We start from the raw sequence: 57671 nt of genomic DNA, 5'->3' as shown, positions 1-57671 counted from the left end.
AATACCAAAAATATGCTGGGGTATGTGGCGCTTGAACTGGATCTCAAGTCGGTAAGGCTACAGCAATACAAAGAGATTTTTATCTCCAGCGTGATGATGCTTTTTTGTATTGGCATTGCGCTGATCTTTGGCTGGCGGCTTATGCGCGATGTCACCGGGCCTATCCGTAATATGGTGAATACCGTTGACCGCATTCGCCGCGGACAACTGGATAGCCGTGTGGAAGGATTTATGCTGGGCGAACTGGACATGCTGAAAAACGGCATTAATTCCATGGCGATGTCGCTTGCCGCCTATCACGAAGAGATGCAGCATAATATCGATCAGGCCACTTCGGACCTGCGTGAAACCCTTGAGCAGATGGAAATCCAAAACGTTGAGCTGGATCTGGCGAAAAAGCGTGCCCAGGAAGCGGCGCGTATTAAGTCGGAGTTCCTGGCGAACATGTCTCACGAACTGCGAACGCCGCTGAACGGCGTCATTGGCTTTACCCGCCTGACATTAAAAACGGAGCTGAACCCCACCCAGCGTGACCATCTGAACACCATTGAGCGTTCCGCGAATAATCTGCTGGCAATCATTAATGACGTGCTCGATTTCTCCAAGCTGGAAGCCGGTAAGCTCATTCTGGAAAGTATCCCTTTTCCACTGCGCAACACGCTGGATGAAGTGGTTACGCTGCTGGCCCACTCGTCGCATGATAAAGGGCTGGAGTTGACGTTAAATATTAAAAACGACGTCCCGGATAATGTGATTGGCGACCCGCTGCGCCTGCAACAGGTCATTACTAATCTGGTGGGTAATGCCATTAAGTTCACCGAGAGTGGCAATATCGATATTCTGGTAGAAAAGCGGGCGCTCAGTAACACCAAAGTACAGATTGAAGTGCAGATCCGCGATACGGGGATCGGCATTCCAGAACGCGACCAGTCGCGACTGTTTCAGGCGTTTCGCCAGGCCGATGCCAGTATTTCTCGCCGTCACGGCGGCACCGGGCTTGGGCTGGTGATTACGCAAAAGCTGGTCAACGAAATGGGCGGGGATATCTCTTTCCACAGCCAGCCTAATCGCGGCTCGACCTTCTGGTTTCATATTAATCTTGATCTTAACCCAAATGTTATTATTGACGGGCCGTCGACCGCATGTCTGGCTGGAAAACGGCTGGCTTATGTCGAACCGAATGCTACCGCCGCGCAATGTACCCTGGATCTACTGAGCGACACGCCGGTGGAGGTGGTTTACAGCCCGACCTTCTCCGCGCTGCCGTTAGCGCACTACGATATTATGATTTTGAGCGTTCCGGTGACCTTCCGCGAGCCGCTCACCATGCAGCATGAACGTCTGGCGAAAGCGGCGTCAATGACGGACTTTCTACTGCTGGCGCTACCTTGCCATGCGCAAATTAACGCCGAAAAGCTGAAACAAGGAGGCGCGGCGGCCTGTCTGTTAAAACCATTGACGTCAACGCGCCTGTTGCCAGCGCTGACGGAATATTGCCAGTTGAATCACCATCCTGAACCGCTGCTAATGGATACCAGTAAAATCACCATGACGGTTATGGCGGTTGATGATAATCCCGCCAATCTGAAGCTTATCGGCGCGTTACTGGAAGATAAAGTCCAGCACGTAGAGCTTTGTGATAGCGGACATCAGGCGGTGGATCGGGCGAAACAAATGCAGTTTGATCTGATTTTGATGGATATTCAGATGCCAGATATGGACGGCATACGCGCCTGCGAATTGATTCACCAGCTTCCTCATCAGCAGCAAACACCGGTTATTGCCGTTACGGCACATGCGATGGCCGGGCAAAAAGAGAAGTTGCTCAGCGCGGGCATGAACGACTATCTGGCTAAACCGATAGAAGAAGAGAAGTTGCATAATCTGTTGCTGCGCTATAAACCCGGCGCCAACGTAGCAGCGCGCCTGATGGCGCCGGAACCGGCTGAATTTATCTTCAATCCGAATGCGACGCTCGACTGGCAGCTTGCGCTCCGCCAGGCTGCCGGTAAGCCCGATCTGGCGCGGGATATGCTGCAAATGCTGATTGATTTTCTGCCGGAAGTGCGCAACAAAATTGAAGAACAACTGGTGGGAGAAAATCCCAACGGTCTGGTCGATCTGGTCCATAAGCTACACGGGAGCTGCGGCTATAGCGGCGTACCGCGGATGAAGAACCTTTGCCAGCTTATTGAGCAACAGCTTCGCAGCGGCGTCCACGAAGAGGAGCTGGAGCCTGAGTTTCTGGAGCTGCTGGATGAGATGGATAATGTCGCGCGTGAAGCGAAGAAGATATTGGGCTGATATTCGCCGGATGGCGGCATGACCGCCTTATCCGGCCTACAACTCAGCGTAACTGTTGCCCCGCTTTCAGCGTTGCAGCCACGTTGCGCGCGGTCATTCGTACGTTTTCACTCGCATTCTTCAGCGCGTCCTCCAGCGTACAGATGGTATAAATCACGCTGAAAACGGCATCAAGCCCATGTTCATGAACCACGCCAACATCCGCCGTCAGGCTACCCGCAATACCAATTACCGGCTTGTTATACCGTTTGGCGATGTTTGCCACGCCAATAGGGACTTTACCGTGAATGGTCTGGCTGTCGATGCGCCCCTCGCCGGTGATGACTAAATCAGCATCCGCAAGACACGCTTCCAGATGAAGCGCATCGGTGACAATCTCAATACCACGCCGTAGCTGCGCGCCGCAAAACGCGTATAACGCCGCCCCCATGCCGCCTGCCGCGCCGCCGCCTGCCAGATCCAACACATCGACATGCAGATCGCGGACAATCAAATGCGCATAGCGAGTCAATGCCGTATCCAGGCGTTCAATCATTTCCGGCGTCGCCCCTTTTTGCGGACCAAAAACCGCAGACGCGCCCTCTTTGCCGGTAAGGGGATTCGTGACATCGCAGGCGACCTCTATATGACACGCCGACAAACGCTTATCCAGGCCGCTGATATCAATGCTGGCGAGTGTTTCCAGCCCAATGCCGCCTTGCACAATATCATTGCCCTGCGCATCCCGTAGCCTGGCCCCCAGCGCCTGCACCATCCCCGCGCCGCCATCGTTGGTGGCGCTACCGCCGATACCAATAATGATATGCTCAACGCCCGCATCCAGCGCATGACGGATCAGCTCGCCGGTTCCCCATGATGTGGTCTTCAACGGATCGCGTTGCGCGGGCGGTACCTGCTCCAGCCCACTGGCGGCCGCCATTTCAATGAACGCGGAACGCGCATCGCCGGAAAGCCCATAAAACGCATTGACGCGATGCCCCAACGGCCCGGTGACCTCAACATGCACGATTCGACCCGCCGTCGCTTCAACCATCGCTTCGACAGTACCTTCTCCGCCATCAGCCAGCGGTAATTTCAGGTAATCGGCGTCAGGCCAGATCTCGCGAAATCCTTGTTCAATGGCGGTCGCTACCTCAAGAGCACTCAAACTTTCCTTATACGAGTCTGGTGCGATCACTATTTTCATAAGTCGTCCTTACGCATGTTGATCCTGTTAAGCATACACCCAGAGAAGGACCGGTTCCTTACGGAACCGGCTCTGACTTAACGCACCATGCAAGGACGCTTATTATCAAACGTCCAGCCAGGAATTAAGTACTGCATTCCCATCGCGTCGTCACGCGCGCCTAAGCCATGCTTTTGATAAAGCTCATGCGCTTTCATCACCTGATCCATATCGAGCTCAACGCCCAGCCCCGGTTTGGTCGGTACTTGCACCATGCCGCCTTTAATTTCAAACGGTTCTTTAGTCAGACGTTGGTTGCCTTCCTGCCAGATCCAGTGGGTATCGATCGCGGTGATCTTGCCCGGCGCCGCCGCGGCAACATGGGTAAACATCGCCAACGAAATATCAAAGTGGTTGTTAGAGTGCGAGCCCCAGGTCAGACCGAACTCATGACACATTTGCGCCACGCGTACAGAGCCTTGCATAGTCCAGAAGTGCGGGTCCGCCAGCGGGATATCGACGGATTGCAGCGACAGCGTATGCCCCATTTGACGCCAGTCGGTCGCTATCATATTGGTGGCCGTCGGTAATCCAGTCGCGCGACGGAATTCCGCCATCACTTCACGTCCGGAAAAACCCTGCTCCGCGCCGCACGGATCTTCTGCATAGGCCAGAGAACCTTTCAGGTATTTACCAATGCTGATCGCTTCGTTCAGCGACCAGGCACCGTTTGGATCGAGCGTGACGCGCGCTTGTGGGAAACGTTTCGCCAGCGCCACGATTGACTCGGCCTCTTCTTCGCCCGCCAGCACGCCGCCTTTCAGTTTGAAGTCGTTGAAGCCGTATTTTTCATAGGCGGCTTCCGCCAGACGCACTACCGTTTCCGGCGTCATCGCCTCTTCATGGCGCAGACGATACCAGTCGCATTGCTCATCCGGCTGGCTCTGATACGGCAGCGGCGTGGCCTTGCGATTGCCGACAAAGAACAGATAACCCAGCATTTCGACTTCGCTGCGCTGCTGACCGTCGCCTAACAGCGAAGCGACGTTGACGCCCAGATGTTGGCCTAAAAGGTCAAGCATTGCCGCTTCAATACCAGTCACCACATGGATAGTGGTACGGAGATCGAACGTTTGTAAACCGCGTCCGCCCGCATCGCGATCGGCAAACTGGTTGCGAACGGCGGTCAGGACATTTTTATATTCACCCAGCGTTTTTCCCACCACCAGTGGGATCGCATCTTCCAGCGTTTTGCGAATTTTTTCGCCGCCCGGAATCTCGCCAACCCCGGTATGACCGGAGTTATCTTTAATAATGACGATGTTGCGCGTGAAGAACGGGGCATGCGCGCCGCTCAGGTTCATCAGCATACTGTCATGGCCCGCAACCGGGATAACCTGCATTTCAGTCACTACAGGCGTCGTAAATTGAGTACTCATAACTGTGTCCTTATTCAGAATTAGTGACGACCAAAAACAGGGCGTTTGCGGTCAAAAGTCCAGCCGGGGATCAGGTATTGCATCGGGCCTGCATCATTACGCGCGCCGCCTGGCAGCGTTTTATACGCGTCATGCGCTTTTCGCACCTGTTCCCAGTCAAGCTCCACGCCCAGTCCTGGCGCATCCGGAACGGCAATTTTGCCGTTTTTAATTTCCAGCGGATTTTTAGTCAGGCGGCAATCGCCCTCCTGCCAGATCCAGTGCGTATCAATAGCGGTGGGTTTGCCTGGCGCCGCCGCGCCGACATGGGTAAACATCGCCAGTGAAATATCAAAATGGTTATTCGAATGGCAGCCCCAGGTTAGCCCCCAGTCATCGCACAGTTGCGCCACGCGAACGGCGCCGGTGAGAGTCCAGAAATGCGGGTCGGCAAGAGGAATGTCTACCGCATTGAGCATCGCCGCGTGTCCCATTTCACGCCAGTTGGTGGCAATCATATTGGTCGCTACCGGCAGTCCTGTAGCACGGCGGAACTCCGCCATGACTTCACGACCAGAGAATCCTTGCTCCGCGCCGCACGGATCTTCCGCGTAGGTCAGTACATCATTCAGCCCTTTGCACAACGCAATGGCTTCATCCAGTAGCCAGGCGCCGTTCGGATCCACGGTAATACGCGCGTCCGGGAAGCGTTTTTTTAGCGCGCGAACGGTATCAATCTCTTGTTCGCCCGGCAGCACGCCGCCCTTGAGTTTAAAATCTTTAAAACCGTAGCGATCCTGAGACGCTTCCGCCAGCCGCACGACCGCGTCGCTGTTCAGCGCTTCCTGATGGCGCAGACGGTACCATTCATGACTGCCCGGCGTGCTTTCCAGATACGGCAGATCGGTTTTAGTACGATCGCCAATATAGAAGAGATAGCCTAACACGGTGACGGCATCGCGCTGTTTACCGGGTCCTAACAGTTCACAGACCGGCACATTAAGCGCCTGTCCCAGTAGATCAAGCAGCGCCGCTTCCAAAGCCGCCACCGCGTTAACCCGCAGTTCAAACGTCCATGCGCCTTTACCAAAGGTGTCAAAATCAGCGGCCTGGTTGCCTTTATGCACCTGCTGCACCACTTTGTTCAGGCGGGCGACTTCCTGGCCTAATACCATCGGAATAGCATCGACCAGCGTCTGATAAATCACTTCTCCGCCCGGCGCCTCACCGACGCCAGTATGCCCGGCGTTATCGGTGAGGACGACGATGTTACGGGTGAAGTACGCGTTATGCGCGCCGCCGATGTTGAGTAGCATACTGTCATGTCCGGCAACCGGAATGACCTTCATGTCCGTAATAACGGGACTGGATTGCGTTGTCATGATAATTGTCCTGCGACAGGTTTCAGTTCAATACGCTTAATATCGCCTACCAGCACCAGATAGCTGATGATGGCCACCAGGGCATGTACGCCGACATAGATCAACGCGCCGTTGAAGGAACCGGTGGTGCCAACGATGTAACCAATCGCGATTGGCGTCACAATACCGGAGATATTGCCGAACATATTAAACAAGCCGCCGGAAAGACCGCTGATCTCTTTCGGCGCGGTATCCGCCATTACTGCCCAGCCCAACGCGCCGATACCTTTACCGAAGAAGGCCAACGCCATAAAGCCGATGATCATCCATTCCACGTTCACATAGTTACAGAACACCATAACCATTGACAGCAACATCCCCAGCACAATCGGCGTCTTGCGCGCGATATTCAGGGAGCCAGTACGACGCATCAGCCAGTCGGAAATGATGCCGCCCAACACGCCGCCGATAAAGCCGCAGACCGCAGGAACCGAGGCGACAAAGCCCGCTTTGAGAATCGACATGCCGCGCGCCTGGACCAAATAGACCGGGAACCAGGTAATAAAGAAATAGGTCAATGCGTTAATACAGTACTGACCGATGTAAACGCCAATCATCATACGAGAGCCCAGCAGCTGTTTGATCTGGCCCCATTTGACGCTAAACGGTACTTTCGCTTTGGTGTCTTTCTGATCCATATTGATCAGCGCGCCGCCTTCTGCGATGTACTCCAACTCTTTCTTATTTACGCCCGGATGGTTATTTGGTTCATGGATAACTTTCAACCAGATAAAGCTGATGATGATCCCTAACCCGCCCATAAAGAAGAAGACATGCGACCAGCCCACTTCGTGCGTCAGCCAACCCATAATCGGCGCGAAAATAACCGTGGCAAAGTATTGCGCGGAGTTAAAGATGGCCACTGCCGTTCCCCTCTCCTGCGCCGGGAACCAGGCTGCAACGATGCGACTGTTGCCCGGGAAAGAAGGCGATTCCGCCAGACCAACCAGGAAACGAAGCGTAAAGAGGGCGACAATAATGCCGAAACCACTAAAGATATCGACAAAACCCTGCAACAGGGTGAAGACTGACCAAATGAAAATAGACCAGAAATAGACGCGTTTGGAACCAAAGCGGTCCAGCAGCCAGCCGCCCGGGATCTGCCCGATAACATAGGCCCATGAAAAAGCAGAAAAAACATAGCCCATGCCTACCGGATCAAGGCCGATATCTTTGGCCATTTCTGAGCCGGCAATGGACAATGTGGCGCGGTCGCCGTAGTTGAAGGATGTGACGATAAACAGCATCACCACTATCCAGTAGCGGGCGTTCGTGCGTTTCTCCGCACTACTCGCCGCGTGACTTAATGAACTCATTGTTGCACTCCTGAAATTTCGCGTTAGCTACGCTCACTCTGAACTGCACAACCGGTAGGGAATCAGAGATAACGTTTCCTTGTTGCAGCTTTTATTAGGTCGTTTGCTTTGCACGCTGCATGCTTTTATTCACTGGCAGGAGAAGTATAAAAAGCGCGCCACACACACTCACCGTGCAACAACACAGTATTTTGGCGATGAATTACGCCTGTTTATGGCAAAAGCCCAGGACAGTGGAAGCCACTTCACGGAAATGAAATCAGAAGGCGCCAGGCGTCGACGCAGGAGGAGTAAAAAGAGAAGAATGTGAAACAGGTCGCTTGATTACATGAAAACGCCCGTAAAAAACTGCCGCTTTTGCGGGCATATGCCCAAAGCTAACACGATTCAGTTACTTTACACTGTATACAGGTCGTGATTTTGCTTACTGGCAACGCAAGCAAACGAAAAGGTACCCTCCCGTAGGGGGAGGGATTTACCTCAGGAAAGTAAAGTTCCCCAGTTTTCAACCCAGGGATTGGACTGGCTCTCCGGCTCCGGATGTTCGCTGGCGTCAATGAATAGCATCTCCCCCACCCGCTGCGCGCTTTGCTCCTGCAACAGGGCATCAAACTGTTTGCCGCCATTACAGAAATTGGGGTAGCTGCTATCACCTAGCGCAATCACCCCGTAACGCAGGTTTGGTTGAAAACCGACTGTATCTTTAATGCCGTGAAAGAGCGGCGCAATGCTATCCGGTAGATCGCCCTGCCCGGTCGTCGAGGTAACGACCAGCGCAACCTTATCCTGATATTGCTGCCAGTCGGACAGTTCAGGATCTTCAAACACGGTCGCGCTGTGGCCCTGTCTGGCGAGGATCGCTTCCGCTTCTTCCGCCACCAGCAGTGAGTTGCCATACATGGTCCCGACAAAAATACCAATTTCCGCCATTATGCGTATCTCCCTGAATTATGCCTGATGAGTCTCATCCTGCCGGGACGCCGCCGTAAACTCAACCCTTTCATTGTCAGGGAGAAGTCCACGCCAGCCAAACTGTGTCAGCGCCTGCATCCAGGTTTCATCCAACCCGGCCTGAATCATCAACGGCTGTCCGGTGAAGGGGTGCGTCAGTTCAAGCCGACTGGCATGAAGCATCAGGCGACGACAGGCAAAATGTTCCGCTGCGCTGCGGTTTTGTCGCAAATCGCCATGCTTGCTGTCGCCGATGATAGGATGACGCAGATGCGCCAGATGACGGCGAAGCTGGTGCTTGCGTCCCGTTTTTGGTTCCAGCTCAACCAGACCATAACGCGTGGTGGGATAACGTCCGGTCGGCACCGCCATTTCGACCGTCGCCAGTCCGCGATACTGCGTTACAGCCGGCTGGGGCGCTTTATCCTCGCGGGCGAATTTATCAGCAATTTTATCGCGCTCTTCCACCAGCGGATAATCCAGTACTGCGTCATCCATCAGCCAGCCGCGCACAATGGCATGGTAGCGTTTACGGATGTGGTGCTGCTCGAACTGCTGCGCCAGACGGCGTCCCGCTTCGCTGGACAGCCCCATTAACAGTACGCCCGACGTGGGTCTGTCGAGACGGTGGGCGGTAAAAACATGCTGGCCGATTTGGTCGCGCACCGTTTGCATGACCACGACTTTTTCGTCGCGATCCAGCCAGCTCCGGTGAACAAGCCAGCCTGCGGGTTTATTCACGGCAACCAGCCACGGGTCTTGATAGAGGATCTCCAGCATCAGGATTTATCGCGGACGAATAGCGCATCCAGATCCTGCAAAACCGCCAGGATCGCCTCCCTCTGCGGATGATCCGCCGCCAGCGCCATTTCATAATAAGGGGCGACGGCAAACGCCTCGGGCAGTGGCTGCGCATTATCAAGTAGGGTATGCATACGTGGGATCAATACCCATTGCAGCCATTCCAGCGGTTCCATGGTATCCATAAAAAATGGTTGGGTGCTGGTAAACAGGTGCGCCTGCGGCGCATCCAGCCGCCAGTGGCGATGCTCGCGCAGCAGCGTTTCAAGCGCATGTAACTGCTGACGCACACGGTCATGAGTCGTCATGTTAAAAACCTCAATGATGAAAATCTGGCGCGAAGAATAACAAAAAAAAGGGAGCACTGTATAAACAGTGCTCCCGGTTCGTTTCGCAGCATTCCAGCTACTTTTCGTGCTCCCTGCTCATCCGTGACAACTTTTCCTGTGACCTTACGGCCTGTTCATCCTGAACGTTTGCATCCTGCGCACATCGCCCGATGTGATAGCTTCTTCCTGAAGCGTCCCTGGTCATCCAGACCCGCCGAACATCCTGATCGGCTCTCGTTCTCCGTCCTGGAGGTGTCCTTTAACGCATCCTGCGCTTTCCACTTTGCTTCATCCTGAAGCCTTTCCTTGTAACACCATCCTGGCGTGTCCTGCTGAAGCGTCATCATCCTGACGTTCGCTTCGTTGTACGACTCCCTGTCGACGAAGATAGAATCGCCTGTTTCACCTTGTCTTACAAGACACCTACAGACAATACCTTAAGTAAATTTTCATATGAAAGTGCGCAAAAACATTTTAACAGGTTGTTTTATATAGACTTACATAAGAAAACGGGACTCAGTATCCGCTGATATCCTGGCGATCTCCTACAGACTTTGTAAGAGATCTCTCACACCTGTTAGGGCAAACGATTACAGAAGAGGATTAAGTTGCGTAAGGAATTCCGCAAGCGTTGCGGCAAGAACGGTACGATTGCGGGTGCCCAGCGTTTCTTTAATCACCTCGCCGGACAGATTACAGACCGAAATGACCTCAAGCTCATTTTCCTGCGTCGCAATAAAAAGCGTGGGAGGAAGCTTGAGCCGCTTTTGCGTGACCAGGTGGCCTATCAGATTTTCCTGCACGCGCCGAAAGTCATCCTGACTCCAGGTTTGCAGTAGCGTAAGCTTTTCATCCGCGAACTGCGCGGGCATGTCGCCAGCAAACTGCGTGGTGTAAAACGCGTGGAGCGCAGGTTGTACCATAATATCGAAGGCGCGTTCAACCGCGTTTACATTTTCTTCGCCTTCAAAAGGTTGCGGCTGCCAGTAAACGGCATCGCGGGTTGAAGAAATAATGCACGGAGAAGGTACGCCATACAGTTCTTCGCTCAACGGCCAGCTACCGTGTTTTTCTTGCCACGCGTCGCAGTAACGCGTCGTAAAGGCTTTCAATGCCTGCGCTGTCAGTTCGTCCACCAGTTTCTCTCTTCATAAAAGCCAGGATACACTTGGCGCATAGTGTATCTGGTTTATGACGGTGAAACATGTCTTCTTATGAAAACCATCAGGCTCTCGATGGCCTGACTCTCGGAAAATCAACGGATTACCGGGACAATTATGACGCCAGCCTGCTGCAGGGCGTACCGCGCAGTTTGAATCGCGACCCGCTCGGATTAACAGCCGATAATTTGCCGTTCCACGGCGCGGATATCTGGACGTTGTATGAACTTTCCTGGCTTAACAGCCGTGGTCTTCCGCAGGTCGCCGTCGGGCATGTCGAACTGGATTACACCAGCGTTAATTTAATCGAATCCAAAAGCTTTAAACTGTATCTGAACAGCTTTAACCAGACGCGCTTTGACACCTGGGAGACGGTGCGCCAGACGCTGGAGCGCGATCTGCGCGCCTGCGCGCAGGGCAACGTTAGCGTGAGGCTTCATCGTCTTGATGAGCTGGAAGGACAGCCTGTCGCCCATTTCCACGGCACCTGTATTGACGATCAGGATATCAGTATCGACAACTACCAGTTTACTACCGACTATCTGCAACATGCGGTCAGCGGCGAGAAGCAAGTAGAGGAGACGCTGGTCAGTCATCTGCTGAAATCCAACTGCCTGATCACCCACCAACCGGACTGGGGCTCAATACAAATTCAGTATCGCGGGCGCAAAATCGACAGGGAAAAACTGCTGCGTTATCTGGTCTCCTTCCGTCACCATAATGAATTTCACGAGCAGTGCGTAGAGCGTATTTTTAATGACATTCTGCGCTTCTGCCAGCCGGAAACGTTAAGCGTTTATGCGCGCTATACCCGCCGCGGCGGGCTGGACATTAATCCCTGGCGCAGCAATGCCGATTTTGTGCCCGCCACGGGCAGGCTGGCGCGTCAGTAATCTTTTTTGTCAATTTTGCGTGCCGGATTGCGCATGTAAGGTTGTGAAAGGTCATCAGCCAGGGCTATTGTAATCAACAGGGAATGGCGTGTTGCGTCCCATAAGGAGTTTACTTGATTACACATATTAGCCCGCTTGGCTCAATGGATATGTTGTCGCAACTGGAAGTGGACATGCTGAAACGCACGGCCAGTAGCGACCTGTATCAACTGTTTCGTAACTGTTCACTTGCCGTTCTTAACTCCGGCAGCCTGACCGACAACAGCAAAGAGCTGCTGTCCCGCTTTGAAAATTTCGATATTAACGTGCTGCGCCGCGAGCGCGGCGTGAAGCTGGAATTGATTAATCCGCCTGAAGACGCCTTTGTTGACGGGCGGATTATTCGTGCGCTACAGGCTAACCTGTTCGCGGTGCTGCGCGACATTCTCTTTGTGAATGGGCAGATCCACAATGCCGGTCGTTTCCAGCATCTGGATCTTGAAAGCTCAACACATATCACCAATCTGGTGTTCTCCATTTTGCGCAACGCCCGGGCGCTGCACGTCGGCGAAGCGCCAAACATGGTGGTATGCTGGGGCGGCCACTCAATTAACGAAAACGAGTACCTGTATGCCCGTCGCGTCGGCACACAGTTGGGATTACGCGAGCTGAACATCTGCACCGGCTGCGGCCCTGGGGCGATGGAAGCCCCCATGAAGGGCGCGGCGGTCGGTCACGCGCAGCAGCGTTATAAAGACAGCCGCTTTATCGGCATGACTGAACCTTCCATTATTGCGGCTGAACCGCCTAACCCGCTGGTGAACGAACTGATCATCATGCCGGATATCGAAAAACGCCTGGAAGCGTTCGTCCGTATCGCACACGGTATCATCATCTTCCCGGGCGGCGTGGGTACGGCGGAAGAGCTGCTTTATTTGCTGGGGATTCTGATGAATCCAGCCAATAAAAATCAGGTGCTGCCGCTGATCCTGACCGGACCAAAAGAGAGCGCCGATTACTTCCGCGTGCTGGATGAGTTTATTACCCATACGCTGGGCGAAGCGGCCCGCCGTCATTACCGCATCATCATTGACGATGCGGCGGAGGTAGCGCGGCTGATGAAGAAAGCGATGCCGCAAGTGAAAGAGAATCGCCGCGATACCGGCGACGCCTATAGTTTTAACTGGTCGATGCGTATTGCACCGGATCTGCAGGTGCCGTTTGAGCCGTCGCATGAGAATATGGCCAACCTGAAACTGTACCCGGATCAGCCGGTTGAAATTCTGGCGGCGGATCTGCGGCGCGCCTTCTCCGGTATTGTCGCGGGGAACGTGAAGGAGGTCGGGATACGCGCCATTGAAGCTAATGGTCCGTATAAAATCCACGGCGATCGAGAGATGATGCGTCGCATGGACGATCTGCTGCAGGGATTCGTCGCGCAGCATCGTATGAAATTGCCAGGTTCCGCCTACATCCCCTGTTACGAGATCTGCGCTTAGCGCTTATGCCCGGTTGCCGCCAGCAGCCGGGCGCTTCCCCCATTCCTTTCATTGCGGTATGGCGATTAACGTATGCCTTCATTTTTTATGATGATCATCAGAGGCATAGCCCGCATTGTTTTATAAACACCATTTATAATTCACCATAAATAGATTGCCAGGCAAACGTTTACCTCACTCCTCTTACCGTGATTTATCGGTTCAAACTCTTATTCTTCGCCAGAATTCACTAAAAACCTTGATTTTTATAGTCAAACCTCCGTATCTTGCGCCCCAATCTTTCCGGCCTTATATCGTTAATGGTAGCCTTCGCGCCCGGAAATTCGTTATGACGTTTTTTTTATAGATTAATGGTCCAAATTTATCCATGTAAGAAGCGGATTATTGCATTTGAGATCGGGATCACTGATAGATTCATCACTTAAATGTATCTTTCCGCCCGAAAATTATTACGGCGAAAAATTATATAAAAAGCGTCCCTAAGCAGATTTCATTTTACGATCAGGTCTTTTTTCATTGGATTAGACCAGCAACCTGATTTTTAGCATCCTCCAGGAGAAATAGATGGAAACCACTCAGACCAGCACTATTGCTTCGATTGACTCTCGAAGCGCATGGCGCAAAACGGATACCATGTGGATGCTGGGCCTTTACGGCACGGCAATCGGCGCGGGCGTTCTGTTCCTGCCGATCAACGCAGGCGTCGGCGGCATGATTCCGCTCATCATCATGGCGATTCTCGCTTTCCCGATGACCTTTTTCGCACACCGTGGTTTAACCCGCTTCGTGCTGTCCGGTAAAAACCCGGGTGAAGACATCACTGAAGTCGTTGAGGAACACTTCGGTATCGGCGCAGGTAAACTGATTACCCTGCTCTACTTCTTCGCGATTTACCCCATCCTGCTGGTTTACAGCGTGGCGATTACTAATACCGTGGAAAGCTTCCTGACCCACCAGTTAGCGATTAATCCGCCGCCGCGGGCGATTCTTTCCCTGATCCTGATTGTTGGCATGATGACCATCGTGCGCTTCGGCGAGCAAATGATCGTTAAGGCGATGAGTATCCTGGTATTCCCGTTCGTCGCTGCGCTGATGCTGCTGGCCTTGTACCTGATCCCGCAGTGGAACGGCGCGGCGCTGGAAACGCTGTCCTTTGATTCCGCCGCGTCTACCGGTAACGGTCTGTGGATGACGCTGTGGCTGGCGATTCCGGTGATGGTTTTCTCTTTCAACCACTCCCCGATCATCTCCTCCTTCGCGGTTGCGAAGCGTGAAGAGTACGGTGAAGGCGCTGAGAAGAAATGTTCTAAAATTCTGGCCTTCGCCCACATCATGATGGTGCTGACCGTGATGTTCTTCGTCTTCAGCTGCGTGCTGAGCCTGACGCCGGCAGATCTGGCGGCGGCAAAAGAGCAGAACATCTCTATTCTGTCTTACCTGGCGAACCACTTTAACGCGCCGATCATCGCCTGGATGGCGCCGATCATTGCGATGATTGCTATCACCAAATCCTTCCTCGGCCACTACCTGGGCGCGCGTGAAGGCTTTAACGGTATGGTGATTAAATCGCTGCGTGGTAAAGGTAAATCCATCGAAATCAACAAACTGAATAAAATTACCGCGCTGTTCATGCTGGTCACCACCTGGATTGTGGCGACGCTGAACCCCAGCATCCTGGGCATGATTGAAACCCTGGGCGGCCCGATCATCGCGATGATTCTGTTCCTGATGCCGATGTATGCCATCCAGAAAGTACCGGCAATGCGTAAGTACAGCGGTCATATCAGCAACGTATTCGTTGTGATTATGGGCCTGATTGCCATCTCCGCTATTTTCTACTCACTGTTCAGCTAAGTCCTTTAGCGCCGCTTACCGCGGCGCTTCTCTATGATACAACCGCAATGGATGCCCTATGATTAGCGTATTCGATATTTTTAAAATCGGCATTGGCCCTTCCAGTTCTCACACCGTCGGACCAATGAAAGCAGGCAAGCAGTTCACGGACGATCTGATTGCCCGCCATATCCTTACAGATGTCACCCGCGTCGTGGTGGATGTCTACGGCTCTCTGTCATTGACGGGTAAAGGCCACCACACTGATATCGCCATTATTATGGGCCTGGCGGGGAATCTGCCGGACACCGTCGATATCGACGCCATTCCGTCCTTTATCCAGGATGTGAACACCCATGGGCGTTTACTACTGGCCAATGGGCAGCATGAAGTCGAATTTCCGGTCGATAAATGCATGAATTTCCACGCCGACAACCTGTCTCTGCATGAAAACGGGATGCGTATTACCGCGCTGGCGGGCGATAAGGTGCTCTACAGCCAAACCTACTACTCCATTGGCGGCGGCTTTATCGTCGATGAAGAGCACTTTGGTTTGACGAATAGCGAACCTGTTAACGTGCCGTACCCTTACAAAACCGCCGCGGATTTACAGCGTCACTGCCAGGAGACGGGTCTGTCGCTCTCCGGTCTGATGATGCAAAACGAACTGGCCCTGCACAGTAAAGAAGCGCTGGAGCAGCACTTCGCCAGGATCTGGGAGGTAATGCGCAGCGGTATTGAGCGCGGTATCACCACCGAGGGCGTATTGCCGGGCAAACTGCGCGTTCCGCGTCGCGCGGCGGCGCTGCGTCGGGTGCTGGTCAGTCAGGATAAGACCACCACCGATCCGATGGCGGTCGTCGACTGGATCAATATGTTCGCGCTGGCGGTGAACGAAGAGAATGCCGCAGGCGGACGAGTAGTCACTGCGCCGACTAACGGCGCATGTGGTATTGTTCCGGCGGTGCTGGCGTACTATGACAAGTTTATCCGCGAAGTAAATGCTAACTCACTTGCTCGCTATATGCTGGTCGCCAGCGCGATTGGCTCGCTGTATAAGATGAACGCCTCTATTTCCGGCGCCGAAGTGGGTTGTCAAGGAGAGGTCGGCGTGGCCTGTTCCATGGCGGCAGCGGGTCTGGCCGAGCTGCTGGGCGGTAGTCCGGCGCAGGTGTGTATCGCCGCAGAAATCGCCATGGAGCATAATCTGGGGTTAACTTGCGATCCGGTTGCCGGTCAGGTCCAGGTTCCCTGCATTGAGCGTAACGCGATTGCTTCAGTCAAAGCGGTCAACGCCGCGCGTATGGCGCTGCGCCGTACCAGCGAACCACGCGTATGCCTCGATAAAGTGATTGAGACCATGTACGAAACCGGTAAAGACATGAACGCTAAGTACCGCGAAACTTCGCGCGGCGGCCTGGCGATGAAGATCGTTACCTGCGATTAATTCTCAGCACATTTTAGGATCTGTAGGCCGGATAAGGCGCTCGCCGCCATCCGGCTTTTGTTGCCTGATGTCGCTTCGCTTATCAGGCCTACGGATAGCGCTATTTCGCAATGCTCGCCTCCCCCCGCCGTGAATGTTACCCTACGCGCAGGTTTGTAAGGGAGAACACCGTGGCTGCTCATCTGCTTATCGTCGACGCGCTCAATTTGATTCGCCGTATTCACGCCGTTCAGGGATCGCCCTGTGTGGAAACCTGCCAACACGCGCTCGATCAATTGATTATCCACAGCCAGCCAACCCATGCCGTAGCGGTATTTGATGACGACGCGCGCAGCAGCGGCTGGCGTCATCAGCGTTTGCCGGACTACAAAGCAGGACGTCCGCCGATGCCTGACGATTTACATAATGAAATGCCCGCCCTACGCGCCGCGTTTGAACAGCGCGGCGTACGCTGTTGGGCATCAGATGGTAATGAAGCTGACGATCTGGCGGCGACGCTGGCGCTAAAAGTTACCGAAGCCGGACACCAGGCAACCATTGTGTCAACCGATAAAGGCTATTGCCAGTTGCTCTCTCCGGGATTGCGCATTCGCGACTACTTCCAGAAACGCTGGCTGGACGCGCCGTTTATTGAAAAAGAGTTTGGCGTACTTCCCCGACAGTTGCCGGATTACTGGGGTCTGGCAGGAATCAGCAGTTCGAAAGTCCCCGGCGTTGCCGGTATCGGCCCCAAAAGCGCGACCCAGCTGTTGATTCAGTTTCAAAATCTGGAGGGAATTTACGCCCATCTGGACGAGGTGCCGGAAAAGTGGCGCAAAAAGCTTGAGACGCATAAAGAAATGGCATTTCTCTGCCGCGATATTGCACGTCTGCAAACCGATTTACATATTGACGGAAACTTACAGCAGCTACGGCTGGCGCGGTAGTTTTGTTGCCGGATGGCGGCGTGAACGCCTTATCCTGCCTACAGGACTGCACGAAATGTAGAGCGGATAAGCGCAGCGCCATCCGGCAAAATTACCAGGCGATATGATACAATTCGACAATGTCCGCCAGACTCGCTTCACGCGGATTGCCGCCCGTACAGACATCATCGAACGCCGCCTGCGCCAGCGCCGGGATATCCTCTTTTCGAACGCCGACATCACGCAAATGCAGCGGAATTCCCACATCGCGATTTAACGCAAATACGGCTTCCACTGCGGCATTACGCGCCTCTTCAAGGCTCAATCCTTCTACCTTCACCCCCATCGCCCGGGCGATATCACGGAATTTCTCGTTGGTAGACCCGGCATTGAAACGCATCACATGCGGAAGCAAAATAGCATTCGCGACGCCGTGCGGCGTGTTGTAAAACGCGCCCAGCGGATGCGCCATCCCATGCACCAGTCCCAGCCCCACATTGGAAAACCCCATCCCGGCAACGTATTGCCCCAACGCCATCGCCTCACCGGCCTCTTTTTCTCCGGCTACGGCGCCGCGTAGCGCGCCAGCAATAATCTCAATGGCTTTGATATGTAATGCATCCGTCAGCGCCCATGCGGCCCGGGTAATATAGCCTTCAATAGCATGGGTTAGCGCATCCACGCCCGTTGCCGCTTTCAGCGCGGGCGGCATACCGTCCATCATATCGGCATCGATAAATGCCGCCTGCGGAATATCATGTGGATCGACACAAACGAATTTGCGCCGTTTCTCTTCATCGGTAATCACATAATTGATAGTGACTTCCGCCGCGGTTCCCGCCGTTGTCGGGATCGCCATAATCGGCACGCTGGGTTTACGGGTCGGCGATAGCCCTTCCAGACTGCGCACATCGGCAAATTCCGGATTGTTACTGATAATACCGATCGCTTTGCAGGTATCCTGCGGAGAACCGCCGCCAATGGCGATGAGATAGTCCGCGCCGCTTTGGGTAAAGACCTTAAGCCCTTCCTGGACAACGGAAATCGTAGGATTAGGGATCACGCCCGCATAGATTTCCCACGCCAGCCCTGCGGCATCCATTCTGCTTGTCACTTTATCGACCACACCGCATTGCACCAGCGTTTTATCCGTAACAATCAGCGCTTTATGATAACCGCGGCGCGTCACCTCATCGGTTAATGCGTCCACCGCTCCCCGGCCAAACCATGCCGTTTCATTCAGAATCATTCTGTTCGCCATCGCCTGTCTCCTGACATCACTCTTCAATACGTAATCCGTAAGTTTTAAATTTCTCCAGTACGATAGCGATCGCCTCGTCATCCAGTACCGGTACCGGATCGACAATGGCCAGCGTACTTAAATAGAGCTGCGCCAGCACTTCCACTTCATGCGCCAGCCACAATGCTTTGTCTAAATTGTCTTCACAAGCGATAAGCCCGTGATGCTGTAACAGCGTCGCTTTACGATTTTTAAGCGCCACAGCAACATGGTCAGAAAGTTCGCGGGTGCCAAAAGTGGCGTAGGGCGCGCAGGGAATAGAGTTTCCCCCAGCGGCGGCAATCATGTAGTGAATTGCCGGAATCGGGCGATTCAGGATCGAGACTGCCGTACAATGGACAGCGTGGTTATGTACCACGGCATTGGCGTCAGGGCGCGTCTGGTATGCCGCCATATGAAAACGCCACTCGCTGGAAGGCAGTTTGCCCTGCTCATGCTGACCGTCTGCATCAATAAAGACAATGTGCGACTCTGTCAGCTTCTCGTAGGGGATCCCCGTCGGCGTAATCAGCATTCCGCCCTGATAACGTACGCTCACGTTACCTGCCGTCCCCTGATTTAACCCTAACCGCGTCATTTCCAGACAGGTATCAATAATCTGCCGCGCCAGTCTATTTCGTTCCATTATTTACCTCTCTCTGTGATTCAAAATGAGACAACAAAACCGCCTTTCGCATCGCACTGCTGTCCTGTTGAAATAATCGAATAGTTAGCAACTATCATCATACTGAATAAAGAGAAGGGAATTTAAATAACGATATTTTGTGATTCACATCAATTAATTCGCCACGATAAACCAGACGACTACCGTTTCTCTCGCCGATAAATGCCCGCTCTTAATAATATTTTTTTAAACGGGCAAAAATGAAGAATAAGTTACTACTGCCCGTTTTCGTGGCAATAATTTAATTCGGGCATTCAGTCTGTGGTTTTTTAAATTAAACATCTCAAACGGTCATTTTTTTATGAAAATTAAAGTGATGATAATCACAGAACGCTCTGCTCTCAGGTATAAATGTGACCGCCATCATATTAAAAGGCCTTTTTTATTTGAAAATGAATCCATGAGTTCATTCCGGACGCCAATTTATTACCGGTAAGAAAAGCGAACTCACCTAATTTTACGGTCTGGTGACCAGAACCGACCGCACGCAAAAGCTTCTGAACCGATGAGGATGCTATGGGAAACACAACAATACAAACGCAGAGTTTTCGTGCTGTGGATGCAGAGCAAAGCAAGAGCAAGCGCTACATTATTCCATTCGCCTTACTTTGCTCGCTATTTTTTCTGTGGGCCGTCGCCAATAATCTGAATGACATTTTACTACCGCAGTTTCAACAAGCTTTTACGCTAACTAACTTTCAGGCCGGACTTATTCAGTCAGCCTTTTATTTCGGTTATTTCGTCATTCCAATTCCTGCTGGGATTTTGATGAAAAAACTCAGTTATAAAGCAGGGATTATCACCGGGCTTTTTTTGTATGCTGTTGGCGCCGCATTATTCTGGCCTGCCGCCGAGATAATGAATTACACATTATTTTTAATTGGCCTGTTTATCATCGCCGCCGGTTTAGGCTGTCTTGAAACTGCAGCCAACCCTTTTGTTACGGTATTAGGTCCAGAAAGCGGCGGACATTTCCGGCTTAATCTGGCGCAAACTTTTAACTCCTTTGGCGCTATTATCGCCGTTGTGTTTGGGCAAAGCCTTATTTTGTCTAACGTGCCGCATCAATCGCAAGAAGCGCTTGATAAAATGACGCCGGATCAGCTTAGCGCCTATAAACACAGCCTGGTGTTATCGGTACAAACGCCATACATGATTATCGTCGCCATCGTATTAGTAGTTGCGCTGCTGATTATGCTGACCAAATTTCCGGCCCTGCAAAGTGACGATCATAGCGATGCTAAACAAAGCTCTTTCTTATCTTCTCTCTCCCGACTCATCCGTATCCGCCACTGGCGCTGGGCGGTGCTGGCGCAGTTCTGCTATGTGGGGGCGCAAACCGCCTGCTGGAGCTATCTGATCCGCTACGCCATTGAGGAGATCCCTGGAATGACGCCCGGTTTCGCCGCCAACTACCTGACCGGCACGATGGTGTGCTTCTTTATCGGCCGTTTCACCGGGACCTGGCTTATCAGCCGCTTCGCGCCGCATAAAGTGCTGGCCGCCTACGCCCTGTTTGCCATGCTCCTGTGTCTGATTTCCGCCTTTAGCGGCGGACATATCGGCCTGCTGGCGCTGACGTTGTGTAGCGCATTTATGTCAATCCAGTACCCGACCATCTTCTCGCTGGGTATCAAAAATCTGGGACAGGACACTAAGTACGGCTCGTCTTTTATCGTCATGACCATCATTGGCGGCGGTATTGTTACGCCAGTAATGGGTTTCGTTAGCGACGCTGCAGGCAAAATCCCGACCGCCGAACTGGTTCCGGCATTGTGTTTTGCCGTCATCTTCATTTTTGCCCGTTTCCGTTCACAAGCGGCGACAAACTGAACATTTATCCGAATAACGTGAGGAATCTGTCATGAAAAAAATCAGCTTACCGAAAATCGGTATCCGCCCGGTGATTGATGGACGTCGTATGGGCGTACGCGAGTCGCTCGAAGAGCAAACCATGAACATGGCGAAAGCGACGGCGGCGCTCATCACCGAGAAAATCCGCCACGCCTGTGGGACACAGGTGGAGTGCGTCATTGCGGATACCTGTATTGCCGGAATGGCGGAATCCGCCGCCTGTGAAGAAAAATTCAGTAGCCAGAACGTGGGCGTGACCATTACCGTTACGCCGTGTTGGTGCTATGGCAGCGAAACCATTGATATGGACCCGATGCGTCCGAAAGCCATCTGGGGCTTTAACGGCACAGAGCGTCCTGGGGCGGTTTACCTTGCCGCGGCGCTGGCGGCGCACAGCCAGAAAGGCATTCCGGCGTTCTCCATTTATGGCCATGACGTGCAGGATGCCGACGATACCTCCATTCCCGCCGACGTCGAAGAAAAACTGCTGCGTTTTGCGCGGGCAGGGTTAGCGGTAGCCAGTATGAAAGGCAAAAGTTACCTCTCCGTCGGCGGCGTGTCGATGGGGATCGCGGGTTCCATTGTCGATCATAACTTCTTCGAATCCTGGCTGGGCATGAAGGTGCAAGCGGTAGATATGACCGAACTGCGCCGCCGTATCGATCAAAAAATTTATGATGAGGCCGAACTGGAGATGGCGCTGGCGTGGGCGGATAAAAACTTCCGCTACGGCGAAGATCAGAATGCCTCGCAGTATAAGCGCAATGAAGCCCAGAACCGCGCGGTGCTAAAAGAGAGCCTGCTGATGGCGATGTGTATTCGCGATATGATGCAGGGCAACAAGACGCTGGCGGACAAAGGGTTAGTTGAAGAATCGCTGGGCTACAACGCCATTGCCGCCGGCTTCCAGGGCCAGCGCCACTGGACCGATCAATACCCGAACGGCGATACCGCCGAAGCGCTGCTCAATAGTTCTTTTGACTGGAACGGCATACGCGAACCGTTTGTCGTCGCCACCGAAAATGACAGTCTGAACGGCGTAGCGATGCTGTTTGGCCATCAACTCACCGGTACCGCGCAGATCTTCGCCGACGTGCGAACCTACTGGTCGCCGGAAGCCGTAGAACGCGTCACCGGCCAGGCGCTTAGCGGACTGGCGGAGCATGGCATTATTCACCTGATTAACTCCGGTTCTGCCGCTCTGGACGGTGCCTGTAAACAGCGCGACAGCGAAGGCAAGCCGACTATGAAACCGCACTGGGAAATCAGCCAACAAGAGGCGGATGCGTGTCTGGCGGCCACCGAATGGTGCCCGGCGATTCACGAATACTTCCGCGGCGGCGGCTACTCATCCCGTTTCCTGACCGAAGGCGGCGTGCCATTCACCATGACCCGCGTGAATATCATCAAAGGCCTGGGACCAGTACTGCAAATCGCCGAGGGCTGGAGCGTCGAACTGCCGAAAGCGATGCACGATCAGCTTGATGCCCGCACCAACTCTACCTGGCCTACCACCTGGTTTGCGCCGCGTCTTACCGGCAAAGGCCCGTTTACCGATGTCTATTCGGTGATGGCGAACTGGGGCGCTAACCACGGCGTACTCACCATCGGCCATGTAGGGGCGGACTTTATTACTCTCGCCGCGATGCTGCGTATCCCGGTATGTATGCACAACGTGGAGGAGGCGAAGATCTATCGTCCTTCCGCCTGGGCGGCTCACGGTATGGATATCGAAGGCCAGGATTATCGCGCCTGCCAGAATTATGGCCCGCTATATAAACGTTAATGCGGCTTAGCCCGCGGGCGCAGGCTTACCGGGCCTACGGGCGCGTGAACCGTAGGCCGGATAAGCGTAGCGCCATCGGGCGGCGTTTATGGAGTTATCTATGAAACAAGACGTCATCCTGGTTCTCGACTGCGGTGCGACTAACGTTCGGGCGATCGCCGTTGATCGCCAGGGGAAAATTGTCGCCCGCGCCTCAACCGCTAACGCCAGCGACATTGCCGCAGAAAATAGCGCCTGGCATCAGTGGTCGCTGGACGCCATCCTGCAACGTTTCGCCGACTGCTGCAGGTCACTCTCCAGCGCCCTGTCGGAGTGTGTTGTTCGCGGTATTACGGTGACTACTTTCGGCGTCGATGGCGCGCTGGTCGATGCGCAGGGTAAGCTGCTCTACCCGGTCATCAGTTGGAAATGCCCGCGAACCGCCGCCGTGATGGAAACGATTGAGCGCTTTATCTCGCCCCGGCAATTGCAGACGCTCTCCGGCGTCGGCGCGTTCAGCTTTAACACGCTGTATAAACTGGTCTGGCTTAAAGAGAATCATCCGCGCCTGCTGGAACAAGCTCACTGCTGGCTGTTTATCTCGTCGCTGATTAACCACCGTCTGACCGGCGAGTTTACAACCGATATCACTATGGCAGGCACCAGCCAGCTGCTGGATATCCATCAGCGCGACTTTAGTCCGGAAATCCTGCAGGCGACGGGCCTGGCGCGCCGCCTGTTCCCGCGTATCGTGGAAGCAGGCGCCCCGATAGGCACGCTACAGACAGACGCGGCCAGGCTACTCGGTCTCCCGGCGGGTGTGCCGGTGATCTCTGCCGGACACGATACTCAGTTCGCGTTATTCGGCGCTGGCGCGCAGCAAGGTGAACCGGTGCTCTCCTCCGGAACATGGGAGATTCTGATGGTGCGCAGCGGTCAGGTGGATACCTCGCTGCTCAGTCAGTATCCGGGCTCGACCTGTGAACTGGACAGTCAGTCGGGGCTTTATAACCCCGGAATGCAGTGGCTGGCCTCCGGCGTACTCGAATGGGTACGAAAACTGCTGTGGACGCCGGAAACGCCATGGCAAACGCTGATCGACGAAGCGCGCGCTATTCCCGCTGGCGCGGAAGGCGTGCGGATGCAGTGCGATCTACTCGCCTGCCAAAATGCAGGCTGGCAGGGCGTGACGCTCAATACCACCCGCGGCCATTTCTATCGCGCCGCGCTGGAAGGCCTGACGGCGCAACTTCAGCGTAATCTGCGCACGCTGGAGAAAATCGGCCATTTTAACGCCACAGAACTGTTACTGGTTGGCGGCGGCAGTCGCAACGCTTTATGGAATCAAATTAAAGCGAATCAGCTTGATATCCCTATCAAAGTGCTGGACGACGCGGAAACCACCGTGGCCGGCGCTGCCATGTTTGGCTGGTACGGCGTAGGCGAATTTAATAGCCCGGAACAGGCGCGTGCGCAGGTCAATTATCAGTATCGCTATTTCTGGCCGCAAACCGAACCTGAAATTATTGAGGGAGTATGAAATGCTAAAAACCATTTCACCGTTAATTTCCCCGACACTGCTCAAAGTGCTGGCCGAGATGGGCCACGGGGACGAAATCATTTTTTCCGACGCTCACTTTCCCGCGCATAGCCTGGGCCCGCAGGTGATTCGCGCCGATGGTCTTAGCGTCAGCGATCTACTGCGGGCAATCATTCCGCTCTTTGAGCTGGATAGCTACGCCCCGCCGCTGGTGATGATGGCCGCCGTGGAAGGCGACACGCTCGATCCCAGCGTTGAAGCGCGCTATCGCGATGCCTTGTCATTAGAAGCGCCGTGCCCGGATATCGTTCGTATCGACCGCTATGCGTTTTATGAGCGGGCGCAAAAAGCGTTTGCGATCGTTATCACAGGTGAGTGCGCGAAGTACGGAAATATTCTTTTAAAAAAAGGGGTAACGCCGTAATCTCTTGCCGGTGCGCCCGCATGACGCGGGCGTTCATCGAATGATGGGATGAGAAAAATGAAAGCGGCACGCCAACAAGCGATAGTCGATCTGCTGATCAATCATAAAAGTCTGACCACCGAAGCGCTGGCCACCCGGCTTAACGTCAGTAAAGAGACCATCCGCCGCGATCTCAGTGAACTACAGACGCAGGGAAAAGTGCTGCGTAATCACGGACGAGCTAAATATATTCATCGTGAAAATCAGGACAGCGGCGATCCATTCCATATCCGCCTGAAAAGCCATTATGCGCATAAAGCCGATATTGCCCGTGAAGCGTTAGCGTGGATAGAAGAAGGAATGACGATTGCGCTGGATGCCAGTTCAACCTGCTGGTATCTGGCCCGCCAGTTGCCGGATATTCCCATTCAGGTTTTTACCAATAGCCATCCTATCTGTCAGGAGCTGGGAAAACGCGAACGCATTGCGCTGATAAGTTCCGGCGGCCAGCTTGAACGTAAATATGGCTGTTACGTTAATCCGTCGCTTATCTCACAGCTAAAATCGCTTGATATCGATCTGTTCATCTTTTCCTGCGAGGGGATCGACAGCGGCGGCGATCTCTGGGACTCCAATGCGATCAACGCCGATTTTAAATCTATCCTGCTCAGACGCGCCTCGCAGTCTTTATTATTGATTGATAAAAGTAAATTTAATCGTTCAGGAGAGGCGCGCATCGGCCATCTGGATGACGTGACGCATATTGTTTCAGATGCGCCGCAGTCATAGGCCAGATAAGCGTGCGCCATCCGGCGCTGATGACGCGCCGGATGGCGGCAGCGCGTTTTTATCGCTCGTCGCGACGTCCGCCAACAGCCGCCCACAACCGACGCACGTGTACCGTCACTTCTTCGCGATCGTGATAAAGTTGACGCGCCTGGATCTGCGCATTAACGCCATGCTCATCCAACTGCGCCTGAAGATACGCCAGGTTATGCGACACCTCTTCATAGCGTTTTTTCATCGGCAGTTTAAGGTTAAAAATCGTCTCCCGACACCAGCCGTTCACCAGCCACTGCGCCATTAACGCGGTGACTTTGGCCGGCTTCTCCACCATATCGCAGACCATCCATGAAATATTATTCCGGTTCGGACGGTACCTGAAGCCATCCTCACGCAACCAGGTCACCTGTCCGGTGTCCATCAGGCTTTGCGCCATCGGGCCGTTATCTACGGAGTAGACCCACATATTGCGCTTCACTAACTGGTACGTCCATCCGCCGGGACAGGCGCCCAAATCCACCGCATACATGCCGTTCGCCAGACGTTCATCCCACTCATCTTCCGGGATGAAAACGTGGAGCGCCTCTTCCAGTTTCAGCGTTGAGCGGCTCGGCGCATCAGACGGAAACTTCAAACGCGGGATGCCCATATAAAACGGTGAATTGTTATGCGCGAACGAATAACCGGTATAGCAACATCCTGGCGCGATAAAAAAGACATGAACGACCGGACGCTTCGGCGTTTCATAATTCGTCAATACGCCCGCATCACGCAAAGCCGCGCGCAGCGGCACCGTAAATTTGCGGCAGAACTTCATCAGTTCTTTACTTTCATTGGTGTCGGCGACTTCAACCCGCAGCTCGCCGCCCTTTTCCACTACGCCCTGCAACATGCCGACAATCGGCGTAATTCGGTCTTCCGGCGGTAAATGTTGCAACAGTTCACCCACCACAAACCACTGGCGGGCGAAAATCAGCGAACTGAACGGCAGTTCTGAAATCAGCTTTTCGCCATCTTCCGGCTGGTAGCATTCATAAATGACATAGCCTGCGTTCTCTTTTACGCGTGCAAAACCAAATATTTCCCGTTTTCCCGCTTTATCGGTAATTTCTGCAGCGCACTCTTTTTCAAACCCCGGACGGCAGAGCAAGACAACTTTATTCATGGCTCGCGCCCTTACGTTTCATACGAATGGCGCCAATCAGCAATAGCGCCCAGCCCACCAGGAAACTGACGCCGCCGACAGGCGTGATATACGCCCACAGGCGCAGATGCGAAAGCGCAAGGCAGTACAGACTGCCGCTAAACAGCACCGTGCCCAGCGCCAGAAAAACGCTGCTCCAGTAAAACCAGATGCTGATACGGCGCTGCATCGCCACCGCCAGGCCAAAGATCGCCAGCGTATGGAACGCCTGATATTGCAGGCCGGTCTGAATCCAGCCCATTTCAACCACGCCCAGGGTTTTACTCAAAACATGCGCCCCGAACGCGCCCAGAGCAACGTAAATAAAACCGCTGATAGCGGCGACAATCAGCATAAAACGGCTGGTCATGGTCATACCCTAAGTTAATTATTGTTCGTAACGAAAACGGAATTTTTCTTGCTCCGTCGCCGCCTTCGCCAAAATCCACTGACGGAAGGCGGCTATTTTACCCAGTTCTGCCTGGCTGTCATGACAAACCAGATAAAAAGCATTCTTACTCACCAGAACATCGTTAAATGGACACACCAGTCGCCCGGCTTCAATTTCCGACTGCGCCATAACATTATTCGCCAGCGCGATCCCCTGTCCGTGAATAGCGGCCTGTAACACCATCGCGCTGTGGCTAAATATCGGCCCTTGCTGAACGTTAATATGGTTGAGCCCTAACTGACGAGTATAGGCCTGCCAGTCACGCCGGGAGGCATCGTGCAATAGCGTGTGTTTCGCCAGATCTTCCGGCGTTTTTAACGGTTTTTCGCCTGTGAGCAATAAAGGAGAACAGACGGGCAGTAAATATTCTGCGTATAATTTTTCGACGCGCAAGCCCGGCCAGTTTCCCCGGCCATAAAAAATCGCGACATCGACATCGTCTGCCAGTTTATCTTCCTGACGGTCAACGGCTTGTATCCGAACGTCAATTCCCGGATAAGCTGAGTTAAAGCTGGAGAGTCTGGGCACCAGCCACTGGATGGCAAAACTGGGCGGTAAACTCACCGTCAGCGCCCCTTTGGCACTGCGCGCCTGGAGCTTACGCGTTGCTTCCGTGAGCTGGGAAAATATCTCTTTAATATCGAGAAAATAGCTTTGGCCTTCTTCCGTCAGCAGCAGCGAACGATTGCGGCGGCGGAACAGTTTTAGCCCCAAAAAATCCTCAAGTGACTTAATTTGGTGGCTTACTGCGGCCTGCGTCACAAAAAGTTCTTCCGCTGCTCGCGTAAAGCTCAAATGGCGCGCGGCAGCATCAAAAACGCGTAACGCATTTAAAGGAGGTAATCGTTTTGACATGGCCTCTGGACTTAATGTCGAATGAATTTAACAAATAGGTAACAATATGTAACCTATTAGTTTTTTTAATCTGAGACATTATAAATTGTCCGTTGAGGTTCTACCAGCAAATACCTATAGTGGCGGCACTTCCTGAGCCGGAACGAAAAGTTTTATCGGAATGCGTGTTCTGATGGGCTTTTGGCTTACGGTTGTGATGTTGTGTTGTTGTGTTTGCAATTGGTCTGCGATTCAGACCACGGTAGCGAGACTACCCTTTTTCACTTCCTGTACATTTACCCTGTCTGTCCATAGTGATTAATGTAGCACCGCCATATTGCGGTGCTTTTTTTTGTATAACAAACGGTTAGTTTTCCAGAGCCACCATCTCTTTCACGTCAGTACGATTGATCTGCTGTTTGTTGCCATTAGCGTCTTTATACGAAATCATACCGGTATCGTTATCGGTCTGGGGTTTACCGTCGGTCACAATGCTACGTCCATCATTGGTGTGCATAACGTAATTAGGACCGGAACAGGCGCTCAGGGCAAAAGTCAGCATACATGCAGAGATAATTGCGGCAGTCTTTTTCATCTTCTTCTCCTTAAAGCTGTTTGTGCTATTTAAAGCGGACTCCGTAACAGGCTTAAACATTCGCCTAACATTATTCAGCATAACCTCCTTTACATAATTCGCCAGGATATACAGACGATTCCGATGGTTAGGACAAACCTTGTATCAGCCGCGCTTTTACGCCACGATCGGTAAACTGAACCGAGGAATATCATGAACGCTTTTAATCCCACGCAGTTTCGCGCGCAGTTTCCCGCGCTAGCCGATGCGGGTGTTTATCTCGATAGCGCCGCCACGGCATTAAAGCCACAGGCAGTCATTGACGCCACGCACCAGTTTTATTGTTTGAGCGCCGGTAACGTTCATCGTAGCCAGTTTGCACAGGCGCAGCGCCTGACGGCGCAATATGAAGCGGCCAGAGCAAAAGCAGCGCGACTGTTAAACGCGCCCGATGAAAAAAGTATCGTCTGGACTCGCGGCACCACCGAAGCGATCAACATGGTGGCGCAGTGTTACGCCCGTCCTCGTCTGCGCCCCGGCGATGAAATTATCGTTAGCGTCGCCGAGCATCACGCCAACCTTGTGCCCTGGCTGATGGTGGCGCAACAAACCGGCGCGCAGGTCATAAAACTGCCGCTTAATGACCGACGTCTTCCTGATGTTGAGCGTCTGCCGGAACTGATCACATCGCGCAGCCGGATTCTGGCGCTGGGGCAAATGTCGAACGTAACGGGCGGCAGCCCGGATCTCGCAAGCGCTATCAGCGCCGCTCACGCGGCGGGAATGGTAGTGATGGTAGATGGCGCGCAAGGAGCGGTACACTTCCCGGCGGATGTCCAGCAGCTTGATATCGATTTTTATGCTTTTTCCGCTCACAAACTGTATGGCCCGACCGGTATCGGCGTGCTGTACGGTAAGCCGGAGCTTCTTGAGGCGATGTCGCCCTGGCTCGGCGGCGGCAAGATGATCCGTGACGTTAGCTTTGAAGGCTTCACCACTCAAAGCGCTCCCTGGAAACTGGAAGCGGGGACGCCGAACGTCGCCGGGGTCATCGGCCTGAGCGCTGCGCTGGAATGGCTGTCCGATATCGATATTGAACAGGCCGAAAACTGGAGCCGCGGGCTGGCGACGCTGGCGGAAGACGCACTGGCGAAACGTCCGGGCTTTCGTTCGTTCCGCTGCCAGGACTCCAGCCTGCTGGCCTTTGATTTTGTCGGCGTGCACCACGGCGATATGGTGACGCTGCTGGCGGAATACGGTATTGCGCTCCGGGCCGGGCAACATTGCGCCCAGCCATTGCTGGCGGAACTTGGCGTCACAGGGACTCTGCGCGCCTCTTTTGCGCCGTATAATACCCAACATGATGTGGATGCGTTGGTTAACGCCGTTGACCGCGCGCTGGAACTGCTGGTGGATTAATGACAAACCCTCTTTATACCGGACACCCGTTCGGCACAACGGTAACGGAAGAGACGTTACGCGCTATCTTTCTCCCGCTGACCCAGTGGGAGGATAAATATCGTCAGTTGATTCTGTTAGGAAAACAGCTCCCCGCTCTGCCGGATGAATGCAAAGCGCAGGCGAAAGAGATAGCCGGCTGCGAGAACCGCGTCTGGCTGGGCTTTACCCGATCAGATAACGGAATGATGCACTTTTTCGGCGACAGTGAGGGGCGGATTGTCCGCGGCCTGCTGGCGGTATTGCTCACCGCAGTGGAAGGAAAAAACGCCGCCGAATTACAGGCTCGTTCACCGCTGGCGCTGTTTGATGAGCTGGGTTTACGCGCCCAGCTTAGCGCCTCACGCAGTCAGGGGCTGAACGCGCTGAGCGAAGCGATTGTTGCCGCAACGCATAAGGGTTGAAATAGCGTAAATATTCTGTCGCCTGACAGCGCCGTCCGCGGCGGTCAGGCGATGCAGATAAAATAATCCAGTCACTTTATTAGTTTCGGCGTCAGATTTCCCTGATAAACATTCTTTTGATTTTTATCAGCTATCACAATGAAATTACAATGTTAGAATCCATGTTAAAACGGCGTGAAGATTTTAGAGTAAATAAAGCCACTCGATGTAGCGTAGCAGGAGAACTGGAAAATTCATACGCATCGGGTGAAGTTATAACAGGATATGGATAAGTGGAAAAATATCTGCGTAGCGGTACCATGTTTGTGGTACTGGCATTTATATTATGGGGGTTAACACCTTTATATTATCAATATTTATCAGGGGGAAATCTCGCACAAATATTGATATACCGGGTGTTCTGGTCAATTCCATTATTACTGGCAGTAAGATTGTTATTTCGGCAGCGAACGCGATTTCATGATGCCTGGAAAGATAAAAAATCTTTTTTCTTCTGCATGATCGCCGGACTTTTGATGATTGTCTCATGGTCATCTTTTATTTATGCGCTAACCCATCATCTGGTACTTGATGCCAGCCTCGGCTATTTTATCAACCCGCTATTTGTTATTGCGCTGGGATGCATTTTTCTTAAAGAAAAACTGTCGTTGTTTCAGGCCATCGCCGTTTTTTCTGGTGTCTGTGGCCTGACTTTTCAAATTATCATGCTACGGCATTTCCCGGCGCTGGCGCTAACCATGGGATTATCATTTGCGCTATATGGCCTGGCGCGAAAGTTTATACATTATGATGTGATGACATCGATAACGATTGAAACATTATGGGCATTACCTGTCTCACTATTAATTTTTCTCTTTAGCGACACTGGACCAATTATATCCGCTAATACTCCTTTCTTTTTGTATGTTATGACGGCGCCAGTGACAATCATTCCACTGGTATTATTTGCCATCGCGTTAAATCACACCTCGTTGATTGTCACCGGACTGGCGCAATATATAGAGCCGTCTTTACAGTTCTTACTTGCCATTATGATATTTGGCGAGCACATTAATTACGCGGAACTGCTCTGCTTTTGTGCAGTATGGTTCGGGTTGTTTCTATGCATATCTGAAAATTTATATTCCCATTATCTCCGCGCCCGTCTGAAACCGGTGTTCGGCAGGGTACAGCGCTTCTTTCGCTAACAAAGGGCGCAGGGCCGGATACGCGTCTGCGTGACACTCCGCCCCGTCCTTTTATTCTTGTCGCGCCGCTTTAGCCATGATCTTCTTCAGCGCATGGGAAACGGCGACAAAACCGAACGTTGCCGTCACCATCGTCGCCGCGCCGAAGCCAGAGGCGCAATCCATCCGTTTTGGCCCTTCTGCGGTAGCTTTCATCGCGCATACGGAACCGTCCGCCTGTGGGTAAACCAGCGCTTCAGTGGAAAAAACGCAGTCCACGCCCAGTTTACCTTTACTGTTCTTCACTACGCCAAAATTATGTTTCAATCTCTCACGCAGTTTTGCCGCCAGCGGATCCTGGATGGTTTTCGCCAAATCAGCGACCTGGATTTGCGTCGGATCGATCTGCCCGCCTGCGCCGCCAGTGGTCACTAAAGGAACCTTATATCGGCGACAGTACGCAATCAGCGCGGCTTTTGGACGAACGCTGTCAATGGCGTCAATGACATAGGTAAAACCCGCGTCCATATAACCCGCCACATTATCCGGCGTGATGAAATCATCGATAACCGTTACCCGGCACTCCGGGTTAATTTGACGAATCCGTTCGGCCATCACTTCCGCTTTCGCCAACCCGACGTTATCACGCAACGCATGGATCTGACGGTTCGTATTGGTCACGCAGACATCGTCCATATCAATCAGCGTAATCGCGCCGATGCCCGTACGCGCCAGCGCCTCTGCCGCCCATGATCCCACCCCGCCGATTCCCACGACGCAGATATGCGCCTCAGCAAACCGCTGCAGCGCTTTTTCACCGTACAGACGCGCGGTGCCGCCAAAGCGTTGGCGCCAGGCATCACTTATCACCACTGACATATGACCTCAGAATAAAAAAGGTGAGGTTATTCCTCACCCCTGCTCACTATTTTCAGGCCCGATCGCGTTATCGGGCAATCCGGATGTCGCAGAATACCACAATCAGCCGCTAAACACGTTACCGGCGCCCGGCGCGCTTTTTAACACCCAGACGCGACCATAGTGATTATACCATCCGGCACGATGCCCGGCATCCGGGCCAATCCCCTGGTAAATATCAAAGTGCTGGCCTTTAATCGCTCCGCCGACATCCAGTGCGACCATCAAACGTAGCTCATACTGACCGCTAAATTTACCGTTGTTATCCAGCAACGGTACTTCCGCCAACAAGGTCGTGCCAGGCGGAATGATGCTGCGGTCGGAGGCGACGGATGCTCGCCCAATCAGCGGTACAGCGCTGGCACCTTTGACCGGCGCAAAAGATTGCGGCTTAAAGAAGACGAACGACGGGTTCTGCTCCAGTAATTCACGCACTTCCGCTTCGCTGTGCTTCTCTCCCCATTCGCGTATAGCCTGCATCGACATATCTTCTTTTTTCACTTCACCGCGATCGATAAGCACTTTACCAATACTGCGATAAGGCCAGCCGTTTTTACCGGCATAACTAAAGAAGTTCAGTGGACTACCGTCACCAAAATCAATATAGCCGCTGCCCTGGACATCCATAATAAAGTTATCCATCAGCGAATTACTCCAGGCCAGGATGTACTTATCGCTCAGCGCGCCTGCGTAGATCTGGGCGCGGGACGGTAAGCGCCCGCGTTTTGGCGGCATACTATAGATAGGGTACTGGAACGCGCCCTGGCGCGTATGGCGAGCCTGAACGACGGGCGTATAGTAGCCCGTGAACTGGACGTTACCGTAGTTGTCGGTGCCTTCCATCTGCCAGGCATCGATACCAAACTGACGCATAGTACGCGTATCGCCTCCGGAACGTAACCAGTTCTGGACAGCGTTATAGACGTTGCTTTGATTGGTGTATAAACGCGGCGACGCGGAACGGATCTGGTCGACCTGCTCGGCAAAGTCACCAGCATTAATCGGCGCGCCCACCGCGTCCGGCTGGTTTACCAGGGAGAAGGGCTGGGTAAATTTCCCGTCCTTATATTGCTGACCGCGATCGGTCGGTTTTGATGAACAGGCAGCCAGCATTGCCAGCATTACGCCTGTCGCCACATATTTTGCCCAACGTCCTTTCATGGTGTCTCGTCTTCTGCGTAATCGAAAGTGCCCGGTGAAGATAACAAACCGTCCGGAGTAATGAAATGCGATCGCGATCTCATTATGTAAATTCGTTTAAAAATCGCGCTATCTGCGGTGTATTTGCGCAATTCATGAGAAATTAGCGATTTATATGAAAAAAGGGTTGCAACAAAAGCTCAGCGGAGTATAGTGCGCATCCACGGACGCGGGGTGGAGCAGCCTGGTAGCTCGTCGGGCTCATAACCCGAAGGTCGTCGGTTCAAATCCGGCCCCCGCAACCAATTACAATGAGAATGAAAGTTTAGACGGACGCGGGGTGGAGCAGCCTGGTAGCTCGTCGGGCTCATAACCCGAAGGTCGTCGGTTCAAATCCGGCCCCCGCAACCAACTTAATGAACACCCTTACGGGTGTTTTTTTGTACCTGTCGTCTGGTCCGCAACGACAGTGCGGGCAGCATCCTACTTACCCGCGCAATAAACTCGCCGTCATCTCAGGTTAACTTCTTCTCGCCAGCGTCGCCCCATCGGCAAAATACGCTTTAATGCCCGCCAGAATCGACTCTGCAACCTGTTGCTGGAACGTCGCCGTCTTGAGCTTGCGTTCTTCTTCAATGTTACTGATAAACGCCGTCTCGACCAGAATAGACGGAATATCGGGCGCCTTTAACACCGCAAACCCCGCCTGCTCGACCTTGTTTTTATGCAGGTCATTAATTTTACCAAGCTGCTTCAACACCGCTTTACCGAATTTCAAACTATCGGCAATGGTCAGCGATTGCACCATATCGAACATCGTATGGTCGACATAACGGTCACCGCTTTTGCTCACGCCGCCAATTAAGTCCGAGGCGTTCTGCGTTTGCGCCAGATATTTCGCCGCAGTACTGGTGGCGCCTTTGGTCGATAGCGCGAATACGGATGAACCGCTAGGCTGCCGGCTGGTGAAGGCATCCGCATGAATAGAGACAAACAGGTCGGCGCGCTGTTTCTGCGCTTTCGCCACCCGGACTTTTAACGGAATGAAAATGTCTTCATTGCGCGTCATATAGACCTTCATGTTGCCTTCTTTTTCGATCAACGCGCGCAGGCGGCGGGCTATCTGGAGCACCACGTCTTTTTCACGCGTTTTGTATTTGCCTATCGCGCCGGGGTCTTCGCCGCCGTGTCCCGGATCAAGCATAATAACAATGGGGCGGTCGCGCCCCGCTTTACCGGGCTGCGGCCCGCTTTGCGAAGGCGGCACCTGCTTATCCAGATCGCCTTTATTGTAGTCTTCCAGCAGCGCCAGCAGCGGATCCTGCATATCCTGCGCATTGGCAGGATAAAGATCCATCACCAGTCGTTCTTTAAAGCCTGCCACAGGCGCCAGCGCAAATAGCTGCGGCTTCACGTTTTGTTTTAGCTCAAAGACCATACGCACAGTCTTAGGATCAAACTGCCCTACCCTTGCGGATTTGATATACGGATCGTCGCTGCGAATCTGCGCGCCAATGCCTTTAAGCACCGAGTTCAGATTCACATCCTCAATATCTACTACCACGCGGTCCGGGTTACTTAAGGCAAATTGTTTATATTTCAGCAGACGATTCGACTCTACCGTGACGCGGGTATAGCTGGACGCAGGCCAGATACGCACCGCAACGACCTGGCTTACGGCAGCCAGCCCGACCTGGCTCACGCTTAATAGCCACATGGCGCCCGCGCCTTGTAGTAAACGGCGACGGCTGATTGCTGAATTGGCTCCCGACATGCTTCTCCCGAGCAAAAACTAAATAGAGATCATACAAAGTTCATCCAAATTGACCGGAAACTTTAGCGAATGACGCATAATCTGTCATCTATAAAAGGGTAAACATTCTTTTTATATTCACGGCATTACTAAGAAAAGCGATCGGACCGCATAAAATTTACGCTTGCACAGAGGGCAAAAACAGAATAAAAATACACTAATTTCGAATAATAATTCACTAGTGGGGCGCGCAATGATAAAGGAACGTAAAACCGAACTGGTAGAAGGGTTTCGCCATTCAGTTCCCTATATCAACACCCATCGCGGAAAAACCTTTGTCATTATGCTCGGCGGCGAAGCCATTGAGCATGACAATTTTTCCAGCATCGTTAGCGATATCGGGCTACTGCATAGCCTCGGTATTCGCCTTGTCGTGGTGTATGGCGCGCGACCGCAAATCGACGCCAATCTGGCCGCGCATCATCATGAACCGATTTACCACAAAAACACGCGGGTGACGGACGCCAAAGCACTGGAGCTGGTGAAACAGGCCGCCGGTTTACTCCAGCTTGATATTACCGCCCGTCTGTCGATGAGTCTGAACAATACGCCGCTGCAGGGCGCGCACATTAATGTCGTCAGCGGCAATTTCACCATTGCGCAGCCGCTGGGCGTTGATGATGGCGTGGACTACTGTCATAGCGGCCGTATCCGGCGCATTGATGAAGATGCGATCAACCGCCAGTTGGATAACGGCGCGATCGTTCTGATGGGGCCGGTCGCCGTCTCAGTGACCGGCGAAAGTTTTAATCTGACCTCAGAAGAGATTGCCACTCAACTCGCCGTTAAATTGAAAGCGGAAAAAATGATCGGTTTCTGTTCTTCTCAGGGCGTTACCAATAGCGAGGGCGGCATCATTTCTGAACTCTTCCCGAATGAAGCGCAGGCACGGGTGGAAGAGTTGGAAGCGCTGGGCGATTACAACTCCGGAACCGTACGTTTTTTGCGCGGCGCGGTAAAAGCCTGTCGTAGCGGCGTCCGTCGTTGCCATCTGATCAGCTATCAGGAAGATGGCTCGCTATTACAGGAATTGTTCTCGCGTGATGGTATCGGTACGCAGATCGTCATGGAGAGCGCCGAGCAGATCCGCCGCGCCACCATCAACGATATTGGCGGTATTCTGGAGCTTATCCGCCCACTGGAACAGCAGGGCATTCTGGTACGCCGTTCCCGTGAACAACTGGAGATGGAGATCGATAAATTTACCATTATTCAGCGCGATAATATGACTATCGCCTGCGCGGCGCTGTATCCTTTTGTGGAAGAGAAAATAGGCGAAATGGCCTGCGTTGCGGTGCATCCGGATTATCGCAGCTCATCGCGTGGAGAAGTGCTTCTGGAGCGGGTTGCCGCCCAGGCGCGGCAAATGGGGCTGAGTAAATTGTTTGTGCTGACGACGCGCAGTATTCACTGGTTCCAGGAGCGCGGTTTCACGCCTGTCGATATTGAGTTACTGCCTGAGAGCAAGAAAAAAATGTATAACTATCAGCGACGTTCAAAGGTGCTGATGGCGGATTTAGGATAACAAGAGGGGCCTGATGGCGCTGCGCTTATCAGGCCTACGCTCGAAAGCATCATTTGGAGGCCGGATAAGACGCTACGCGTCACCATCCGGCGAGAACTCGTCTTATCCGGTACGACTGACTTCATCAAATAAGGTGGCTAATCCGCTGCGCCGCTCCGTACGTGTCACAATCGCGCTTGCCAGGATCCGTTCATCGGCATACAGAGATAACCGCCGCCGCGCCCGCGTAACAGCGGTATACACCAGCTCCCGCGTCACGACCGGCGAACGCTGGCTGGGTAAAATCAGCGCGGCGTGATCAAATTCAGACCCCTGAGATTTATGTACCGTCATCGCCCAGGTTGTATCATGTTCCGGCAGACGGCTGGGCTGAACGGACTTGATCGTGCCGTCCGGCATCACAAACCAGACGCGTAACCCCTGCCCGCGATCGAGCGCAATACCAATATCGCCGTTAAATAGCCCCAACGCGCTGTCGTTGCGCGCAATCATTACCGGACGCCCTTCATACCAGCGAGAATGCGGGTGCCGCTGAATTTTTCGTTGCTGCACCATCGCCTGCTCAATGCGGTCATTCAGTCCCCTCACGCCAAATGGGCCTTCACGCAGCGCGCAAAGCAGTTGATACTCATTGAAAGCCTGAAGGATTGCCTCCGGCGTCGCTTTCTCATGCAGCAACCGCAGGTAGCGACCATAGCCCGCCAGCGCTTCATCCAGCATCCCGGCATAATCGTCGCTGCTTTGCAATGTACGCTTCTCTATATCGCTAAACCCCTGCTGAAAAACAGCCTGGATTGCCGACCTGTCGCCGCAGTTAATCGCCGCCGCCAGCTTGCCGATGCCAGAATCGCTGCCGAAACGGTAGCTTTTTTGCAATAAACAGAGGCTATCGCGTAAAGATGCGGCTTGCGTTCCGGCCCCCGCCGGAATGGCGCTCCCTGTTAGTCGACTTAGCTGTCGGGCGCGTTCCGCCGTAAACCCTGCGTTGACATAGGCGCAAATATCGCCCAACACAGCACCCGCCTCAACGGATGCCAACTGATCGCGATCGCCAAGAAAAATGACCCGCCCGTGCGGCGGCAGAGCGTCAATCAAACGTGACATCATCGGCAAATCAATCATTGATGCTTCATCGACCACCAGCACGTCCAGATGCAGCGGGTTGCCCGCATGATGGCGTAATCGCTGGCTGCCGGGCTGTGCGCCCAGCAGTCGGTGCAGCGTACTGGCGTCCTCCGGTATACGCTTTTTCTGCGCATCGGTAAGAGGAAGCTGACGCAACGCCGCGCCGAGCGACTCCGTCAGGCGTGCGGCCGCTTTCCCGGTCGGCGCCGCCAGCCGGATACGGCAACGTTCGCCATCCGCCATTTGAATTAATGCCGCCAGCAGCTTCGCGACGGTGGTGGTTTTACCGGTGCCGGGACCGCCTGAAATCACGGAGATACGGCGAGTTAGCGCTACAGCGGCGGCCACCTTTTGCCAGTTCACCTCGTCTGTCGGAGGGAATAGCGCGTCCAGAATACGGGATAACTGATCTTCATCTACGGCGATGGCCTGGTTAACCTCGTTAAAAAAGCGCGCAACCGTACGCTCGTTGCACCACATGCGATTCAGGTAGAGACGATCGCCGCACAGAATTAACGGCGCGGGGCTATCGCCGCAGCTAACCGCCGCAGACGCCAATAACCGCTTTTTCCAGTCGATTGGCGTAGCCGTTTCGCTTATCCAGGCGACCAGTAAGGGATGCGCCTCCTCCGTTAACGTTAAACGCGACAACGGCAGACACACGTGACCTTCACCTGCGTCATGACTAAGCAGCGCTGCCGCCAGCGTCACGGCGGGATCGTCGTTACCGGCGACGGTTAAAGCAAACTGGGCATCAATGGGCCGTAAGAGTTTTTGTTCAACGGCCTCCAGCAACCGCTCCTGGATTGTCATTGCGCCTCCTCACTCATTTCACCTGCAAACATATCATCCAGTTGGTTAATTAACGCCGCCGCAGGGCGAGTGGTAAAAATACCCTGCTGCGGACGTTCGCTATCCACCCCGCGTAAAAAGAGATAGATGACGCCGCCAAAATGGCGTTCATAGTCGTAATTCGTCATTCGATGACGAAGGTAACGGTGCAATGCCAGCGTATAAAGCTGGTACTGCAAATCATAGCGATGCGCCTGCATCGCCGCAGCCATCGCCGTCTGGGTATAAGCGGCGCTATCCTCGCCCAGCCAGTTAGATTTATAGTCGAGCAGGTAATAGCGCCCCTCATAACGGAACACCAGGTCGATAAAGCCCTTTAACATGCCGCGAACCTGCATAAAATCCAGCGCAGGGCAACCTGCTGAAAGCGGGTCGTATCGACGAATCAACGCATCCAGCTCTCCGGCGGTAAGCGGCTGGGCAATCGGCAGATAAAACTCCATTTCGACCTGTTTTTCACGCCCGGTCAGCACGCTCAGACTAACGCCCGTCTCGTTAAGGGGAACGTGTAACACGGTGTCCAGCCAGCGGGTAAGTACGGGCTCCCATCTCGTTTCAAAACCACTCAGCTCCAGTTTTTCCTGTACCCATTGGGGGTCTATCGGTTGAGTAAAATCAAGCTCTTCAAACAGGCTGTGCAAAAATGTTCCCGGCGATGCCCCGCGAGGAAATTGATGCGGCGTCATTGCCGGCGCTTCCGCCGCTTCGCCAACGCCTGCGGCGTCAATGTCGAGACGAGGAATAAGATCTTGCGCCACGCTATGTCCCCGCTGCTGCAAACCGGAATAACTGGTGACGCGCCAGCTATCATAAAGCAGACGTTGCAGCGTTCTGGCGCTGAGTTCCGCGTGCGATGCAGCGGCAATTTGCCAGCGGTCGTTATCCGTACTGCCTGGCGTTCGACACACGATATCCTCATCGCATAGCGCCTCAATACAGGCGCGAAGGCCTGCGGCATCCATCGGTTCGCCTTTTTGCAGGAGTCGCCCAAGCGCGCTTTGGTGCACATCCGTCTCGCCTTTCTTATCGCTGCGACGCCGCACCAGCGGCGCGACGCCGAGGCTGCAATGCCACACTGCACGGGTCAGCGCGACATAAAGTAGGCGCAGGTCTTCCGCCAGGCGTTCGGCTTCCGCCAGTGCTATGCTCTCTTCGGCGTGACTAAGGTCCAGCACCGCCTCGTAGGAGTGCCTGTCGTGATAAAAAGCCTGGTCCTGCACGCGGAAATGGGTGATAAAAGGTAACCAGACCAGCGGGTATTCCAGACCTTTCGATTTATGAATGGTGACGATTTGCACCAGATGCTTATCGCTTTCCAGACGTAGTTGCTGGCTGGAAGCATTGCTATCGGGTTCAAGGATATGTTGCGCCAGCCAACGCACCAGCGCATGTTCGCTTTCCAGCTGCGAACCGGCTTCCTGTAACAGTTCGCTAATATGCAGAATATCCGTCAGCCGACGTTCGCCTCCCGCTGTCGCCAGCAGGTTTTCAGCAATATTGCGCGCCGACATTAACGCGCGCAGCATAGGCATGACGCCGCGTTTATGCCAAATCTGCCGGTAGCCATCAAACTCTTCGACAACCGCATCCCACGCATTTTCATCATTGTTAAGCGTTTCGATATCCAGCGCGGTAAGGCCCATCATTGATGTCGCCAGAGCGCTACGTAGCGTATTCTCACGTTCGGGCGCCATCACCGCCTGCAACACCCACAGCATTTCCTGCGCTTCGAGCGTTTCGAATACGCTGTCGCGGTTAGAAAGATAGACGGAGGGGATCGCCAGTAAGGTCAGCGCATCCCGTATCAGCGCGGCTTCCCGCCTGCTGCGCACCAGCACGCTGATATCCGAGGCGCGAACGGGCCGCGACGAATCGCCATTCGTCAGCAGCGCGTCGCCCGTTTGTCCGGCGCGCAGCCAGTCGCGAATTTGCGTGGCGCACACCTGCGCCATATAACTTTGATAATCGCCCGAACCGCAGCTTTCCCCCTCCATTAGCCACAGGGTCATCGCCGGTTGAGGCGCGTCATTCACTTTAAATTGCAGCGACTGGTTTCTGGGCGCAAACTTTACCGGACTGAAGGGAATATCGCGAAACATAAAGGCGTCGTTCATCTGACTGAACAGCTTGTTAACGCTATTCACCATCCCCGGCGCGGAGCGCCAGTTAGTGTCAAGCGTATAGTGCGCGCTCACTTCGCTGCGGGCCTTCATGTAGGTAAAGATATCCGCGCCACGAAACGCATAAATCGCCTGTTTAGGATCGCCAATCAGTAATAGCGCCGTATCGGGTTGATGTCGCCAGATACGGCGAAAAATACGGTACTGTTGTGGGTCGGTATCCTGAAATTCATCGATCATCGCCACCGGAAAACGGGTACGAATCGCCGCAGCCAGCGCCTCGCCGCTTTCACTACGCAGCGCGGTATCTAAACGGCTGAGCATATCGTCAAACCCCAGCTCGCCGCGCCGGCGTTTTTCCTGAGCCACCGTTTCACGGATCTCTGATAGCGCTCGGGTAAGAACCAGATCTTTAATCGATAGCGGTTCGCCCAACAGGTTATCAATGGCGACAAACAATGGGTGCTGGGGCGTCACGCCGCCAGCTTTGGTGCGCTCAGCTAAAAAACGCTGTGAAAATTTTCCCAACGCCTCGGGTAATTGATAGTTTTTCGTCTCTTCTTGCGCCCACGCGGTGATCTTCTCGATCCATTTCGCCTGATTGCCGCGGTTGAATTTTCTGCGATCGATGCCGGATGATTCGATTAGCGCGTCCAGCTCGCTAACCGCCTCACACCACTTCTGCTTCACCTGGTTGATACGCGCCAGGATCTGTTCATGACGCGATGCCAGCGTCTCCTCCTGCGATGGCGGCGCTTTAATGACCGGCGCTTCGCCCTGCAGATAACGATCGATATCTTTTAAGAGCGCCTTCGGCCCCTTCCACACGTCAAACACCACCTGCGCGATGTCGCGCGGCAGCGGATAGCAATGACGCCGCCAGAAATCGGCGCAGGCCTGATAACGCAACAAAGATTCGTCTTCAATAAGCTGTTGCTCAAACAACATACCGGATTCGAAAGCGTTCAGGCTGAGCATACGCTGGCAAAAACCGTGGATGGTAAAGACCGCGGCCTCGTCCATTTGTCGTTCCGCCAGTAATAACCACTGCGCGGCCTGCTTTTTGTCGCTAATTTCTTCCAGCAAGCGGGCATACAGCGGATTATCCGTGCTTTCCCGCAGACAGGCGATGCGCAACTCATGGATATTACTGCGGATTCGCCCACGCAGCTCTTCAGTGGCGGCCTCCGTAAAGGTTACCACCAGCAGTTCTTCAACGGTCAACGGACGGGGAAATGCGGCACTGCCGCCTAAACCGAGCAATAACCGCAGATACAGCGCCGCGATAGTAAACGTTTTGCCTGTGCCCGCTGATGCTTCAATCAGACGCTCGCCTGTCAGGGGCAAGCGCAGAGGATCAAGAGTCTCGGCGACATCATTCATTCTTTTCGCTCATTAGAGGTAACGTTTGCTGCAATGCGCTGACGTTATCCCACACTTTCCAGCCTGTCGGATGCACGTATTCTGCTTTTCCATTCTGGCTACCAGCAATCTGTGACAATATTGCCATACCTTGTGGTTCCACCACCGCCTGGTGGAAGAAGTCGGCAAGCTTTTGTGGCGTCAGCAATTTTATCTGAGCGATGATTTTATCACGCGAGTCAAAGCGCATATTACCCCGATCGAAATCCTTGCTTAAACGGGATGCTTCTTCGCCCAACGTTTGCGGCGCCTGGCGCATTTGCGTAATGATCGCCTGCTGAATTTGGGCGAACTCTTCCGGCTTCATCGCCCTCAACTTCGCCTCGGCGTCAGGGAAAAATGCCTGATAGCGTTGCCACAGGTAAGAGGGCTGTTTATCGTTGCTCTGTAGCAGGAATCCCATTCCCCACTGACGGCCAACGCTCATCGGAAAGGCGAAAACGGCGTATCCCAGTTGCTCTTCGGTTCGTAGCTGATTGTAAAACCACGGTTGAACAATCTGACCTAACATCGCGCTGTAGGCAGCGCTGACGTACTCGTCGTAGCCGACCGGAACAAAGACCGCTGCTAACGCGGAGTCGGTGCTACTGCCCGCTTTTTCAAATATTACGGACTGCTTTTTCTCAACCACCACGTCTTTGTTACGACACCACGCCGATCCGTTCGCCGCGAGCTGTTTTTGAACATCTTGCGCCAGAGAGGTCGCCTGGGCTTCGCTCATATTCCCTATAACCAGAAATTCCGGACGAGCGCCCGTTTTTAACGCATTACGATAGGCCATCACCTCTTTCAACGTAATGGACGGCAGCAAAGCGCGACGTTCATCACGGGAAAAATAAGGCACCTGCGAAATCATCTGCACCGGCATAATCGCCTGTTCGTAGGCTTTTCCCTTCTCCGCAGAATCCATCATCTGCGTATACCAGGATTTCGCCTGCGCCAGCTGTTCCTCCGTGGCGTCGTAGCTAAAATATCCTTCCAGCAGCGCCAGGAAAAGCTGCGGCAAACGCTGGGTATAACCGTTCGCAGTGACCATCAGACCATTGTTGGCGTTAGTGGAAAAGCTAATGCCGCCCACTGCCGCCTGGTTGCTGAGCTGATCGAGCGCCATTCCCGCCAGATAATCATTAAGGGCGAACAGTACCTGATTGCGGGCGCTGTCCATCGCCTGCGGGTTACGCAATACCACGCTCACGTCAGCTTTTGGCTCGCTGGCGAAATAACGACTCGGCGCATAAACCACGCGCAAATCCGCTTTATCGACAATCAGTTCTGGCCGCACGTAGTTTTTATCATTCTTAACAAGCGTAAAATCATCAGGAATATAGGGATTTAACTCCGGCAGCGACAACGCAATGCCCTGTGCTTTTTGCTGCCAGTTTTTAAACGTCTGTTCGCTAATCTTATCGACCTGATAAGGCGCATCCACAAAATACGCAATCTTATTATGGGGTTCCTGGGGACTGATGTACCAGATGCGCGCATTCTGCGGCGTCATCATCGCCAGGCGATTTTTGATAGCGGCAGGATCGTAACGATCGGCGATATTCGCCGCATCCAGCGTATGCGCTACCGGGACGCGGATCATAGTGTCCGCCAGCCATTCGACATAGTCCATATCGCGGGTAATCGACGGATAGCGGAAGTCGAGATCCAGCACATGCGCCAGCTCGTCAAAGTAACGTTTATCTATCCCTTTTTCACGTAACGTATTGAGATAGCTAAAGATAGCTGCGACGACTTCATCACGATTGGCCAAACCTTTATCAGTCAGCGTTGCCGAAATGGCAAATACGCCGCTGTTACCATTAACAATCGGATCGGAATCCGCGCTAATACCTTCGACCAGTCCTTGTTTTTGCAGCCAGTCAGAGAGCGTCCCCGGGCTACGATTGCCAATCAGATAAGAGACCAGTTCATCGGTCTTGCTGCGGAACTGCGCGCTATTGTTATCAATACGAAACTCCACGCGCAGCACTTTACGCGGTAGCGCCGGCACGTAATGAATAATGATGCCCTTCTGCGCCTCGGTGATAACAGGTACGGTAATTTCCGGTTTCTTAATCTGTTTATTCGGCACGCGACCATAGGTTGCGGCGGCAATACTCGCCAGTTCCGGCAAGGGTTTATTACTGTAAATCACCGCCTTCATCAGATTAGCTGAATAGTATTTTTCATGAAAAGCGATCAGCGCCTGTTGCACCGGATTGCCCGGCTTATCGCTTAGCGTTTCCAGATTGCCGCCTGAAAAGTGCGAGCCTGGATGCGCCGGGTTAATGGTTTCGGCGCTTACCTGCGCCATACGCATACCGTCGCGGGTACGCGCCATCGTCAGCTCGGCATTCACCGCGTTTCGCTCGCGTTCGGCGTACTTTTTATCGAGCAATGGCGCGGCAATGGCGTCGGCCAGGCGATCTACGGCGCCGGGAAGCGCATCGTTTTCAACCTCCAGGTAGAAGGCTGTTCGATAAGGCGCAGTGCTGGCGTTATGGCTACCGCCATGTCTTTTAAGGTATTCGGCAAGGCTATCCGCCTGCGGATATTTTTTTGACCCCATCAGGCACATATGCTCAAGATAATGAGCAAGCCCCTGATGAGCCTCAGGATCTTCAAGCGATCCAACGGGCACCACTAACGCTGAAAGAGACTTTACAGCCTGCGGATCGGATACCAGCAACACCACCATGTCATTATCAAGACGTATCGCCTGATACTGCCGAGTATCTTTATCGCTTTTACGGATAGTTTCTTGCAGCGGTTGCCAACCGATATCCGCCTGAACTGCAGGCCCCCAGAGGGCGACCAATAACAATAACGCTTTGAACCAGGTGCTGCGGGGCATTCACGGACCTCATCATTAACTTTCATTCCCACTCATCTGTATGGTCACGTAAACCATCGACCTGAGCAGAACGGGATATTATTGTGCTGAACCAGGCAGCATCTTTTTATCAGTCATCAGTCCGTGACGAAGAGCGCATCATAGTCGAAGCCTTTTAATGGCGCGATTTTCATACAATCAACGAGACTGATTAAAACGAAACAGCGGTAACAGGTAATGTCGGGACTGCGCAATGATAGCCTGCAACGTTTCAGATTCCAGCTGACGCCAAAGACGTTGATACCAGATATCTTCGCCTTCGCCGCTCACCATCATGTTGCCTTCATAAGCCAGTAAAAACTTTGTCCTGGCCTTCTGTAAGGTATCATCATCGTCTAACATGACATCATTTTCAGCGTCATAACAGGCTTTTATCCATGCGCCGCCGCTTTCCGGCAGTACCAATAGCGGAGAAGACATGCCTTCCCGGTAGCCTTCAATCAGTTGCGCCAGGTAAGCCATTGCCTGCGCTTTATCAAGTGGCGGAAATCGCCATTCTCCCTCTTTGCGCAAAAACAGACGACTTTCGCCACTCCCGCCGCTGGCACAATAGACAAGGTGTTCCAGCCAAAGTTGCACACCTTGCGCAACGCTGATTAAAGCGGGACGCCAGCGCAATAATCCATCCTCCTGTACCTGCGGTAGCCAGCCGGTTAGCTGAACGCCATTGCAAAGCAGATCCACTTCCAGGCTTTGGCTCGGCTTACGACAGGCGATGACCCGGCTTGCCAGTTGCTGCATCTCCTGGCATTGCGCATCCCAGAATATTTCGCCAAACGCGCCGTAAGGCAACTCTCCCGCAGCCCGGAAACGGCGGAACAAGCGTTCGGCGTCGTCCTCTTCAACCAGCGTATTGAGCAACTGTTGGTTAAGTTGATATCGCGTCAATCCCTCTAATTCAAACGGTTCCGCATCAGGAATCTCACTCTCTTCCGAGCGGAAATTAACCTGAAGCCGCATCTGAAAAAATGCGCGTACCGGATGGGCCCAAAAACGCTGCAGACTTTCCAGAGTCAATGTTTCCGGCATCGTAAAAGAAAGCGGCTGCACAAAGTCAGAATGCGCTTTTCCCGACTGACTCGCCGCGGGCAACCACTCTCTGGCATAACTTTGCTGTTCGCCGGGTTGGTAATTTTGCGCATCAAAAGGCATACGGGTATGCAGACGCGTAATATGCGCTTTGACTCGTGCTTCGCTCTCATCACAGGTCAGCGTTTCGTCGCCCGGCAAATAGTGGCTTTGTCCGATGTAATCCACCAATTCTTGCACCAGTACAGAGGGAAAGCGTTCGCTATTATCCTGGATGGAGCGACCGATGTAGCTGATATACAGCATCTGCTGCGCCGAGATTAACGCTTCCAGAAACAGGTAGCGGTCATCGTCGCGACGGCTACGATCCCCGCGCATGGTTTTTTGGCTCATCAGGTCAAAGCCCAACGGCGCAAGCTGGCGCGGGTATACGCCGTCGTTCATTCCCAGCAGGCAAACGACTCTGAACGGAATGGAACGCATCGGCATCAGCGTACAAATATTGATGGGGCCCGCCAGGAAGCGCTGGCTAATACGTTCCTGATCCAGACGCTGCGCCAGTTCATCCCGCAGTAGCGAAATCGGTACCGCATCGCCATATTCCGCCGCGACGCCTTCGGCGATAATGGCCTGCCACTGCTGTTCAATCAATGTCATTGCCGCTTCCGTGTCCGCATCGGGCAGGAAGAAATCATTGAGCATGTCGCGACAAACGGGCAACCACTCTTCCAGCGGTCGCTCCTGCGCCAGACCGCGCCGCCAGATATTAAGCTGCATCAGCAGCGAAGCCAGATGCCCGACCAGCTCAGCAATCAGACCGCTGGATTCGTCATAAGGCAGAACCGACTGCCACTCGCCCTGGGCGCTTTCCATGGCATACCCCAGCAGCATACGCGTCAGGCCAAATTGCCATGTATGCTGTCCCGTGGCAGGAAGTTCCAGCTCGCGTACGTTGTCATCGTCAATTCCCCAGCGAATGCCTGACTCATTGACCCACAAGCGCAAATAACGCAGCCCTTCTTCGTTGATCGTAAAGCGGGCAGCCAATACCGGTACGTCTAGCAACGCCAGAACATCCTCGGAGACGAAGCGGCTGTCCGGTAACGAAAGTAGGCTGATAAATGCCTGTAACACCGGATGTGACTGACGCGCCCGCCGATCGGAAATGGCATAAGGCAGATAGCGCTCCGTTGGCGCGCTACCAAATACCGCCTGGATAAACGGGCTATAGCTGTCAATATCAGCCACCATAACGATAATGTCGCGCGGCGTTAGTGTCGGATCGGCTTCCAGCATCGCCAGCAGGCGATCGTGCAGTATTTCCACCTCGCGCTGCGGGCTGTGACAAACGTGAAAAGAGAGGCTGTTATCCTCAGGATCGAGCAGACGCTTATTGTCGCTGCGCGAATACTCCTCAAGATTTACGCCCGCCACCGCATGGCTTTCCAGTTCAAGAATATCCGCCTGAATCCGATGCAAAAGATTATCTGGCGTAATATCAACAAACGCATCCAGCTCCTGGCTGTTTTCCAGTTCAGATAGCAGGTAGATATAATCCCGCCCCAGTTTTCCCCATGAGGCCAGTAGCGGATTACCGATATCCTGTTCGCCGTCGCTGTTAAACAAGGCTTCCGGATTCTGGTTTTCACGGAACAACGGTAAATGACGGTCTTCAAAACTGTGACGACGCTGGCGGGCCATGAGTTTTGCCAGCCAGGCTGGGTCTTTAATGTCCCCCCAGTAATACCGACACGGATTAGTAAAAAGGAGATGGATTTCAATATGTTTTCCCAGCGCCTGCAACGCTCTGAGATACACTGGCGGTAACGCGGAAATGCCGCAAATAAAAACGCGGGACGGCAACCCTGGCGGGCAGGCGGTCGCGCTTTCCAGCGTTTGAATAAAGCGTTGGTAGAGATTGGCGCGATGCCAGCGTGGCTGCCCCAGCGCGGCGGTATATTCCACCAATGCTTTCCACAGCGGCGCCTGCCAGTTTTGCGCCTCCCCCAGACCTTCCACGGTTTTTCCTGCTTCCCACTGCGTAAGCCAGTCAGGCCGATAAACCAGATACTGATCGAACAGGTCGGCAGCGCGCGCGGAAAGCTGAAAGAGTTTGCGTTTATCGGTGTCGTCGGTCAGATAATGGCGCAGCAGTACAAACTCATCCTTATCCAGCAACTGTGGCAGCAAGGTCATCAGTTTCCAGCTCATGCTTTGTTTGCTGAAAGCGCTTTCTTTGGGGATATCCGGCAACACGCGGACAAACATCTCCCAGATAAAACTCGCCGGTAACGGAAAAGCGATATTCGCCGCAATACCAAACTTTTGTGAAAGGGTCATCTGCAGCCACTGCGCCATACCCGTGCTTTGTACCAGAATCATTTCTGGTTCAAAGGGATCATCCAGCCGCTCGCGTTCGACGATGAACTCCATCAACGCTTCCAGCACATCCAGACGATTGGAGTGGTAGACCCTTAACATAATTACTCCTGACGATTAACGATTTGGACAATGCAAGCGCGTCATCTGCCCCTGCCTGCCAGAGGGTGAAACCATCGTGACGCTGATGCTGACACATCCCGATTGCGTTGTCTGCATCCGGTTGGCCTTCCAGTTGTCAGCAGGCGAAAATGGATACAGCGCCGTTTGCTGCCACGCCTGCCGCCAGATCTGGAGATACTGGTGTCGTAATGCAAAACTGTGCATTAATACCCGCTGATAGCCTGACAGCGCGGTGACGATCATTACCATTAGAACCATCGCCACTAAAACTTCCGGGAGGCTAAACCCGCGTTGTAAATTCAGGGGATGCGACATAACGCCACCTCTTTTAACGGACAAAAATCACTCCAGCCGTGGGGAGAAAAGACAATACTTCCCTGAATGACGTTGCCCAAACGCCATAACGTCATGCTGTCATCTTGCGCCGCCATCACCACTTCATCCCCCGATAATCTCCGCAAACAGACCCTCGCTCCTGAAGGGGAATAGCGCCGACATTCCATTTCGGTTACGCCTGACCATAGCTGCCCCCGCCCCCATTCCAGCGCCGACTGTACGAGCGCCTGGCGTTGTATCGCCAGGCTCTGCGTCGTCACGCGGGCGGCATAGCTGGCCTGCTGCTGATTTACGCCTTGCAGTAGCAGGCTACCCAGAATCAGTATTAAAAGCGCCAGTATTAGCGAAGAAGCGCCACGTTCCCGATTCACAGATTAAATCCCGTTACGCTGTATTGCGCGTCAATAACCGTCTGAGGCTCGGCTTTGCTGGCGCCGCGCAGATGCAGCATGAGCACTGGCGAGAATCCCGTTATATCCCGTCGCTCAACGGTAAAAGCCGTGATGAGTACCGTATTGGGATCGGTCATTTTTTCCCATCCCTTCCCCTGGCAAGATGTTGCTCCGCGTAATGTTTCCAGAACGTTATCCTTCATACGGAACCCGGTCTGGTCGGCCTCTTTCGCCGGTATGGTATCCCAGACACCGTTATTATTTCCGTCCCACTGAACGATGACGCATTGCCCCTGTTCAGCAAGATGTAACCCTTCGCCAGTACAGTGGCCATGACAGTAACCCGCACGTTGAAGATGCTTCGCTACGGTATAGGTTCGCTGCCAGATTTCATCTTCCAGCGATAACTGTCGCGTGTTGTGCCAGATCTCACGCTGTAGCGCCGGTAAAAATCGTGCGGATCCAAGCAGTAAAATGGAACCTATCGCCATCGCCAGCACAACCTCCAGTAGCGAGAACCCCCGCGTGGTTATTGACACGTGGCGGCCTCGTTACGCTCGCATAGCCTGATTCGCCCCCAGGAGGAGACGACCAGACGCCACTCTCCGGCAGCGTTTTTCAGTACGATGTGCCCTGCCCATGCCGTATTGCGCAAGCCAAAGAAGGCTAACGATGGCGTGATATCGGCAAGGACGACATCACGCCAGTCGGGCGTAAACACAAAGGGGGAAGATGGCGTACACGATGTTTGCGTAGCAACAGAGCTGACAAAGCACCATGAACCGCCTTCGCTGACCACGCGAAGAATGTGATCGCGGTTATGCCAGTGAGCGTCCTCACGAAGTTGCAGCAGATAATCCCGCACCTGACATGCGGTTTGCCACAGGCGCTGTTGCTGCTGCCAACGTTGCCAGCCATAAAGTCCTGTGGCGCTGAGAATGATAATGAGCGACATCGCGACCACCGTTTCAATGAGCGTATAGCCTTGTTGTTTTTTCATGTCGGCAGTATGGCGGGCGGAAGAAAAATAACGAGCGCCAAATACAGATTGTTCGGCGCGTTACGGAAAAAAGTTCATGTCTTGCAGCGCGTTGCAAAATTTCAGGAATCCGCGCCGAAGATTGAGACAAAGGGTAAAAAAAACCGACGCGCGATGACGTCGGTTATGGCAGGATCGTCAACGCTTAGATAGCGACCGGCGCTTTAATACCGGGGTGCGGATCATAGCCTTCAATTTCGAAATCATCGAACCGGTAGTCAAAAAGCGAATCAGGTTTACGCTTAATGACCAGCTTCGGCAGCGCGCGCGGTTCACGGCTTAATTGCAGGTGCGTCTGCTCCATATGGTTGCTGTACAGGTGCGTGTCGCCGCCGGTCCAGACAAAATCGCCGACGTCCAGGTCGCACTGTTGCGCCATCATATGCACCAGTAACGCGTAGCTGGCAATGTTGAACGGCAGACCGAGGAACACATCGCAGGAGCGTTGATAAAGTTGGCAGGAGAGTTTTCCATCTGCGACATAAAACTGGAAAAAGGCGTGACACGGCGCCAGCGCCATCTTACCCAGCTCGCCGACGTTCCACGCAGAAACGATAATACGACGAGAGTCCGGGTCGTTTTTAAGCTGGCTTAAAACCGTGGCGATCTGATCGATATGGCGGCCATCCGGTGTTGGCCATGCACGCCACTGCTTACCATAAACCGGGCCTAAATCGCCGTTCTCATCGGCCCATTCGTCCCAGATGGTGACATTATTTTCGTGCAGGTAAGCGATGTTGGTATCGCCCTGCAAAAACCATAGCAGTTCGTGAATAATTGAACGTAAATGGCAGCGTTTCGTCGTCACCAGAGGAAAGCCTTCCTGCAGGTTAAAACGCATCTGATGGCCAAAAATGGAAAGCGTGCCGGTGCCGGTACGGTCGTTTTTCTGTGTGCCTTCATCCAGCACTTTTTGCATCAGTTCTAAATACTGTTTCATGGTTCCTCAGGAAACGTGTTGCTGCGGGCGGCGGCGATATGCCCAAACCATCATGATCGCGCCAGCGATAATCATCGGGATAGAGAGAATCTGCCCCATGCTGATGTACTGTACCCACGCGCCGGTAAATTGCGCGTCCGGCTGGCGGAAGAATTCAACAATGATACGAAACGCGCCATAGCCAATCAGGAATAATCCGGAGACTGCGCCCATCGGACGCGGTTTGCGAATAAAGAGATTAAGGATGATAAACAGCACCACGCCTTCTAATGCCAGCTCATACAACTGGGAAGGGTGGCGCGGCAATACGCCGTAGGTATCAAAAATAGGCTGCCATTGCGGATGTGACGGCAGCAGCGCAATATCTTCCGCGCGTGAGCCAGGAAAGAGCATGGCAAACCGGAAGTCAGGATCGACGCGCCCCCACAATTCACCGTTGATAAAGTTGCCCAGACGCCCGGCGCCCAGGCCGAACGGAATTAACGGCGCAATAAAATCAGACACCTGAAAGAACGAGCGCTTCGTGCGCCTGGCGAAAATAATCATCACCAGTATCACGCCGATAAGCCCGCCGTGGAAGGACATGCCGCCGTCCCAGACACGGAATAAATAGAGCGGGTTATCCAGAAACAGAGGGAAGTTATAAAACAGGACATAGCCAATACGCCCCCCCAGGAAGACCCCCAGGAAACCTGCATAGAGTAAATTTTCAACTTCGTTTTTGGTCCAACCGCTTCCCGGACGGTTAGCGCGACGCACCGCCAACCACATCGCGAAAACGAATCCCACCAGATACATCAAGCCATACCAGTGAAGCGCGACGGGCCCAATTGAGAAAATGACCGGATCAAAGTCCGGAAAATGCAGATAGCTACTGGTCATCTGTCACCACAATTTCTTGTTATTTCGCTGAAGAGATAGCGATTGATAAGCGCGCCTGCGCGTTGCAGACGCTCCAAAGGTGCGAATAATAGCACAAGGGTTAAAAGCGAGATGCCGATTACCGTTAAAAGATATGTATACGCATTGTCTTTCATCTTGCAGGCGTGTTGTCTGCGCCGTGAATCCACAGTCACTCTCTTTTCCCGCTCCAGTCGTTACAACCCTCCTCGAATCAATCCCCCCATCCCGCGGCGCTCCATAAACGCCGCCACCTGATGACGCACCTCGGTCGCCATCTGCGCCTCAAGGCTGCGTCTGGCAAGGGTTTGCGCGTCTTCAAAATCGATATGCCGCAGCAGATATTTCACACGCGCTACCGAACGGCCATTCATCGAAAGATGGCGATATCCCAGACCGATAAGAATCGCCACGCACATCGGATCACCCGCCATCTCGCCGCACAAGCGAAGATCGAGACCATGTTTTTCGGCTTCCTGCGCAATCATGGACAGTGCGCGCAGCATAGCCGGATGCAAACTGTCATAAATACTGGCCACGCGGGTATTGTTGCGATCTACCGCCAGGATATATTGCGTTAAATCGTTGGTGCCGACCGAGATAAAGTCGATCCGGTTAGCCAGATGCGGCAGCATAAATACCATGGACGGCACTTCCAGCATAATGCCGATACGCGGTTTCGGGATCGCATAGCCGATCATCTCCTCGACCTCGCGCCCGGCGCGTTCGATCAGACGCCGCGCTTCATCGACTTCATCAATACTGGTGACCATCGGCAACAAAATGCTGAGGTTGCCAGTCGCCGCATTGGCGCGCAGCATCGCGCGGACCTGGATCAAAAAGATCTCCGGCTGATCCAGCGTAATGCGGATCCCGCGCCAGCCCAGACACGGGTTCTCCTCGCTGATCGGCATATAGGGCAGTTGCTTATCCGCTCCCACATCCAGGGTCCGCAGCGTCACCGGTTTATCGTTAAACATTTGCAGCATCCCTTGATACTGCGCCACCTGCTCTTCTTCCGAGGGAAACCCGCTTTGCAGCATAAAGGGAATTTCAGTACGGTACAGGCCGATACCGTCGATCCGACTGCCTAACTTTTCCTCATGCTCGGGGCTGAGCCCGGCATTCAGCATCACTTTGACTCGCTCGCCGCTTTTCAGTTGGGCGGGAAGATTGACGTCGTCCTCCGCCAGACGACTGAGTTCTATCTCTTCACTAATGAGTCGCTGATATTCCTGAATAAGCACGGGTTCAGGATCGACCAGTAATTCACCGCGATAGCCATCCACCACCAACGTACGGCGATGTAGCACCGAAGGCTGGATATCCGCGCCCATGACGGTCGGGATACCGAGCGCGCGCACCATAATCGCCGCATGCGAGTTTGCCGCGCCGTCGCGCACTACAACGCCCGCCAGCCTGTCCTGCGGCAGCTCCGCCAGGGTGGTCGCCGACAGCTCATCCGCGACCAGAATAAAACGTTCCGGCCAGGCGTTTGGCCCCTGAACTGAATCATCAAGGTGGAATAACAGCCGCTGCCCCAGCGTGCGTAAGTCTCCCGCACGTTCTTTGAGGTAGTTATCGGTTAGCGCCGCAAATTGCTCGGCAAATTTTTCGATGATTTTTTTAACGGCCCACTCCGCAACAGCGCCTTTGTCGACCTCGGCGAAGAGTTCGCGACGCAGTCTGGCATCTGAAAGCAGGTGTGAGTACAGATCGAAAATGGCCGCCGTCTCTTTTTGCGCGCCGGCGGCAAAGCGTTTGCTGTATCGTCGGAATTCGTTCGCCGCCTCTTCCAGCGCGCCGGTCAGTCGTTCGCGTTCAAGAGAGGTATCCAGCGTAGACGCTTCGTAAACCTGTTCCATCAGCGGCATGGTCGCGTCTTGCCAGCCCGTTGCGATAGCCACGCCCGGCGCCGCAGGAAGCGCGCGGATTCGCGTCTGCCGGTATTGCCCGAACAGCGCTGTGACCTGCGACTGTGACAGGATAGCCGCCATCTGCGTAGCGAGCGTGACGAGGAAAGACTCTTCGCTTTCATCGTACTGGCGCAATTCGCGCTGCTGTACGACCAGCACGCCGAGAAGTTGGCGACGCTGAATGATCGGCACGCCGAGAAACGCGCGAAAACGCTCCTCTTTTACCGAAGGAATGTATTTAAAGCTGGGATGTTTTTGCGCATCGGCAAGGTTAATGGGCTCCGCCAGTCTGCCCACCAGACCGACGATCCCCTCATCAAACGCAAGCGCAACGGTTCGACCACGCGGTTTTTTCAACCCCCGCGTCGCCATCAGGTAATAACAGCGTCGGTCATGATCGGCCAGGTAAACCGAGCAAACCTCTGTATCCATCGCAAGACAGATATCCGTGACCAGAATATTCAGCGCCTCGTTCAGACGCGGCGCACTGGCCACTTTTTCGACTATTTCGCGCAGGCGAGTGAGCATAATTTGCGTGGCTTAACCTCTTTTACGTCGATAAGCAGGCGCGCTTTGTAGCTTAGGGGGATTATCCTGAAGCGCCATGACAACACTTGCAAACTCTTTCATTACCCTGCGGTAGACATCGCGTTTAAATGACACCACTTGTCGAACCGGATACCAGTAACTTACCCAGCGCCAGCCGTCAAACTCCGGCGTACTGCTGGTTTGCATATTGATTTCGGCGTCGGCGCTCATTAACTGCAAAAGAAACCACTTTTGTTTCTGGCCGATACATACCGGCTTTGTGTCCCAACGCACCAAACGTTTTGGTAACTTGTAACGCAACCAGTTGCGAGTAGAAGCAAGGATCCGCACATCTTTACGGCTTAACCCAACTTCTTCAAACAGTTCCCGGTACATCGCCTGTTCTGCCGACTCCCCTGGATTTATCCCGCCCTGCGGGAACTGCCAGGAGTGCTGACCAAATCGCCGGGCCCACATCACCTGCCCCTGACGATTACAAATTACGATACCTACATTTGGGCGGTAGCCATCGTCATCAATCACCGGACTACCTCAACATAAACCTTATATATGAACGATTGTTTCATACTCCAGTGAGGCGGTAAACCACTCTGTAATAGTGACACAGCCTAATAACAATTGAATAACTCACAGTAAATAGCCGAGTTATAAACAGATGATGACGCCCTTGCGCCATTTTATTCACCTTTTCTGTGGATATAGTTGTGAAGAAGTATGGAATTACCACGGGAAAACCCAGAACAGTCTGAATTCCTCATACTGGAGGCAGTAAAAATAGTTCCTTATATTCATTGTGTTATAGACAAATCTTACATGCCACCTTCATAAAGCGTGACCAGCATCACATCTAAGATCCTTATGCTGATGAAAGATCAACCAGCGTCGGTTTTATCCACAGATTGTGCCAATAACTTACGCACTATTTGTCTGAATTTTCGATTTTCGTCGCACGTCAAGGCTGTAAATGGAAACAGTAGTGGTGGTTTTACACAGTTATCCCAACTTTCTGTGGATAACATAGTGTAAGATCCTGTTTATTGTCAGTGACCAGAATTGGAAAACCCGCTTCAGCGTTGCGCAACACGAAGAAACAACACAAAAAAGGCAATAAAAATCAGTCTATTGAATATAAGACACAGAAAAAGATAAACTCTGCCCATACGGTATAAAATCACTGCTCACTTTTTGACCTAAGGTAATTGTCATGTCCGCTCTTTGTCCGCTACTGACTCCGCCTGCTTCGGAAGCATTGCTGTTAGCCCAGGCGCGGCAGCTTTCCGGCTATACGTTAGGCGAGCTGGCGGCGATGGCCGGCATTACCACGCCTAAAGATTTGAAGCGAGACAAAGGCTGGATCGGCGTCTTGCTGGAGATCTGGCTCGGCGCCAGCGCCGGGAGCAAGCCGGAGCAGGATTTCGCCGCGTTAGGCGTAGAACTGAAAACCATCCCGGTGGATAGTCTGGGTCGTCCTCTGGAAACAACCTTTGTTTGCGTGGCGCCGTTAACCGGTAACAGCGGCGTGACCTGGGAGACAAGTCACGTACGGCATAAATTGAAGCGCGTGCTATGGGTACCGGTCGAAGGCGATCGCAGCATACCGTTAGCCGAACGCCGCGTAGGTTCGCCGCTACTCTGGAGTCCGAGTGAAGAAGAGGACAGGCAGCTACGCCTCGACTGGGAAGAGCTGATGGACATGATAGTGCTGGGCCAAGTGGAACGCATTACCGCCCGCCATGGCGAAGTCTTGCAACTGCGACCCAAAGCCGCCAATGCCAGGGCGCTCACCGAGGCTATCGGCGCGCGCGGGGAACCTATTTTGACGCTACCGCGTGGATTTTATCTGAAAAAAAATTTTACGCAGGCGCTGCTGGCTCGCCATTTTTTATTGCAGAATCCGTAACGTCCGCTACGCGCAACTGCGCCTCCGCTATGGCTACGCATCGGGCCGACGCCCGATAAACGTAAGCGTATTGTCGCCGCTATTTTACACCGTTCCTGGTTGCGCAAATTCAGCCTGGGCTTTCGCCCGTCACTCGACGGGCCTATAATTACCGCTTCTTTTTTTGGCAGGACTTTGTTCGATGTTATTTGCATGGATAACCGATCCTAATGCCTGGCTGGCGCTCGGTACGCTGACGCTGCTGGAGATTGTACTTGGGATCGACAACATTATTTTTCTTTCTCTGGTGGTAGCAAAACTTCCTACGGCGCAACGGAACCACGCACGGCGGCTTGGGTTGGCGGCGGCGATGGTCATGCGCCTGGCGCTGCTGGCGTCAATCGCCTGGGTCACTCGTCTGACTAATCCGCTGTTTGAGCTTTTCGGCGAAGCGATTTCCGCCCGCGATCTCATTCTGTTACTGGGCGGGTTATTTTTAATCTGGAAAGCCAGCAAGGAGATCCATGAGTCCATCGAAGGCGAAGAAGAAGGGTTAAAAACCCGGGTTTCTTCTTTCCTGGGCGCAATAGTAC

General features: G+C 53.5%; 46 protein-coding genes and 2 tRNA genes (2 of these 48 only partly in view). 19 read left to right on the top strand and 29 right to left on the bottom strand.

The features are described 5' to 3' along the window. A protein-coding gene (gene barA, locus ACLJPE_RS11335) for a two-component sensor histidine kinase BarA (protein ID WP_000186400.1) crosses the window boundary here: on the top strand, positions 1 to 2304 show its 3' portion. The gene continues 453 nt to the left of window position 1, outside the view; the window shows 2304 of its 2757 coding nt (coding positions 454–2757); the start codon falls outside the window, past its left edge; the stop codon is at positions 2302 to 2304. 43 nt (positions 2305 to 2347) lie between these two features. Here the strand turns inward: barA and ACLJPE_RS11330 are convergent, their stop codons facing one another. The 8 genes from ACLJPE_RS11330 to syd all read right to left on the bottom strand — a co-directional run bounded on the left by ACLJPE_RS11330 (position 2348) and on the right by syd (position 10841). Then, positions 2348 to 3490: a glycerate kinase gene (locus ACLJPE_RS11330; RefSeq protein WP_039512792.1), complete on the bottom strand. Its 1143-nt coding sequence runs from the start codon at positions 3488 to 3490 to the stop codon at positions 2348 to 2350. A 77-nt stretch (positions 3491 to 3567) separates the two neighbouring features. After that, positions 3568 to 4908, bottom strand: a complete 1341-nt coding sequence (gene gudD, locus ACLJPE_RS11325; RefSeq protein WP_000107113.1) for a glucarate dehydratase — start codon at positions 4906 to 4908, stop codon at positions 3568 to 3570. Between the two features lie 20 nt (positions 4909 to 4928). Further along, positions 4929 to 6269 carry an enolase C-terminal domain-like protein gene (locus tag ACLJPE_RS11320; RefSeq protein WP_000211804.1) on the bottom strand — a complete coding sequence of 447 codons (1341 nt, stop codon included), beginning with the start codon at positions 6267 to 6269 and terminating at the stop codon, positions 4929 to 4931. Next, positions 6266 to 7624 (bottom strand): galactarate/glucarate/glycerate transporter GudP, encoded by a 1359-nt coding sequence (gene gudP / locus ACLJPE_RS11315; protein ID WP_000097015.1) that lies wholly within the window; start codon positions 7622 to 7624, stop codon positions 6266 to 6268. Before gudP ends, ACLJPE_RS11320 begins: the two co-directional genes overlap by 4 nt. Positions 7625 to 8104: 480 nt before the next feature. Continuing rightward, positions 8105 to 8554 carry a flavodoxin gene (locus ACLJPE_RS11310; RefSeq protein ID WP_000807739.1) on the bottom strand — a complete coding sequence of 150 codons (450 nt, stop codon included), beginning with the start codon at positions 8552 to 8554 and terminating at the stop codon, positions 8105 to 8107. An 18-nt stretch (positions 8555 to 8572) separates the two neighbouring features. Further along, positions 8573 to 9355 (bottom strand): tRNA pseudouridine(65) synthase TruC, encoded by a 783-nt coding sequence (truC, locus tag ACLJPE_RS11305; RefSeq protein ID WP_000890030.1) that lies wholly within the window; start codon positions 9353 to 9355, stop codon positions 8573 to 8575. After that, positions 9355 to 9684 (bottom strand): YqcC family protein, encoded by a 330-nt coding sequence (locus ACLJPE_RS11300; RefSeq protein ID WP_000207010.1) that lies wholly within the window; start codon positions 9682 to 9684, stop codon positions 9355 to 9357. The genes truC and ACLJPE_RS11300 overlap by 1 nt, the downstream gene beginning before the upstream one ends. Before the next feature lie 611 nt (positions 9685 to 10295). Next, positions 10296 to 10841: a SecY-interacting protein gene (gene syd, locus ACLJPE_RS11295; protein ID WP_000343990.1), complete on the bottom strand. Its 546-nt coding sequence runs from the start codon at positions 10839 to 10841 to the stop codon at positions 10296 to 10298. Between the two features lie 68 nt (positions 10842 to 10909). Here syd and queF point away from each other — a divergent pair, with 68 nt between their 5' ends. The 5 genes from queF to xni all read left to right on the top strand — a co-directional run bounded on the left by queF (position 10910) and on the right by xni (position 17442). Continuing rightward, entirely contained in the window at positions 10910 to 11758 is an 849-nt protein-coding gene (gene queF, locus ACLJPE_RS11290) for an NADPH-dependent 7-cyano-7-deazaguanine reductase QueF (protein ID WP_000100465.1), read from the top strand. A 113-nt stretch (positions 11759 to 11871) separates the two neighbouring features. Further along, positions 11872 to 13236: a nucleotide 5'-monophosphate nucleosidase PpnN gene (ppnN, locus tag ACLJPE_RS11285; protein ID WP_000627973.1), complete on the top strand. Its 1365-nt coding sequence runs from the start codon at positions 11872 to 11874 to the stop codon at positions 13234 to 13236. A gap of 564 nt (positions 13237 to 13800) precedes the next feature. Next, positions 13801 to 15090: an HAAAP family serine/threonine permease SdaC gene (gene sdaC, locus ACLJPE_RS11280; RefSeq protein WP_000450462.1), complete on the top strand. Its 1290-nt coding sequence runs from the start codon at positions 13801 to 13803 to the stop codon at positions 15088 to 15090. Between the two features lie 58 nt (positions 15091 to 15148). Continuing rightward, positions 15149 to 16516 carry an L-serine ammonia-lyase gene (locus ACLJPE_RS11275; RefSeq protein ID WP_031601831.1) on the top strand — a complete coding sequence of 456 codons (1368 nt, stop codon included), beginning with the start codon at positions 15149 to 15151 and terminating at the stop codon, positions 16514 to 16516. 170 nt (positions 16517 to 16686) lie between these two features. Beyond that, positions 16687 to 17442 carry a flap endonuclease Xni gene (gene xni, locus ACLJPE_RS11270; protein ID WP_001519360.1) on the top strand — a complete coding sequence of 252 codons (756 nt, stop codon included), beginning with the start codon at positions 16687 to 16689 and terminating at the stop codon, positions 17440 to 17442. A 91-nt stretch (positions 17443 to 17533) separates the two neighbouring features. Here the strand turns inward: xni and fucO are convergent, their stop codons facing one another. Together fucO and fucA are read right to left on the bottom strand one after the other, a co-directional pair. After that, the gene (gene fucO, locus ACLJPE_RS11265; protein WP_000013562.1) at positions 17534 to 18682 is read right to left on the bottom strand and encodes a lactaldehyde reductase; all 1149 of its coding nucleotides are present in this window, start codon (positions 18680 to 18682) and stop codon (positions 17534 to 17536) included. 16 nt (positions 18683 to 18698) lie between these two features. Then, a complete protein-coding gene (fucA, locus tag ACLJPE_RS11260; RefSeq protein WP_000440827.1) occupies positions 18699 to 19346 on the bottom strand; it encodes an L-fuculose-phosphate aldolase in 648 nt (215 codons plus the stop codon). Between the two features lie 555 nt (positions 19347 to 19901). On the opposite strand from fucA, the gene fucP reads away from it, so the two are divergent. The 5 genes from fucP (at position 19902) to fucR (ending at position 25736) form a co-directional block, all read left to right on the top strand. After that, positions 19902 to 21218, top strand: a complete 1317-nt coding sequence (gene fucP / locus ACLJPE_RS11255) for an L-fucose:H+ symporter permease (RefSeq protein WP_000528622.1) — start codon at positions 19902 to 19904, stop codon at positions 21216 to 21218. Positions 21219 to 21249: 31 nt separating this feature from the next. Further along, the gene (fucI, locus tag ACLJPE_RS11250) at positions 21250 to 23025 is read left to right on the top strand and encodes an L-fucose isomerase (RefSeq protein WP_000724130.1); all 1776 of its coding nucleotides are present in this window, start codon (positions 21250 to 21252) and stop codon (positions 23023 to 23025) included. Positions 23026 to 23125: 100 nt separating this feature from the next. Then, positions 23126 to 24544 (top strand): L-fuculokinase, encoded by a 1419-nt coding sequence (gene fucK / locus ACLJPE_RS11245; protein WP_000806779.1) that lies wholly within the window; start codon positions 23126 to 23128, stop codon positions 24542 to 24544. Between the two features lies 1 nt (position 24545). Beyond that, complete coding sequence (fucU, locus tag ACLJPE_RS11240; protein ID WP_000920848.1) at positions 24546 to 24968, top strand: L-fucose mutarotase; 423 nt, start codon at positions 24546 to 24548, stop codon at positions 24966 to 24968. Positions 24969 to 25025: 57 nt separating this feature from the next. Further along, complete coding sequence (fucR, locus tag ACLJPE_RS11235) at positions 25026 to 25736, top strand: L-fucose operon activator (RefSeq protein ID WP_000642331.1); 711 nt, start codon at positions 25026 to 25028, stop codon at positions 25734 to 25736. A 58-nt stretch (positions 25737 to 25794) separates the two neighbouring features. On the opposite strand, the gene rlmM is transcribed toward fucR, so the two are convergent. The 4 genes from rlmM to ACLJPE_RS11215 all read right to left on the bottom strand — a co-directional run bounded on the left by rlmM (position 25795) and on the right by ACLJPE_RS11215 (position 28793). Continuing rightward, a complete protein-coding gene (rlmM, locus tag ACLJPE_RS11230; protein WP_001045494.1) occupies positions 25795 to 26895 on the bottom strand; it encodes a 23S rRNA (cytidine(2498)-2'-O)-methyltransferase RlmM in 1101 nt (366 codons plus the stop codon). Then, positions 26888 to 27283 (bottom strand): DUF423 domain-containing protein, encoded by a 396-nt coding sequence (locus tag ACLJPE_RS11225; RefSeq protein ID WP_000203913.1) that lies wholly within the window; start codon positions 27281 to 27283, stop codon positions 26888 to 26890. Before ACLJPE_RS11225 ends, rlmM begins: the two co-directional genes overlap by 8 nt. A gap of 18 nt (positions 27284 to 27301) precedes the next feature. Continuing rightward, positions 27302 to 28219 (bottom strand): glycine cleavage system transcriptional regulator GcvA, encoded by a 918-nt coding sequence (gene gcvA / locus ACLJPE_RS11220; RefSeq protein ID WP_000044409.1) that lies wholly within the window; start codon positions 28217 to 28219, stop codon positions 27302 to 27304. Positions 28220 to 28565: 346 nt separating this feature from the next. After that, on the bottom strand, positions 28566 to 28793 hold the full coding sequence (locus tag ACLJPE_RS11215) for a YgdI/YgdR family lipoprotein (RefSeq protein ID WP_000750393.1): 228 nt from the start codon (positions 28791 to 28793) through the stop codon (positions 28566 to 28568). A 192-nt stretch (positions 28794 to 28985) separates the two neighbouring features. Between ACLJPE_RS11215 and csdA the strand changes: the two genes are divergently transcribed. The 3 genes from csdA to rarD all read left to right on the top strand — a co-directional run bounded on the left by csdA (position 28986) and on the right by rarD (position 31821). Then, a complete protein-coding gene (csdA, locus tag ACLJPE_RS11210; protein ID WP_039512802.1) occupies positions 28986 to 30191 on the top strand; it encodes a cysteine desulfurase CsdA in 1206 nt (401 codons plus the stop codon). After that, a complete protein-coding gene (gene csdE, locus ACLJPE_RS11205) occupies positions 30191 to 30634 on the top strand; it encodes a cysteine desulfurase sulfur acceptor subunit CsdE (protein WP_000184197.1) in 444 nt (147 codons plus the stop codon). The genes csdA and csdE overlap by 1 nt, the downstream gene beginning before the upstream one ends. 299 nt (positions 30635 to 30933) lie before the next feature. Then, complete coding sequence (rarD, locus tag ACLJPE_RS11200) at positions 30934 to 31821, top strand: EamA family transporter RarD (RefSeq protein WP_014343890.1); 888 nt, start codon at positions 30934 to 30936, stop codon at positions 31819 to 31821. Positions 31822 to 31872: 51 nt separating this feature from the next. Here rarD and tcdA read toward each other — a convergent pair whose 3' ends face one another. Together tcdA and mltA are read right to left on the bottom strand one after the other, a co-directional pair. Then, the gene (tcdA, locus tag ACLJPE_RS11195; protein WP_000117742.1) at positions 31873 to 32679 is read right to left on the bottom strand and encodes a tRNA cyclic N6-threonylcarbamoyladenosine(37) synthase TcdA; all 807 of its coding nucleotides are present in this window, start codon (positions 32677 to 32679) and stop codon (positions 31873 to 31875) included. A gap of 102 nt (positions 32680 to 32781) precedes the next feature. Beyond that, the gene (gene mltA / locus ACLJPE_RS11190; RefSeq protein WP_000678621.1) at positions 32782 to 33879 is read right to left on the bottom strand and encodes a murein transglycosylase A; all 1098 of its coding nucleotides are present in this window, start codon (positions 33877 to 33879) and stop codon (positions 32782 to 32784) included. Positions 33880 to 34086: 207 nt separating this feature from the next. Here mltA and ACLJPE_RS11185 point away from each other — a divergent pair. Together ACLJPE_RS11185 and ACLJPE_RS11180 are read left to right on the top strand one after the other, a co-directional pair. Then, positions 34087 to 34163 (top strand) — tRNA-Met (locus ACLJPE_RS11185). A 29-nt stretch (positions 34164 to 34192) separates the two neighbouring features. Further along, a tRNA-Met gene (locus ACLJPE_RS11180) sits at positions 34193 to 34269 on the top strand. Positions 34270 to 34378: 109 nt separating this feature from the next. On the opposite strand, the gene amiC is transcribed toward ACLJPE_RS11180, so the two are convergent. Continuing rightward, the gene (gene amiC / locus ACLJPE_RS11175; RefSeq protein ID WP_000011919.1) at positions 34379 to 35632 is read right to left on the bottom strand and encodes an N-acetylmuramoyl-L-alanine amidase AmiC; all 1254 of its coding nucleotides are present in this window, start codon (positions 35630 to 35632) and stop codon (positions 34379 to 34381) included. A gap of 232 nt (positions 35633 to 35864) precedes the next feature. On the opposite strand from amiC, the gene argA reads away from it, so the two are divergent. Next, complete coding sequence (argA, locus tag ACLJPE_RS11170) at positions 35865 to 37196, top strand: amino-acid N-acetyltransferase (protein WP_000588963.1); 1332 nt, start codon at positions 35865 to 35867, stop codon at positions 37194 to 37196. A 102-nt stretch (positions 37197 to 37298) separates the two neighbouring features. Here argA and recD read toward each other — a convergent pair whose 3' ends face one another. The 12 genes from recD to rppH all read right to left on the bottom strand — a co-directional run bounded on the left by recD (position 37299) and on the right by rppH (position 55721). Next, positions 37299 to 39134 carry an exodeoxyribonuclease V subunit alpha gene (gene recD, locus ACLJPE_RS11165; RefSeq protein ID WP_000155138.1) on the bottom strand — a complete coding sequence of 612 codons (1836 nt, stop codon included), beginning with the start codon at positions 39132 to 39134 and terminating at the stop codon, positions 37299 to 37301. Beyond that, entirely contained in the window at positions 39131 to 42676 is a 3546-nt protein-coding gene (gene recB, locus ACLJPE_RS11160; RefSeq protein ID WP_039512806.1) for an exodeoxyribonuclease V subunit beta, read from the bottom strand. The genes recD and recB overlap by 4 nt, the downstream gene beginning before the upstream one ends. Then, positions 42669 to 45557: a pitrilysin gene (ptrA, locus tag ACLJPE_RS11155; RefSeq protein WP_052893987.1), complete on the bottom strand. Its 2889-nt coding sequence runs from the start codon at positions 45555 to 45557 to the stop codon at positions 42669 to 42671. Before ptrA ends, recB begins: the two co-directional genes overlap by 8 nt. Positions 45558 to 45734: 177 nt before the next feature. Further along, positions 45735 to 49106, bottom strand: coding sequence for an exodeoxyribonuclease V subunit gamma (gene recC / locus ACLJPE_RS11150; RefSeq protein ID WP_039512811.1), 3372 nt, complete (start codon positions 49104 to 49106; stop codon positions 45735 to 45737). 15 nt (positions 49107 to 49121) lie between these two features. Further along, positions 49122 to 49442 carry a prepilin-type N-terminal cleavage/methylation domain-containing protein gene (locus tag ACLJPE_RS11145; RefSeq protein WP_023205418.1) on the bottom strand — a complete coding sequence of 107 codons (321 nt, stop codon included), beginning with the start codon at positions 49440 to 49442 and terminating at the stop codon, positions 49122 to 49124. Beyond that, positions 49427 to 49834, bottom strand: coding sequence for a DUF2509 family protein (locus tag ACLJPE_RS11140; RefSeq protein WP_001078529.1), 408 nt, complete (start codon positions 49832 to 49834; stop codon positions 49427 to 49429). Before ACLJPE_RS11140 ends, ACLJPE_RS11145 begins: the two co-directional genes overlap by 16 nt. Then, positions 49831 to 50394 carry a prepilin peptidase-dependent protein gene (locus tag ACLJPE_RS11135; RefSeq protein ID WP_000029156.1) on the bottom strand — a complete coding sequence of 188 codons (564 nt, stop codon included), beginning with the start codon at positions 50392 to 50394 and terminating at the stop codon, positions 49831 to 49833. Before ACLJPE_RS11135 ends, ACLJPE_RS11140 begins: the two co-directional genes overlap by 4 nt. After that, complete coding sequence (locus ACLJPE_RS11130; RefSeq protein ID WP_000744668.1) at positions 50385 to 50855, bottom strand: prepilin peptidase-dependent protein; 471 nt, start codon at positions 50853 to 50855, stop codon at positions 50385 to 50387. Before ACLJPE_RS11130 ends, ACLJPE_RS11135 begins: the two co-directional genes overlap by 10 nt. Positions 50856 to 51039: 184 nt before the next feature. Then, positions 51040 to 51834, bottom strand: a complete 795-nt coding sequence (gene thyA / locus ACLJPE_RS11125; RefSeq protein ID WP_023233405.1) for a thymidylate synthase — start codon at positions 51832 to 51834, stop codon at positions 51040 to 51042. A 6-nt stretch (positions 51835 to 51840) separates the two neighbouring features. Further along, positions 51841 to 52716, bottom strand: a complete 876-nt coding sequence (lgt, locus tag ACLJPE_RS11120) for a prolipoprotein diacylglyceryl transferase (protein WP_000204645.1) — start codon at positions 52714 to 52716, stop codon at positions 51841 to 51843. A gap of 215 nt (positions 52717 to 52931) precedes the next feature. Then, positions 52932 to 55178, bottom strand: coding sequence for a phosphoenolpyruvate--protein phosphotransferase (gene ptsP / locus ACLJPE_RS11115; protein ID WP_000957887.1), 2247 nt, complete (start codon positions 55176 to 55178; stop codon positions 52932 to 52934). Between the two features lie 12 nt (positions 55179 to 55190). Then, positions 55191 to 55721: an RNA pyrophosphohydrolase gene (gene rppH, locus ACLJPE_RS11110; RefSeq protein ID WP_000564481.1), complete on the bottom strand. Its 531-nt coding sequence runs from the start codon at positions 55719 to 55721 to the stop codon at positions 55191 to 55193. Between the two features lie 682 nt (positions 55722 to 56403). Between rppH and mutH the strand changes: the two genes are divergently transcribed. Then, positions 56404 to 57099 carry a DNA mismatch repair endonuclease MutH gene (gene mutH, locus ACLJPE_RS11105; protein WP_001274930.1) on the top strand — a complete coding sequence of 232 codons (696 nt, stop codon included), beginning with the start codon at positions 56404 to 56406 and terminating at the stop codon, positions 57097 to 57099. Positions 57100 to 57280: 181 nt separating this feature from the next. After that, positions 57281 to 57671: the 5' portion of a TerC family protein gene (locus ACLJPE_RS11100; protein WP_000895635.1), read on the top strand. 323 nt of this gene lie beyond the right edge of the window; 391 of the gene's 714 nt are visible here — the first part of the coding sequence; its start codon is at positions 57281 to 57283; its stop codon lies off the right edge, out of view.

It is taken from the genome of Salmonella sp. SAL04196 (assembly GCF_046550835.1).
GTDB lineage: Bacteria > Pseudomonadota > Gammaproteobacteria > Enterobacterales > Enterobacteriaceae > Salmonella > Salmonella enterica.
This window is presented reverse-complemented; position numbering and strand designations above follow the sequence as displayed.

Excerpts from the sequence above, each read along its gene's own strand:
- ACLJPE_RS11330 (WP_039512792.1), bottom strand. The coding sequence starts at position 3,490 with ATGAAAATAGTGATCGCACCAGACTCGTATAAGGAAAGTTTGAGTGCT.
- gudD (WP_000107113.1), bottom strand. The coding sequence starts at position 4,908 with ATGAGTACTCAATTTACGACGCCTGTAGTGACTGAAATGCAGGTTATC.
- ACLJPE_RS11320 (WP_000211804.1), bottom strand. The coding sequence starts at position 6,269 with ATGACAACGCAATCCAGTCCCGTTATTACGGACATGAAGGTCATTCCG.
- gudP (WP_000097015.1), bottom strand. The coding sequence starts at position 7,624 with ATGAGTTCATTAAGTCACGCGGCGAGTAGTGCGGAGAAACGCACGAAC.
- ACLJPE_RS11310 (WP_000807739.1), bottom strand. The coding sequence starts at position 8,554 with ATGGCGGAAATTGGTATTTTTGTCGGGACCATGTATGGCAACTCACTG.
- truC (WP_000890030.1), bottom strand. The coding sequence starts at position 9,355 with ATGCTGGAGATCCTCTATCAAGACCCGTGGCTGGTTGCCGTGAATAAA.
- ACLJPE_RS11300 (WP_000207010.1), bottom strand. The coding sequence starts at position 9,684 with ATGACGACTCATGACCGTGTGCGTCAGCAGTTACATGCGCTTGAAACG.
- queF (WP_000100465.1), top strand. The coding sequence starts at position 10,910 with ATGTCTTCTTATGAAAACCATCAGGCTCTCGATGGCCTGACTCTCGGA.
- sdaC (WP_000450462.1), top strand. The coding sequence starts at position 13,801 with ATGGAAACCACTCAGACCAGCACTATTGCTTCGATTGACTCTCGAAGC.
- ACLJPE_RS11275 (WP_031601831.1), top strand. The coding sequence starts at position 15,149 with ATGATTAGCGTATTCGATATTTTTAAAATCGGCATTGGCCCTTCCAGT.
- fucO (WP_000013562.1), bottom strand. The coding sequence starts at position 18,682 with ATGGCGAACAGAATGATTCTGAATGAAACGGCATGGTTTGGCCGGGGA.
- fucA (WP_000440827.1), bottom strand. The coding sequence starts at position 19,346 with ATGGAACGAAATAGACTGGCGCGGCAGATTATTGATACCTGTCTGGAA.
- fucP (WP_000528622.1), top strand. The coding sequence starts at position 19,902 with ATGGGAAACACAACAATACAAACGCAGAGTTTTCGTGCTGTGGATGCA.
- fucI (WP_000724130.1), top strand. The coding sequence starts at position 21,250 with ATGAAAAAAATCAGCTTACCGAAAATCGGTATCCGCCCGGTGATTGAT.
- fucK (WP_000806779.1), top strand. The coding sequence starts at position 23,126 with ATGAAACAAGACGTCATCCTGGTTCTCGACTGCGGTGCGACTAACGTT.
- fucU (WP_000920848.1), top strand. The coding sequence starts at position 24,546 with ATGCTAAAAACCATTTCACCGTTAATTTCCCCGACACTGCTCAAAGTG.
- fucR (WP_000642331.1), top strand. The coding sequence starts at position 25,026 with ATGAAAGCGGCACGCCAACAAGCGATAGTCGATCTGCTGATCAATCAT.
- rlmM (WP_001045494.1), bottom strand. The coding sequence starts at position 26,895 with ATGAATAAAGTTGTCTTGCTCTGCCGTCCGGGGTTTGAAAAAGAGTGC.
- ACLJPE_RS11225 (WP_000203913.1), bottom strand. The coding sequence starts at position 27,283 with ATGACCAGCCGTTTTATGCTGATTGTCGCCGCTATCAGCGGTTTTATT.
- gcvA (WP_000044409.1), bottom strand. The coding sequence starts at position 28,219 with ATGTCAAAACGATTACCTCCTTTAAATGCGTTACGCGTTTTTGATGCT.
- ACLJPE_RS11215 (WP_000750393.1), bottom strand. The coding sequence starts at position 28,793 with ATGAAAAAGACTGCCGCAATTATCTCTGCATGTATGCTGACTTTTGCC.
- csdA (WP_039512802.1), top strand. The coding sequence starts at position 28,986 with ATGAACGCTTTTAATCCCACGCAGTTTCGCGCGCAGTTTCCCGCGCTA.
- csdE (WP_000184197.1), top strand. The coding sequence starts at position 30,191 with ATGACAAACCCTCTTTATACCGGACACCCGTTCGGCACAACGGTAACG.
- rarD (WP_014343890.1), top strand. The coding sequence starts at position 30,934 with ATGTTTGTGGTACTGGCATTTATATTATGGGGGTTAACACCTTTATAT.
- tcdA (WP_000117742.1), bottom strand. The coding sequence starts at position 32,679 with ATGTCAGTGGTGATAAGTGATGCCTGGCGCCAACGCTTTGGCGGCACC.
- mltA (WP_000678621.1), bottom strand. The coding sequence starts at position 33,879 with ATGAAAGGACGTTGGGCAAAATATGTGGCGACAGGCGTAATGCTGGCA.
- amiC (WP_000011919.1), bottom strand. The coding sequence starts at position 35,632 with ATGTCGGGAGCCAATTCAGCAATCAGCCGTCGCCGTTTACTACAAGGC.
- argA (WP_000588963.1), top strand. The coding sequence starts at position 35,865 with ATGATAAAGGAACGTAAAACCGAACTGGTAGAAGGGTTTCGCCATTCA.
- recD (WP_000155138.1), bottom strand. The coding sequence starts at position 39,134 with ATGACAATCCAGGAGCGGTTGCTGGAGGCCGTTGAACAAAAACTCTTA.
- recB (WP_039512806.1), bottom strand. The coding sequence starts at position 42,676 with ATGAATGATGTCGCCGAGACTCTTGATCCTCTGCGCTTGCCCCTGACA.
- ptrA (WP_052893987.1), bottom strand. The coding sequence starts at position 45,557 with ATGCCCCGCAGCACCTGGTTCAAAGCGTTATTGTTATTGGTCGCCCTC.
- recC (WP_039512811.1), bottom strand. The coding sequence starts at position 49,106 with ATGTTAAGGGTCTACCACTCCAATCGTCTGGATGTGCTGGAAGCGTTG.
- ACLJPE_RS11145 (WP_023205418.1), bottom strand. The coding sequence starts at position 49,442 with ATGTCGCATCCCCTGAATTTACAACGCGGGTTTAGCCTCCCGGAAGTT.
- ACLJPE_RS11130 (WP_000744668.1), bottom strand. The coding sequence starts at position 50,855 with ATGAAAAAACAACAAGGCTATACGCTCATTGAAACGGTGGTCGCGATG.
- thyA (WP_023233405.1), bottom strand. The coding sequence starts at position 51,834 with ATGAAACAGTATTTAGAACTGATGCAAAAAGTGCTGGATGAAGGCACA.
- lgt (WP_000204645.1), bottom strand. The coding sequence starts at position 52,716 with ATGACCAGTAGCTATCTGCATTTTCCGGACTTTGATCCGGTCATTTTC.
- ptsP (WP_000957887.1), bottom strand. The coding sequence starts at position 55,178 with ATGCTCACTCGCCTGCGCGAAATAGTCGAAAAAGTGGCCAGTGCGCCG.
- mutH (WP_001274930.1), top strand. The coding sequence starts at position 56,404 with ATGTCCGCTCTTTGTCCGCTACTGACTCCGCCTGCTTCGGAAGCATTG.